Genomic DNA, 55,854 nt, shown 5'->3' on the forward strand with positions numbered 1-55,854 from the left:
CGGCCCCAGCAGGCGGCGCGGGCGCGGGCCGAGCAACTGGCGCGAGTCAGAGCCGGGTGCCGAATCGGCGCCACGCGTCGTCGGCCACGGTGTTCACCGAGTCGAAGGCCTCGCGCAGGTCGGAGAGCGTGAAGACCGCCGGCTCGCCGGCCCGGAAGGCGGCCGCGCGGCGGGCCAGATCGGCGTGCTGCGGGAACAGCTCCGCCAGGTAGTTCGCGGCGGCAGCCTTGGAGATGATGTCGCCGGTCGCGGCGGTGTGGTGCAGGCGGGCCGGGCCGGTGACGAACCAGACCACGGTCTCGGCATCCAGGGGCTGGGCCGGATCCAGCGCCGCCAGGTGCGGCGTGTTCTCCACCACCGACGCCTGCCAGTAGTCGCGCAGGTTGTCCAGGTTGTAGCGGAGCAGTTCGCCCGGGTCGACCCCCACATCCAGGTCGGCGATCTCCGGGCCGCGCACCCTCACCCCGTACCGTCGGAAGACCTGCCAGACCACCGGCGTGAGCTCACCGCAGGGTTTTCCGGTCCGGAAAACGCCGTTGACCACGAACGGGACCGGCTCCTGGTGCGTGGGCCAGGCGGTGGCGAGCGCCGGCGGGACGTAGACGGCATCGAAGTACGGGCGGGTGGCCATCGACTGGTGGATCTTGTCGAGCACCGCCAGATCGTCGGCGGTCGGCTCACTCGCGGTGAGGATGATCGTATCGATGTCGCTGAGCCGGGGCTGCCAGGCATCCAGAGCGGCCGAGCCGACGAGGTAGAGGCCTTGCACGAAACCGGGCAACTCACAGTCGACGAGTTCCAGATAGGTGTTGGTCACCTTATCGATCACCCGGGCGACCGTAGCAGCGCACCGCTCATCCGGTGGTGTCGAAGAGGTCCACCCCGTGTGCCTTCGCGTAGGCCACCAGCAGCCGGCTGACCAGGGCGGTCAGGTCGGCGCGGTCCTGGTCGGGCAGCACGCCGAGCATCCCGGTCACGTCGGACTCGAAGCCGGCCGCCACCCCGGCGCCCAGCTCCCGGGCCCGGTCGGTGAGCACAACCAGGGACGAGCGGCGGTCGGTGGGCGACGGGACCCGGGTGACCAGGCCCCGCCGCTCGGCCCGGTCGATCAGGCCGGTGACGCTCGACTTGTCCAGGCCGAGGAGTTTCGCCAGCTCCTGCATGGTGGGGCGGCGGTCGCGCAGGACGCCCAGCAGCCGGGTCTGGATCAGGGACAGGTCGTGCTCGGCGGCACGCCGGTCGAGCGCGCCCTGGATCAGGAACGAGAGCTGGGCGAGGCCGTCGACGGTGCTGATGGCGGGCATGACGGCGAGACTACTTGATTTAGTACGTGGCACCAACTATATTAGTTTGTGTCACGTACTAAATCTCGGAGGTCATCATGAAGATGCACGCCGCCGTCGTCACCTCGTTCGACGAGCCCCCGCACTACCTGCCGTTCGAGGTTCCCGAGGTGAGCGCGGGACAGGTTCTGGTGGACGTCCTCGCCGTCGGGCTGCATCCGCGGGTCCGCACCGGCGCGACCGGCCAGCACTACACGAGCAGCGGCACGCTGCCGATGATCCCGGGCATCGACGGCGTCGGCCGGAGCGCCGCCGGCCGCACGGTCTATTTCGTGGCCGACGACGACGTCATCGGGACCATGGCGGAGAAGGCCGTGGTGGACGCGCGCCGGATGGTCGAACTGCCCGCGGGCATCGACGTCGCCAAGGTGGCGGCGGCGATGAACCCGGCGATGTCGTCGTGGGTCGCCCTGCGCCGCCGGGTGCCGATCCAGCCGGGGCAGAGCGTGCTGATCCTCGGCGCCACCGGCAATGCGGGGGCGATGGCCGCGCAGGTGGCCAAGCGGCTCGGGGCCGGCCGGGTGGTCGCCGCGGGCCGCAACGCCGAGCGACTCGCGGCCGTGCCGGCCGACGAGCACGTCGCGCTCGGCGACGGGCCGGACGCCCTGGCCGACGCGGCGGCCGACGTCGACATCGTGATCGACTATCTCTGGGGCAAGCCGGCGTCGGAAGCGATCATGGCGCTGCTGACGGCCCGGCGGGACCGCAGCCGGCAACTGAACTGGATTCAGATCGGGTCGATGGCCGGACCGACCATCGAACTGCCGTCGGTGGCACTGCGATCGGCGAACTTCCGGTTGCAGGGCAACGGCCAGGGCGCCGTGTCACCGCGGGCCTACCTGGCCGAACTGCCGTCGCTGGTCGATGAGATCGACGCCGGAACGATCGCGGTCACTCCGCGGTCGATGCCGCTGGCCGACGTCGAACTCGCCTGGAACCGGCCGGACGTGCCGGGCGAGCGGGTGGTGCTGACCACCGGAACCGGTTTCAGCAGGGATCATGGCTGAGAGCGCTCTCTTGTTCCGGAACCTTTAACTAAGTCTTAAGTCGGGCAAGTCTGGCTTGACCGGGCGGTTGCGATTCGGAAACTGTTAACCCACTTTCCGGTTTCCCCATCCCCCACCCGGGAGCATCCCCCATGCGCAAACGCGCCCTATTAGCGGCTTTCACGGCCTTGGTCGCGGTGGGCGGCGCCTTCGGCGTCCGCCTCGCGACGGCCGATGCCGCACCGATCACCTTCAGCCATCCGGGCGTGCTGGTCAGTCGCGCCCAACTCGACTTCGTGAAGGGCCAGGTCACCGCCGGCGCCCAGCCCTGGACGGCCGCCTTCAACCAGCTGAAGGCCAGCTCGTACGCGTCGCTCTCGCGCACCCCCAAGCCGAGAGCGACCGTCGAGTGCGGCTCCTACTCCAACCCGAACAACGGCTGCACGGACGAGCGTGAGGACGCGATCGCGGCCTACACCGACGCGCTGGCCTGGTACATCACCGGCAACGCGGCCTACGCGCAGAAGTCGATCGCGCTGATGGACGCGTGGTCGGCCACGATCAAGGCGCACACCAACAGCAACGGCCCCCTGCAGACCGGGTGGGCCGGATCGGTCTGGCCGCGCGCCGCCGAGATCATCAAGTACACCTACTCCAGCTGGCCGAACGCGACCCGGTTCGCCACCATGCTGCGCACCGTCTACCTGCCGACGGTCATCGCGGGCAGCTCCAACAACGGCAACTGGGAGCTGTCGATGATGGAGGCCGCCGTCGGCATCGCGGTCTTCCTCGACGACAAGGCCAGTTACGACCGGGCGATCACCCGGTTCAAGGCCCGCGCCGCCGCCTACATCTACATCACCGCGGACGGCGCGCAGCCGAAGTACCCGCCGGTCGGCAGCGTCGACACGACCAGCGAGCTGATCAGCTTCTGGCAGGGGCAGAGCACGTTCGTCGACGGCCTGTCCCAGGAGACCTGCCGGGACTTCGTGCACACCGGCTACGGCATCTCGGCGATCAGCCACGTCGCCGAGACCACCCGCATCCAGGGCGAGGACCTGTGGCCCTCGCTGCAGGAACGAATGCGCCAGGCACTCGGTCTGCACACCAAGTTCGAGAACGGTACGGCGGTGCCGTCGAACATCTGCGGCGGCAAGGTGACCAAGGGACTCGGGCCGATCAGTGAGGTGGCGTTCAACGCGCTGCACAACCGGCTCGGCATCGCCATGAGCAATTCACAGACCTTCACCGAATCGCGCCGCCCGCAGGGAACGAACAATCTGTTCGTCGCCTGGGAGACGCTGACCCACGCCAACAACCCGGCCTGAGGGGCTTCATCGTGAAATCACGCAAACTCGTGACCGGCGCGGTGCTGGCCGTGGTGGTCGGCGCGCTCGGCATCTTCGGTATCACCAATGCCTTCGCGGCCTCGTCCGGCACGCTGGTGAGTTCCGCCAACGGCAAATGCCTGGACGTCACGAACGGTTCGACGACCAACGGCAATCAGCCGCAGATGTGGTCGTGCACCAGCGCCAACCAGAACCAGACCTGGACCCTCGCCGACAACGGTTCGGTGCAGGGGCGCGGCAAGTGCCTCGACATCGTCAACGGGGCGACCGCCAACGGATCGGTCGTGCATCTCTGGGACTGTTACGACACGGTCGCCTCGCAGAAGTGGACGCTGACCGCCGGCAAGGATCTGGTCAACACCGCGTCCGGGAAATGCCTCGACATCAAGGACAACAACCTGGCTGACGGCGCGAAACTGCAGATCTGGGACTGCGGCGGCTCCGCCAACCAGAAATGGACCTTCTCGGGAGGGACCACGACGCCCACGACCCCGCCAACGTCGCCGACCACCGTTCCGCCGAACCCCACCAACCCGGATCTCGGCCCGAACGTCACCGTCTTCGACCCGTCGATGTCGGCGTCGACCATTCAGAGCAAGCTGACCAGCGTCTTCAACGCGCAGGTCAGCAACCAGTTCGGCAGCGCGCGTTACGCGCTGCTGTTCAAGCCGGGCAGCTACAACGTGGACGCCAACGTCGGCTTCTTCACCCAGGTCGCCGGCCTCGGCCTCTCCCCCGACCAGGTGACCATCAACGGTCACGTACACGTCGAGGCGGACTGGTGGCCGGACGGCTCGCAGAACGCCACGCAGAACTTCTGGCGCTCCGCCGAGGGCCTGTCCGTGACCCCCGGTGACGGGCTGGACCGGTGGTCGGTGTCGCAGGCCGCTCCGTACCGGCGCATGCACGTGCGCGGCAATCTGGCGCTGTCCGACGGCGGCTGGTCCTCCGGCGGCTTCATCGCCGACTCGAAGATCGACGGACAGATCCAGTCCGGGTCGCAGCAGCAGTTCCTTACCCGCAACACGCAGATGGGCAGCTGGAACGGCTCCAACTGGAACCAGGTCTTCGTCGGCAGTCCGGGCGCGCCGGCGCAGAGCTTCCCGTCCCCGCCGTACACCACGGTCGGGTCGTCGCCGGTCATCGCCGAGAAGCCCTACCTGTACGTCGACAGCGCCGGCGCCTACCAGGTCTTCGTGCCGGCCCTGCGGACCAACGCGAGCGGCACCACCTGGGCGTCCGGCACCCCGGCCGGCACGTCGCTGCCGATCAGCACGTTCTACGTCGTCAAGTCCGGTGACACCGCGTCCACGATCAACGCGGCCCTCGCGGCCGGTAAGAACCTGCTCGTCACGCCCGGTGTCTACCAGCTCAACCAGACACTGAACGTGAACCGCGCGGGGACGGTCATTCTCGGCCTCGGCCTCGCCACCTTCCAACCCACCGGCGGGGTCGACGCGATGCACGTCGCCGACGTCGACGGCGTGCGGCTGGCCGGCATCCTGCTCGACGCCGGCACCACCAACTCGAACATCCTGCTCCAGGTCGGCCCGGCCGGTTCGTCGGCATCGCACGCCGCCAACCCGACCGTGCTGTCCGACGTGTTCGTGCGGATCGGCGGCGCGGTCGCCGGAAAGGCCACCACCAGCGTCGAGGTCAACAGCAACAACGTGATCGGCGACCACGCGTGGATCTGGCGGGCCGACCACGGCGTCGGCACCAACACCGTCGGCTGGACCTACAACCCGGCCCGGACCGGCCTCGTCGTGAACGGTCAGAACGTGACCTTCTACGGCCTGTTCGTCGAGCATTACCAGCAGTACCAGACGATCTGGAACGGTAACGGCGGGCGGACCTACTTCTACCAGAACGAAATGCCGTACGACCCGCCGAACCAGGCCGCCTACATGAACGGTTCCACCCAGGGCTGGGCGGCCTACAAGGTGGCCGACTCGGTGACGTCGCACGAGGCGTGGGGATTGGGCAGCTACGCCTACTTCAACGTCAATCCGTCCGTCGTCAACGCCCGCGCCTTCGAGGTCCCGGTCAACGCCGGCGTGAAATTCCACGACATGGTGACCGTCTCCCTCGGCGGCGTAGGAACGATCAGCCACGTCATCAACAACACCGGCGCGGCCGTGAACAGCGGCCACCAGGTAACGAGCATCGTCAGCGGACCTTAGCTTCTCCATTCCCGCCGTTCGGCCCGGTCGTCTTGCGGCGACCGGGCCGAGCCCTTTCCGAACGAGAAACCCGAAGATCAAGAGCTTGATGTCGCATCTGGGTGGGTGGTGCAGACCGTCGCTCCCGCCGAGGCCGGGCCGGGGCCCAGCTTCGCCGGCCCTGGCCCTTCATTCTGCGTGAGTGGTCACCCAAGACCCTTCCGGCTCAATCGAGGTCGGACATGTCCAGCACGAATCGGTAGCGGACGTCGCCCTTCTCGAGTCGGGTGAGGGCTTCTTCGATCCTGGATGACGGAAGCAGTTCGATATCGGCGCTGATGCCCTTCTCGGCGCAGAACGACAGCAACTCGGCTGTGTACTTCGTGCCGCCCGTACCCGAAGAGGTCAGGTTCTTGCGGCCGAAGGTCAGTTCCATGATTCGCACCGAGGTCTCCAGCGGGGCGCCCAGCACGCTGAGGGTGCCCTGCAGGGTGAGCAGGCGCAGCAGCGGCGAGAAGTCGTGCACGGCGGCGATGGTGTCGAGGATCAGGTCGAACCGGCCGAACGCCTGCTTCAGCTGCGCGTCGTCGGTGGTGAGCACGAGATCGGTCGCGCCGAGCGCGCGGGCGTCGGCGGCCTTGCCGGGCGTGCGGCTCAGGACGGTGACCTCGGCGCCCAGCGCGACGGCCAGTTTCACGCCGAGGTGGCCCAGCCCGCCCAGCCCGGCCACCGCGACCTTGCTGCCCGGGCCGATGCCGGCCGCCCGCAGCGGCTCCCACATGGTGATCCCGGCGCACATCAGCGGGGCCGCCGCGGCCGGGTCGAGGCCGTCGGGCAGGCGGTAGGCGAACTTCTCGCGCAGCACGTACTCCCGGCTGTAGCCGCCCAGCGTGGTGGTGCCGTCGACCCGGTCGGCGCCGCCGTAGGTGCTGGTGACGCCCTGGTAGCAGAAGTTCTCCTGACCGATGCGGCACATCGCGCACTCGCCGCAGGAGTCGACGATGGTGCCGACCGCAACCCGGTCGCCGGGGGCGAAACCGGTCACCGCGGGACCGGCGGCGGTGACCGTGCCGGTGAACTCGTGGCCCGGGACGAGGCCGTCGGTGGACTTGCCGGTGAGGCCGTGGATGGCGTGCAGGTCGCTGTGGCAGACGCCGCAGTAGTCGACGCGCACCGCGATGTCGTCGTCGCGCAGCTCGCGGCGCTCGATCGGGGCCCGCCGCAGCGCGGTGGAACGGTCGGAACTTTGCCATCCGGTGGTGGTGCGCATGACGCCTCCAAAGACAGACTGTTCGGTCTTTCTCGACCGTAGCCCCCGGATTCGCGAGAAAACAAACCAACTCGTCTGTTTGTTAAAGTGGCCGCATGCCCGCCCTGCCGACCACCGCCAAAGGCACCGCGACCAGCCGCCGCATCCTCGACGCGGCCGCCGAGGAGTTCGCGGAGCGCGGCATCGCCGGCGCCCGGGTCGACCGCATCATCACCGCGGCCAACACCAACAAGGCCCAGCTGTACGGCTACTTCGGCAGCAAGGACGGCCTGTTCGACGCCGTGGTCGCCGACCGCACCGGCCGCCTGATGGACAACGTCCCGTTCGACGCCGGCGACCTGGCCGGCTGGGCCGTGAAGATGTACGACGAGAACCTGCGCCACCCCGACCTGGTCCGCCTGGTCGCCTGGCTGCGACTGGAGCGCCGCCCGGCCGGCCGGCTCGCCGACGACAGCCCCCGGGACGAGCCGAAGCTGTCCGCCATCGCCCGGGCCCAGGCCGCCGGGCAGGTGCGCGAGGGCGACCCGTTCGACCTGTTCGCGCTGGTCCTGTCGATGGCGTTCGCCTGGTCCTCGGCCAGCGGCTTCTACGCCGCCTCCCCCGGCGAGCCCGCCGCCGACCACGACCGCCGCCGCACCCTGCTGCGCGAGAGCGTCCAGCGCGCCATATCGCCGTAACCGCGTTCGTAGACAGTGTCTACGATGCTCTGGTAGACACTGTCTATGAGTTCGGGAGATCTTGAGGCCCGGCTGGTGGCCGCAGGGGTCGAGCTGCTGGCCGAGGCGGGGACCGATGCGCTCTCGCTGCGGGAGATCGCCCGCCGGGCCGGGGTCTCGCACGGCGCACCGCGGCGGTATTTCCCCACCCGGCAGGCGCTGCTGGCGGCCATCGCCCGCGAGGGCTACCGGCGGCTCGGCGGGCTCGTCGCGGAAACCATCGGGGACCACACCGCCGATCCGCGGACGGCGCTTCTGGCGCTCGGCCGACAGTACGTCGCGTTCGCCCGGGACGAGACCGGGATGTTCGCGCTGATGTTCCGGCACGATCTGCTGCGCGGGAACAACATCGGGCTCCGCGAGGAAAGTACGCCTCTGTTCGGCGTACTCGTGGAGTTGCTGAAGCGGGCCGGTGAGGCCCGGCCGACCGCTCAGGCCGGGGCCCTGTGGGCCGCGCTGCACGGGATCGCGCAGCTCTGGCACTGGGGAACGCTCCAGGTGGTGACCGGTCTCGACGACCCGGAGCCGCTGCTCGTCGCCGCCGTCGATGCCCACCTGCGAAAGGTCTCCGCATGATCCTGCCCACCGTGCTGCGTTCCGCCCTGCGGCCGCTGAGCCGGGTCGCCTTCCGGCCCGAGGTGCACGGCGTCGGAAACATCCCGGACCACGGGCCGGTCATTCTCGCCGCCAATCACCTGTCGTTCGTGGACAGTTTCCTCATTCCGCTGGTGACGCCGCGGCGGGTGTCGTTCCTGGCCAAGCAGGAGTATTTCCGGGCCGGCGGGCCCAAGCAGTGGGTGACCCGCAACTTCCTGACCGGGATCGACGCCATTCCGGTGCCGCGCGGCGGTTACCGGGCCGCGCAGGAGTCCCTGGAGATCGCGTTGCGGCTGCTCAAGGACGGCGGCGTGTTCGGCATCCACCCGGAGGGCAGCCGGTCACGGGACGGCCGGCTGTACCGGGGGCGCACCGGGGTGGCCTGGCTGGCGATCGCGTCGGGGGCGCCGGTGGTTCCGGTGGCGCTGGTCGGCACCGAGCGGATCCAGCCGGTGGGGGCGCGTTTCCCCCGGCCGGGAAAGGTCGTCGTGCACTTCGGGGAGCCGCTGCGCTTCACTCCCCCGGCCGACGGCAAGCAGGGGCCGGCCCGCCGCCGGGCCGCCGACGAGGTCATGGCGGCCATCGCGGCACTCTCCGGCCAGGAGATGGCGAACGAGTTCAACGAACTGTCAGCGGGCTGAGGCCGAGCAGCGGAGCCGCCGCGCGGAACAGCGCGGGGTCGCCGAGCAGGTCGGTCGAGTCGACCGCCTGATCGATCGTGCCGGGCAGCCGGGGAATCGTGCCGTGCCGGACGCCGACGCGTTCCAGAACCCGCCGCAGCGCCGGGTCGGTTATCTCGGCGGTCAGCGCAACCGTGTAGCGGCCGGCATCCAGAACTCTGATGTCGCGGTCGTAGAACTGTCGCGGTGACGGATCCAGCGGCGGGCACAGGCCCAGCTCGTTGGTGGCGGCGGCGAGAGCGCTCGACGCCGTACCGATCAGGGCCTCCCGCTCCTGCCACGACGGAGCGGCCGGCGCGGCCGCCAGCGGTGGGCCGACGAGCGCCGCGATCGGAAGCTCGGCGAAGGCGCGGCCGAGCCACTTCGCGTAGGGCGCCCAGCGGCGCGAGACCAGGAACGCCAGCCGGACCAGCTCGCGGGCCAGCCGGGCGGCCAGGATCCGGGAGCCCAGGTCGTCGCCGGTCGAGCCGGTACGGGCGACGAACGCCTCCTCCTGCGACACCTTCAGCCACCCGGCGGCGAGGGCGTAACGCCACACGTCGTCCGGGTACCAGGCGAGCGCCGTCCGGTAGCGGGCCAGCTCGCCGGCCGGATCGTGGAACACCGCACCCCGGGTCAGGCTGGCCAGCAGCTGGGTGGGGGTGAGCAGCCAGTCCGCGACGGTCACCCCGGCGGCCGGGTCGAAGCCCAGGATGCCGGTGAAGAACTCGCCGACGGTGTCCCGGTCGGGGCGGAACACCTGCACCCGCGGCCCGAAGTCGTGGTCCGGCGACACCTCGTCGTCGTACCCCAGCACCTCGGACCCCGGCCCGAGCAAGGCTGCCGCGTGCGGCACCCCGGCCAGCCCCGGCGCCACCCGGTCGACGTAGTACCGCCGTGCGATCTCGATCCCGTTCATCCCACCAGAGGTACCACCGCACGCCGAGTGCGTCTTCGGTGGCGAAGCCGGGGGGAACGTCGGACGGGCACCCGCACGAACCGATCAGACGGGCCGTGATGAGCAGAACTCTCCTGCGGCGTCTCGCCACGATGGTGGTCTCGGTCGCGCTGATCGGCGCGCCGGCGCCCACCGCGGCCGCCCGCCCGGCCGGCGAGCGGGCCGGGCCGTGGCGGGTGATGCCGCTGGGTGACTCGATCACGTTCGGGGTGGGGTCGCCGAGTTTCGACGGCTACCGCACCGCGCTGCGCCGGTGGCTGGCCGCCGACGGGGTGGGCGTCGACTACGTGGGCTCGATGCGCAGCGGCACCGGGCCGGACCGGGACAACGAAGGCCACAAGGGCTGGACCATCGCGCAGATCGCCGCGCGGGTGGACGGCTGGCTGGCCACCTACCGGCCGGACGTGATCCTGCTGCACATCGGCACCAACGACATGGTGCGCGGCGTGCCGGACGCGCCGCGGCGACTCGACCGGCTCCTCGACCGGATCGCCGCCGCCCGGCCGGACGCCCAGGTGTTCGTCGCGCGGATCGTCGGGATCGCCGACGACCGGGGGGTGGGGACGCGGATGCGGCGGACCGCGGCCTACAACGCGGCGGTCGCCCGGATCGTGGCGGGCAAGGGTGCGCGGTTCCACCTGGTCGACCAGAGCGACGTGCGCGGCATCGACATGTGGAACCGGGAGCACCCGAACGACTACGGCTACCGGAAGATGGCCTGGAACTGGTACCGCGCGATGCGGCCGGCGGGCCGTCCGGCGGCCGACGACCCGTACCGGGCCCGGGAGGCGACCCGCTGCAGCGCGAAGCTGGGCTGTCACACCTGGTACCGCACGACCGGCGGGCGGTGGATCACCGCCGGTCAGGCCGACGGCTGAGCTCGGTCATTCGGCCTCCCCGCGCCGCGTTCCTTGGCGACCATGGAGGCATGGGTCGACTGCTGCGCGTCGAGGGGCTCGTGCCGGTCACCGGGGTGCTGGCGTTCCTGCTGCTCTTCGGTGCGCTCGGCGGGCCCGCCGACCCGTCGCCGCAGGCCCGGTGGGTCGGTCTCGGTGCGTTGCTGGCGCCGGCCGTGATGGCGTACGCCCATCGCGGTGCCGCCGCCTGGGCCGGAGTGCTCGCCGCGGTGGTGTGGACGGCACTGGCCGGCAGCGTGGCCACGGCGCTGGTCGGATGGACGTACGCCCTGGTCGCCATCGCCCTCACCCGCCGCGACCGGTCCCCGATGACCGCGCCGGTCCCGCGCCGGCAGCCGCCGGCGCCGGCCGGCCTGCCGCACGTGGCGGTCCCGGCCGAGGCCGCCGGCTTCACCCTCCTCGTGCTGGCCATGGCGGGCTTCGTCGCCGTCCTCACCGAAAAAGCGCCGAGCTCCTGGCTGACCGGCGTGATCGCCGCGTTCGGGCTGGGGTGCGCGCTGCTGGCCCGGGTCGTCGCGCAGCGCGCCGAGCTGCGCCGGCTGTTCGGCACCGCCCAGCCGGTGCACGCGGTGCGGGTGGTCGAGCAGCCGGGCTTCCTGCACGTGCTGCTGCCGGAGCCGGGCGGGCTGCTGGCCCTGGAGTTCGCGTTCGACGTGGCCGAGGACGCGTTCTGGGTCGACGACGACGAGGACCCGCACACCCATCCGGCCACCCTGTACGGCGATCCGCGGCCGGGCGCCTGGTGCACGGTGGAGGTGCGCGGCCGGGTGCACGTGCCGGTGGGTCCGGTCGGCGCGGTGATCGAGGTGGCCTACGACGCGGTGCAGGGGCTGCCCCGCGAGGTCGAGGACGACGAGGAGCAGCTGGTCGATCCGGACGCGCTGCTGCCGGCCGACCGGGGGGACGCGTTCGAGTGCCGGGAGCACCGGATCGCGCCGCAGCGCGCGTGGGCCGCGACGATCGCGATCGGGCTGGGCGGTGCGCTCGCCGCCGGCGAGCTGGCCCAGCTGGCCGGGCTGCCGGCGGCGGCGCTGGGCGCGGTAACCGCGGTGGCGGCGGCCGGCGGGTACGAGTTCGGCTGGCGCACCCAGTTGCGGCCGCGGCTGCGCTGGCATGCGGGCGGGGTGGCGGCGGTCGGTTTCCACGGCCCGGACCGGCAGCCGTGGGCGACCGACAGCGCGGTGGTGCACGACGATGCCGGCACGGTGCTGCTGACCGCGGGCGAGTCGGTATTGACCGTGCCGGTGCCGCCGCCGTGGCCGTCGGCGCAGAGCCAGCGCAGTGCCGATCAGCTCGTGGCGGCGTTGCGGGTGGCCCGCAACCAGTCGTTCGCGATCAGCCCGCTACCTCCGCCGCCGGAGATCGACCTGCCGCGCCGGCCGCTGCCGCTCTTCGCAGCCTGGTTGCTCTCCGTTGTGCTCACCGTGCTCATCCTGGGTTGAGGCGAAGATCTGAAACACAATTCGCGTAGCGTAACTACGTGGATCTGAACACTGTCACGGAAGTGATCAGCCCAGCCGAGCCGGGCCAGTGGCGCCCGGGCGACGCCTGGCTGGGTGGGGGGACGGTGTTGTTCGCGGAGCCTCGGCCACACCTGAGCCGGCTGCTCGATCTGGCCGCCGCGGGCTGGCCGGCGCTCACGCTGCGCGACGACGTTCTGGAGATCGCGGCCACCTGCACGATCGCCGAGCTGGCGGCCGCCGGTTACGAGATCGCGCGGCAGTGCTGTCAGGCGTTCCTGGCCTCGTTCAAGATCTGGAACATGGCGACGGTCGGCGGGAACCTGTGCGCGGCGCTGCCGGCCGGGCCGATGATCGCGCTGGGTGCGGCACTGGACGGGGTCTGCCTGCTGCTCGGCCCGGACGGCGCGCGCGAGGTGCCGGTGGCCGACTTCGTGACCGGGGACGGCACGACCGTGCTGGCCGAGGGCGAGTTGTTGCGGTCGATCACGGTTCCGGCGTCGGCACTGAACGCACCTTTTGCGCTGCGGCAGGGCTCGCTGCACACTCATGGCCGGTCCGGGGTGCTCCTGATCGGCCGACGCACGTTGGATGGCCTGAGCCTCACGGTAACCGCGGCGACAAAACGCCCATACGTTCTGCGCTTCCCCAGCATGCCGAGCGCCGAGGTCGTGCAGATCGCGTTGACGGAGCGAATTCCCATTGACGCCTACGTATCGGACATCCATGGTTTGCCGGCCTGGCGACGCCACCTGACCAGGCGCTACGCGGAGGAGATCCGGCAGGAGCTGGCCGCATGAGGATCAACGGGACCGACCACGAGCAGGCTCCCCGGCCCGGCCAGTGCCTGCGCACCTACCTGCGCGAACAGGGTTGCTTCGGGGTCAAGAAGGGCTGCGACACCGGTGACTGCGGCGCCTGCACGGTGCACGTCGACGGTGCACCGGTGCACTCCTGCGTCTACCCGGCGTTCCGGGCGGCCGACAGGACCGTCACCACGGTGGAGGGCCTGGCCGGCCCGGACGGCCTGCACCCGGTCCAGCAGGCGTTCCTCGACGCGCAGGGATTCCAGTGCGGCTTCTGCACGGCCGGTCTGATCATGACGACCGCCGCGCTCACCGACGACCAGCGCGCCGACCTCTCCCGCTCTTTCAAAGGCAACCTCTGCCGGTGTACGGGCTATCGCGCCATCGCCGACGCGGTGGCCGGCGTGGTGAACGCGGCCGAGCCGGCCCCCGGCACGGCGGTCGGGTCCAGCCTCGGCGCCCCGGCCGGCCCGCAGGTGGTGACCGGCACCGCCCGCTACACGTTCGACCTGGACGTGCCGGGGCTGCTGCACATGAAGGTGCTGCGCTCCCCGCACGCCCACGCCCGCATCGCCGCGGTCGCCACCGAGGCCGCCCTGTCGGTGCCCGGCGTCGTCGCGGTGTTCACCCACGCCGACGACCCGGGCAAGCTGTTCTCCACCGCCCAGCACGAGAACGTGTCCGAGGACCCGGCCGACACCCGCGTCCTGGACGAGGTGGTCCGCTTCGCCGGCCAGCGCGTCGCCGCGGTCGTGGCCACGTCGGAGGCGGCGGCCGAGGCCGGGTGCCGGGCGATCACCGTCGAGTACGACCTGCTGCCGCCGGTGTTCACGCCGGCCGCGGCGATGGCGCCGGACGCACCCCGCCTGCACGCGGCCGAGCGCAACGTGATCGGTGAGCTGCACGACGAGATGGGCGACGTGACGGCCGGGTTCGCCGAGGCCGACGCCGTCTACGAGCAGACCTTCACCTCCGGGCGGGTGCAGCACGCCAGCCTGGAGACACACGGCGCGGTCGGCTGGCTCGACGACGACGGCCGCCTGGTGATCCGCAGCAGCACGCAGACCCCGTTCCTGACCCGGCGGGAGGTCGCGTCGCTGTTCGACCTGCCCCCGGCGAAGGTGCGGGTGATCGCCGGCCGGGTCGGCGGCGGCTTCGGCGGCAAGCAGGAGATGCTGGTCGAGGACCTGGTCGCGCTGGCCGTGCTGCGGCTGGGCCGGCCGGTGAAATGGGAGTACACCCGGGCCGAGCAGTTCACCGGCGCCACCACCCGGCATCCCTTCGAGGTCACCCTCAAGGCCGGGGCCAAGGCCGACGGCACGCTCACCGCGCTGCAGCTCCAGGTCGTGGTCAACACCGGGGCGTACGGGAACCACGGCCCGTCGGTGATGTTCCACGGCTGCCACGAGTCCCTCGCGGTGTACCGCTGCGCCAACAAGAAGACCGACGCGGTCTGCACCTACACCACCACCGTCCCGGCCGGCGCGTTCCGCGGCTACGGCCTCGGCCAGGTGTCGTTCGCGGTCGAGTCGGTGCTCGACGAACTGGCCCGGATGCTCGGCCTCGACCCGATCGCCGTGCGGGAACGCAACATCGTCCGGGCCGGCGAGCCGCTGCTCGCCCCGGGCGACCACGTCGACGACCTGTCCATCGCCAGCTACGGCCTGGACCAGTGCCTGGAGCACGTCCGGGCGGCGGCCCGTGCCCCGGTGCCGCCGGTGCCGGACGGCTGGCTGGTCGGCGACGGTATGGCGATGGCGATGATCGCGGCCGGCCCGCCGGGTGGCCACTTCGCCGACGCCACCGTGACCCTGCTGCCCGACGGCCGGTACGAGCTCGCCGTCGGCACCGCCGAGTTCGGCAACGGCAGCACCACCGTGCACGCCCAGATCGCCGCGGACGTCCTGCACACCACGCCGGACCGGATCAGCGTGCGGCAGTCCGACACCGACGTGGTGGGGCACGACACCGGCGCGTTCGCCTCGACCGGCGTGGTGGTGGCCGGCAAGGCGGTCCTCGCGGCGGCCCGCGATCTGCACGCCGCCATCCTCGATGCGGCCGGCGGCACCGGGCTGACCGTGGACGCCGTGGTGGGCGGGCCGACCCTCAAGGAGGTCGCGGCCAAGGCCGGCCGGCCGCTCACCGGCCACGGCCACTTCGACGGTACGCCGCGGTCGGTCGCGTTCAACGTCCAGTGGTTCCGGGTGGCGGTCGACCCGCACACCGGCGATCTGCGCATCCTCGGCAGCGTGCACGGCGCCGACGCGGGCACCGTGCTCAACCCGCTGCAGTGCCGCGGCCAGATCGAGGGCGGGGTGGCGCAGGCGCTCGGCTCGACCCTGGCCGAGCACGTCGACATCGACGCGGACGGCCGGGTCACCACGACCGGGTTCCGGCAGTACCACCTGCCCACGTTCGCCGACACACCGCGCACCGAGGTGCTGTTCGCCGCGACCGACGACGCGATCGGCCCGCTCGGCGCCAAGTCGATGAGCGAGAGCCCGTACAACCCGGTCGCCCCGGCCATGGCCAACGCGCTGCGCGACGCCACCGGGGTCCGCTTCACCGACCTGCCGTTCACCCGGGACCGTATCTGGGCCGGCCTGGAACGGGCGGTCCGGACCGGCCACTAGGAATTGGCCTCCGCGGTGACCAGGGCGGGCAGCAGCACCGTGAAGGTCGATCCGTGGCCCACCTCGGAGCGGACCGAGACGGTGCCGCCGTGCTCGGAGACGATGTTGCGGACGATCGCCAGCCCCAGGCCGGGGCCCTGCACCGCCTGGTCCATCGCGTTGGCGGCCCGGTGGAACGGGGTGAACAGGCCGGACAGGTCGTCGGCCGGGATGCCCATGCCGGTGTCGGTGACCGTGACGACCGCGTTCGGGCCGTCCACGGTCAGGCGCAGCTCGAACCGGCCGCCGGACGGCGTGAACTTGATCGCGTTGTCGACCAGCTTGCGCAGCGCCCGCTCCAGCTGCACGCCGTCGCCGCGCACCCACGCCTCGTCGACCTCGAGCACGCTCTCCACGTTCTTGGCGCCGGCCGCCGCGGCCACCTCGTCGTGCACGGCGGTGACCATCGCGGCCAGGTCGACCGGCGCCGGCTCGGCGCCGATCCACTCGTTGTCGCGGTCCAGCAGCAGCAGGTCGGCCACGGTGGCCTGCAGCCGGTGCGCGTTACGCAGGATCGCGGCGAGGCTGCGCTCCTGGATCGGGGTCAGCTCGCCCGGCTCGGCGTCGCTGAGCATCTCGGTGTAGCCGAGGATGCTGGTCAGCGGGGTCCGCAGCTCGTGCGTGACGGTCGAGACGAAGACGTCCTTCTGCTCGTCGAGCACCCGCAGTTCGCTGATCAGCCGGGACTGGCGCAGCTGGAAACGCTGCTGGTGGAGCGAGTGGTCGATCTCCCGGCCGATCCCGGCCAGCGCCGACCGCTCGTCCTCGGTCCACTCCGGCCGGTCCGGGCGCAGCACCAGCACCAACCCGGGCGGGCAGTCGTCGTCGCCGCTGAGCGGCACCGCGAGACCGCCCGGCAGGCCGGGCACGTCGCAGGCCTGGCCCGGCCGGCCGGCCCGGATCCGCCGGACCAGCTCGCGGTCCAGCTCGGGCGCGCTCTCCGGCCAGCTGACCGCGAACGTGGCGCCCCGGAAGACGGTGCAGCGGCCGTAGACGGCCTCGGCACCGAGTGCGGCACCGATCATCCGGGCCAGCCGGCGCCCGGTCTCGGCCGGGTCCGCCCGCTTGGTGCGCAGCTCGGCCGCGACCCGCTGGCGCAGCTCGCCGGTGCTGACCCGGGCCTGCTCGGCGGTGAGCAGCCGCTCGATCTCGCCGGCCAGGTCGTTGAGGGTGCCGATGACCGCCCGCATCTCGGCCGGGCCGGTCTCCTCGGCACGGGCGCCGCGCTCACCCTCGGCGAGCCGGCGCAGCGTGTGCCGGATGTGCTCGACCGGTTGCAGCAGGTGCCGCTGGTGCAGGAAGGCCAGGCCGAGGCCGGTGATCAGGACCAGTACGGCGAGGCCGGCGAAGAGCAGCTGCACCCGGTTGGTGGTGCTCCGGTCGGCGGCGACCATCCGCTCGTGCTCGGCGTTGACGGCCGCGGTCACCGCGGCGTTGGCGGTCCGGACGTCGTCGAAGAGCACCCGCCCCCGCGCGGCCCGGTCGGCGTCGGTGTCGACGATGCCGGCGTTGACGATCGGGATCCCGTACGCGTAAAGCCATTGTTCCGCCGCCGCGCGCTCCGCCCGGACCAGATCGATGATCCCGGCGTCGCCGGCCCGGGCGGCGAGCCGGTCCAGCTCGACGAACGCGCCCCGCCGGCCGCTCTCGTAGGGCTGGAGGTAGTCACGGTCCGCGGTCAGCTGGAAGCCGCGTACGCCGGTCTCGGCGTCGGTCATGTCCTGCAGCACCGACCGGTTGGAGTCGAGCATCCACTCGATCTTCGCGACCCGTTCCGCGTGGCCGGCCTGCAGCCGGTCCCCGACCACCAGTTGCAGGCTCACCAGGGCGAGGAACAGGACACACAGCACCACGAACCCACTCGCGACGCGCCGCCTGAGGTTGAACGTCCGGTGGTTCATCGACGGCCCGCCGCAACGGCAGCCGCGGCCGGCAGGGTGAAGGTGACCGTGGTGCCGCCGCCCGGGGTGCCGGCGACGGCGATCCGCCCGCCGTGCCGGTCGACGATCCGCTGGCAGGTGGACAGGCCGACCCCGTGCCCGGTGCGGGCCTTCGGGTCGACCTGGGTGAACATGTCGAAGACCCGGGTGCGCTGGTCGGCCGGGATGCCGATGCCGTTGTCGGCGATCGACACCACCCACTCGGCGCCCTCGCGATGGGCGCCGATCGCGATCCGGCAGGGGCGGTCCGGGTGCCGGTACTTGAGCGAGTTGCCGATCAGGTTCTGCAGCAGCTGCCGGATCAGGGTGGGATCGCAGCCGATCTCCGGCAGGTCACCGCTGACCGTCACCGCGGCGCCCTCGACCCGGGCGCCCAGGTCGGACAGGGCCAGATCGACCAGGTCGCCGAGGCGGGCCTCCTCGAAACGGCAGGGCGCGTTCCCGACCTGCGCGTAGGACAGCAGCGACGTGATCAGGGCGGACATCCGGTCCACCGCTCGCCCGGCCGCACCGATCCAGCCGGTCGCCTGCTGGTCGGCGGCGTTGCGGTCGGCGAGCACCTCCAGGTAGCCGCCGACCACGCTGAGCGGGGCGGCCAGGTCATGGCTGACCACGGCCGCGAAGTGCTCGAGTTCGGCGTTGGAGCGGCGCAGCTCGACGATCGTGGCGGCCCGGTCGGCGTGTGCGCGTTCCAGTTGGGAGTGCTTGGTGCCCAGTTCCACCGCGAGCTCGCCGTTGACCCGGGCCTGCCGGCGGCGCTCGAACAGGGCCAGGATCACCGTGGCCAGGTCCTTGAGCCGGGCCGCTTGCTCGTCGGTCAGGTCTCCCGGCTCGGTGTCGAAGACGCAGAGCGAGCCGAGGGCGTACCCCTGCGGCGTGACCAGCGGCACCGAGGCGTAGAACCGCACCCGGCCCAGCTCCCCGGTGACCCACGGGTTGATCCGGAAGATCGGGTCCTCGGCGGCGTCCCGGCGGACGACGAGGTCACCCTTCTCGAAGTGCACCGCGCACATCGAGTCGGACCGCGCCGAGATGCTCCCCTCGAAACCGAACGAGGTGAGCTGGCACTGCCGGTTCTCGTCGATCAGGTTGAGGGTGGCGTGGGGTACGCCGGCGACCATCGCGGCCACCCGGACGACCGCCTCGAGCTCGTCCCCGGCCGGCAGGTCGAGCAGGCGGTACTCGTGCAGGGCGGCGAGGCGCTCCTGCTCGCGGGTGGTCACCTCGCTAAATTCGGCAGGTGACCACCCGATCCTGAGTTTTCAGCCGCCGAAGGCGATCTGGGTGCTCGGCGCCGTGAAGTCGTCGTAATCGTCCCCGGACGCCGTGCGCAGGGCCTTCGCCACCGACACGATCACCTGCGCCTGGACCGCGCTGCCCACCCGGTTCGACGGGTTCGCCGGGTCGGCCGCGATGCCGGCCGCGACCGCGTTACGGGTGAAACCGACGAACGTCTCGGTGGTGTTGTCCTCGGTGCTGCCGGTCTTGCCGGCCACCGGGCGGCCGCCGAAGATCGAGTTGACCGAGGTGGCGGTGCCGCCGTCGCACTTGCTGTAGCTGCTCTGCTGGCCCACCGGGCAGCGGGCCGCGTCGGTGGCGGCCCGGGCCACGTCGGGGTCGAGGACCTGCTTGCAGTTGCTCGCCACGGTGACCTTCCGGCCGTCCGGGCCGGTGATCGAGTCGACCGGCAGCGGCGAGCAGTAGGTGCCCTCCGAGGCCACCGTCGCGTACGCCGAGGCCAGCTCGAGCGGGGTGGTGTCGATGACCCCGAGGGTGAACGAGCCCCACGAGTCCGCGCTGGTCGCGGCCATCTGAGCGTCGCTCTTGGCGGCGAAGCTGATGCCCAGCTTCTTCGCCTCGGCGACCACCGCGGACGGGCCGATCTCCTCCTCCAGGTGCACGAAGTAGGTGTTCACCGAGCGGCCGAACGCGTTCCACATGGTGCGGTAGCCGTCCATCCAGCTCGGGTTGGCGTTACCCGGGCAGTAGTAGCCGTTGCAGTTGCCCGGCCCGGAATCCGGCCACTCGGTCGGATATTTCGCCGGCGAGTCGAAGCCCTCGTTCAGCGTCTTCCCGGACTCCAGGGCGGCCAGCATCGTGAACATCTTGAAGGTCGACCCGGCCGGGTAGCCGGTCACCCCGGTCCCGCCGCTGATCAGCGGGTTCACCGTGTTCTCGGTGCCCTTCGCGGTCGAGTAGTGCCGGTTGACGGCCAGCGCGAGCACCTTGCCGGTGCCGGGCTGGACCACCGCGATCGGCAGGGTCTTCTTGCTCTTCAGGCCGTAGACGGCGCGGGACTGCTCGGCGGCGGTCTTCTGCACGTCCGGGTCGAGGGTGGTGACGATCGTGTAGCCGCCGCGGCGCAGGGCCGCGTCCCGCTCGGTGCTGGTCGCGCCGAACTGCGTCTGGGTGTCCCACCAGCGCTGCACGTAGTCGCAGAAGAAGCCCCAGCCGTTGGTCTTGCCGGCCGCGTCCACGCAACCGTTGGGCTGGGTCTTGCCGGAGTACTTCAGCTTCTCCGCGGCGGCCGCCCGGTGCTGCGCGGCGGTGATCATGCCGGCTTTCTCCATGGCGCTCAGGACGTACTCCTGGCGGGCCTTGGCCTTGGTCTGTGAGCCGGTGCCGACCGGGTTGTAGGCGTCCGGCGACTGGGCGATGCCGGCGATCAGGGAGGCCTGGGCCAGGTCGAGCTTGGCCGGGGTGGTGCCGAAGATGCGCCGGCTGGCCGCCTCGATGCCGTAGGCGCCGTCACCGAAGTACACGATGTTCAGGTAGTTCTGCAGGATCTGCTGCTTGGAGAGCTTCTGCTCGAGGGCGATCGCGTAGCTTATCTCCTTGAGCTTCCGGGCCGGGGTGTCCTCGGTGGCGGCGGCCCGCTCGGCCGCCGTCAGGCTCGGGTCCTCCTTGAGCACGTTCCGCACGTACTGCATGGTCAGCGTGGAGGCGCCCTGCTCGGCGGTGCCGGCCCGGGCGTCGTTGACCAGCGCCCGGGCGACGCCCTTGACGTCGACACCGCCGTGCTGGAAGAACCGGACGTCCTCGGCCGCGACCATGGCGTTCTGCATGACCGTGGAGATCTGGCCGAGCGCCACGTCGTGCCGGTCCTCGTCGTAGAACGTCGTGATCAGCGTCTTGCCGTCGTTGGCGTAGACCCGGGTGACCTGGGCGCTGGCCGGCGTGAGCAGCTGGGTGGGCAGCTCGTCCTTCTGCTTGTCCGCCCATTTCGTGCCGGCCAGGACGAGCGTGCCGGTCGGGACGGCCGCCACCCCCACGAGAACACCGATCAGCAGCAGCACGCCGCCGAGTCGGCCGAGGGCGCCGCCGCGCCTTCTCTTCGGTTCGGGCTGGGTCATCCGCAAGGTCCTTTCGACGTGAGTCCTTCAGTCCGTACCACCGTTTTCTGAGATCCAGCTGGGTTTCGTTACCGATCCGTAACCTTCAGCCCTGCCTATACACGTGGTGACGATCACACCGGACATCCGGCATTGATCTGTCCAGATTAAGGACGGAATTTCGGGCACCGCGATGAGCAACGTCACTCAGGGTCACCAAGATCCAGTGACTTGGGTTACTGACTGGTAGCTCTGCCACTTGTAGTCCGTGACCTGGGGCGGCAACATTTCCCGCACGTTAAACGACGGCATCGACGGGATTCACTGCTGACGGTTGATCGACAGGGTCACCCGTCGATGCAAACCCATGGCGGTGGGCCCTGCGAGAGCCGTCTCATCAATAGGAGGATCCGTGAAGGATGCGCTGAGCGCGCAGGGCGAGGGGCGCACCAACTGGCGCCGTTTCGCCATTGCCGCCGTCATCCCGGGTGCTGTCGCCGGAGCGCTGGTCGCGGGTGTCGCGTCCGGAGCGCTGGCCGCCAGCTTCTCGGTGTCGGGCACCCAGTTCAAGCTGTCCGCCGACAAGCTCGTCGGCAACGGCTTCACGCAGTACAGCGGGGCTCTGGACACCGCCGACCCGAAGACCAAGATCCCGGCCGCGATGTCGGGCATCAAGACCGCGGAGATCTACAACCTCTGCCAGACGGTGAAGGTCGGCACCTTCGTCCTTCGCATCGAGGCCGGTAAGGACCCGGCCAAGCCGGTCGAGGCTTCCGACCTGGTCATCGGCATGTCGGAACTGAGCGGCGACGCGACGTTCAAGAACATCGACATCGGCGTCGACGCGGCCACCCTCACCCGCGACGGGCGCACCGGCCCCGAGCACGGCGTGGCCGGCACCAAGGCCTTCGGCCAGGAGGCGGAGAGCGTCACGATCGACGGTCTCAAGCAGGTCGCGTACTCGACCTCGGCGTCCACCTTCAAGCTCACCGGCATGCGCTTGAAGCTTTACCTGGCCGGTGGCCAGGAGTGCTTCGCCGACCAGCAGTGACCTAGCGGTGGGGCTCGCGGGTATCCTCCCGCGAGCCCCACTCATGTTCCGCCTTTACCCGTAATTTCTGGAGGACCCGTGGCGACCGACAACTTCTGGGGCAAGTTCCGCCGGTGGCGGCGGCACCGCCCGTTCTGGGGTGGCCTGTTCCTCCTCCTGTCGGCGGTCGAGCTCTACCTGAGCGCCAACCTCACCCTCAACGGGATCGAGGTGCACCTCGGGCCCCAGGGCTTCCTCTCCTACCTGATCCCGCTCATCCTGCTGGTCAGCGGCATCCTCATCTGGGTCACCCCGGCGCAGCGCCTGTTCTACGGCATCATCGCGTTGCTGGCCGCGCTCTACTCCTTCCTCGGCCTCAACCTCGGCGGCTTCTTCATCGGCATGCTGCTCGGCATCCTCGGCGGCGCGCTGGTGATCGCCTGGGGCCCGCCGCGCCCGAAGCCCGGCGCCGAACTGGGGGATCAACCGCCGACCGATGAGCCCAGCGACCACGACGAGGACGAGCCCGTCGACGCCGGTGACGACATCTTCGGTGACCGCGACCGCGAGGACATCGAGCAGACCCAGCAGATCCAGATCGCCGGGCACGACGATCGGCCGCCGCATGACCACGAGCCGGTCCGGCCGGCCACCCAGTCCTTCACCGCACCGGCCCCGGCCCCGCGGCAGGGCCTCGCCCGGCTGGGCCGCAACCCGAAGGCCATGGTGCTCGCGCTCGTGCCGGTGGCGGTCACCGCCACCATCCTGGTGGCCGGCAGCACCCTGCCGGCCAGCGCCGAGGAGTGCCCCGAGGGCCTGCCGTCCCGGTCCACCGCGGCCACCACCACCACGACCACCACCGCCGCCGCGACGACCGCGGCCGCGGCGAAGAAAAAGAAGACCACCGCACCCGCCGCCCCGAAGACGACGACCCCCGCCGCAGCCACCACCACGACCGCCGCCACCGGTACGGACGAGGCGGCCGACGACGGCACCGGCAACCCGATCATCGACGGCATCGGTGACATCGTCGACGGCGTCAGCAACCTGCTCGGCATCAACGGCGAGGAGTCGTCGACCCCGAGCGAGTCGCCGTCCCCGTCGGAGTCAGCCACCACCACCGCCCCGGCGACCACCGCCCCCACGACGGCGGCGCCGGATCCCACCGCGACCGCCCCCGAGACGACGTCGGCGGCCACCACCGAGCCCGCCGACGACAAGACCACCAAGCCGGCGTCGGTGCTGCCCTCCGCGAGCGGCAGCGAGATCCCCTGCCTCGGCGCCCGCCAGTACGGCCTGAAGGCCGGCGCGGACGACATCCCGAACGTCGCCGGCGAACCCGGCCTCATGGAGGTCGACTCGCTGACCATGTACAACTCGACCTACGACGGCGTCGTCGACATGCCGCAGACCGACGGCAAGACCTTCAAGGCGCTCAAGTTCAGCATGGACAAGGCGGTCAACAAGCCGTTCACCCTGACCATGAACGAGCCCAACGGCAGCAAGACGGTCATCACCAGCAAGGAACTGATCACCGACGGAACGGTGAAGTTCTACACCCCGGAGTTCAAGGGCAACCTGTTCGGCCTCATCCCGGTCACCTTCACCCCGGAGTCGCCGCCGCCGCTGACGTTGCCGATCCTCTGGTTCACCGACGCAAAGATCAAACTCGCTTATGTACGGTGTGACACGCTCACCGGCGACCCGCTGAAGGTCGCGGGCTAGATCTTCGCCCGGCGCTCCCGCCAGCCGGCGACCACCTTCTCGGGGTCACGCGGCGGGAGCACCACGGGCGGGCCGTCCATCAGGCCCACCCGTGCCTTACGGAGCCGCTCGTTCAGCTCGGCCACGTGGTCACGCACCTCGCCCTCGGTGCGCAGCCGGTCGACCTTGGTCTCGAGGTCCTCCACGTCGCGGCGCAGGGCCAGGCTCGGCGGAATGACCCCCGCGGTGGCACCCTCACGCTCCAGCCAGTCCTTGACCCACCAGTCCTCCTCGTACTCCCGCCCGGCGTCCCGCAGCGGTTTCCCGAGCCCCTTCAGATTGTCGAACTCGCCCTGCTCGGCGGCCTCCCGCAGCTGCCGGTCGAGCGACGACTCGTACCAGTGCACCATGCCTTCTACTGTAATTTCGCTCCGGCCAAAGCGTTGACCCGCGCATAGCTGAGCCTCGCCGCCGGCGCCGGACCACCCGCGGCCACCGCCCCGGCCGTGTCCACCGCGGCCGCGAGGGCCGCGCGAAACAGCAGCGACCCGGTACTGACCCGGGCCACCCCGAGGCCGGCCAGCCGCGCCATGCTCATCCCCGGCAGCAGCAGCACGTTGAGCGGCACGGCCAGCTCCCCCACCAGAACGCGAATCTCCTCGTCGTCCGCCACCGCAGGCACGAAGATCCCGTCAGCGCCGGCCTCCAGATAAGCCTCCGCCCGAGCCAGCGTCTCCCCCAGGTCCGCCGCCGCTGAGGCGGGCGCCGCTGAGGCGGGCGCCGCTGAGGAGGGCGCCGGGAGCCAGTGGGTGTCGGTGCGGGCGTTGATGAACAGAGTGGGGACCCGGCCACGGATGGCCGCGATCAGCTCGGCCTGCGCCTGGATCGGGGCGAGGGTGCCGCCGGGCCGGCCGTCCTCGATGTTGATGCCGGCGGCGCCCGCGTCGGCCAGGGCGGCGGCCAGCTCGGCCACCTCGGCCGGGCCGCCACCGAAACCGGCCTCGATGTCGACGGTCAGCGGAACGCCGAGACGGCCCCGCAGGGCTCGGACCAGGGCCAGGGTCTCGGCCCGGCCGTAACCCTCCCCGTCCGGCAGACCGGCCGCGGCCGCCAAGCCCAGGCTCGTGGTGCCGATCGCGGCGAAGCCGGCCTCGGCCAGCGCCAGGGCGGAAGCCACGTCCCAGGCGTTGGGCAGCAGCAGCGGGGTGCCGGGGCGATGCAGGGCGCGGAAATCGGTCATGCGGCGAACGGTAGGCCCGGGACGCTTCGGCCACGGCCGAAAAATGTCGTAGGCCCGGCGTAGGTTGGGCCAAGCTTCAGCCACCCCGGAGGAGGACTGCCCCGATGTGCCGCAACATCCACCAGCTGCACAACTTCGAACCGCCGGCCACCGCCGAGGAGATCCACGCCGCCGCCCTGCAATACGTGCGGAAGGTCGCCGGCGCCGCCCGCCCGTCCCAGGCCAACCAGGCGGCCTTCGACCAGGCGGTGGCAGCGGTCGCGGCGGCGACCACCGCCCTGCTGGCCGAGCTGGTCACCACCGCCGCGCCGAAAAACCGGGAGGAAGAGGCAGCCAAGGCCCGAGCCCGAGCCGAACGCCGCTACGCCTCCTGACCGGCCCACCCTGCCCGGCCCACGCCGCGCGGCCCAGCCGTCCGGCGCACCCTGTGCGGTCCACGCTGAGCCTCGCTCCTTGCGCGAAAGGGGGCGTAACGGCCCGGGGTTGCACCCGGGCCGCCTTGGGTGCCAGTTGACCTTTCGCTGCCCGTACTTCGGGGAGAGCGTCAGGCGGAAACCTTGGTCTCCGACGCGGGGGTTGGCTCGTCGGCCGGCTTGCGGCCGGCTCGCTGGAGGGCCAGCAGGGCCAGGACCAGCGCCAGGAGGCCGGCGACCAGGCCGGCGATGCCGAACGCGTCGGGGCCGCTGTCGCTCTCCTCCGCGGCGGCGGGGGCGGCTGCGGCCGGAGCAGCGGCGGCGGGCGTGTCGGTCGCGGCGGCCAGTTTCAGCACGGGGGCCGGGTGCTCGGGCTCCGAGCCGTCGGTGGTGGGCTCGTCGATCCAGCGGACGATGGTGCCGTCGGAGTAGGTCTGCAGCGCCTTGAAGACCAGCTGGCCGGACTCGGGGAGCGGGCCCAGCGAGACGTCGAACTCCTGGAACTGGCTGGGTTTGATCTCCGAGCCGGGCTGGGCCGTCCAGGTGATCTTGGAGACCGCCTCGGTGATCTCGGTGTCGTGGGCCTTGATCGGGGTGGCCAGCTTCGACCGGACGGCCTCCGCGGTCCAGCCCTGCACCGGCTTCAGCGACACCGACGCCACCGGCTTGTCGGCCGGCAGGTTGATCTCGACCTTGGTGGTGTTCGTGTTGTCCGTCTCGTTGGGGACGCGGAAGGTGACCTTCGTGTAGCCGCCGGCCGTGGCGGTGTTCGGGTTCACGGTCACGTGCGCCGAGGCCGGGGCGGCCAGCGCGAGGGTCAGGCCGCCGACCACAGCGGCTCCCAGGGCCGAGCGCTTGAGCAGGGACATCGGTGTCGATACCTTCCGGATGGGTGGTCGCCCGGTGCCGGGCACAACCCGTTGGTCGGTGTTCGTGGCCGAAAAGTTCCGGGTTACCTCGGAAGGCGTACGTCGACGCGGAGACCGGGGGCCGCGTCGCCCAGCGTGACCGTGCCGTGGTGGCGGCGGACCAGCTCGCGGACGATGGCCAGGCCGAGCCCGGAGCCGCCGGCGTCGCGGGCGCGGGCGTCGTCGAGGCGGGTGAAGCGGTCGAAGACGCGTTCCCGGTCGGCGGCGGGGATGCCGGGGCCGTCGTCGGTGACCGTGATGCGGGCCTGCCTGCCCTCGTCGGCCACCTCGACGGTGATCTTCTCGCGGGCGTGCCGTTCGGCGTTGTCGAGCAGGTTGGCGACGACCCGGCCGATCGCGTCCGGCTCGACGGTCGCGATGACTTCCGTCCGGTCGCAGCCGACATGGGGATATCGGGAGGCCACGTCGGCGACCAGCACGCCGAGATCGACCTCCGACAGGCGGGCGGCGGGTGAGCGGCCGGGCGGCGCGCCGTCGTCCGAGCGGGCCAGCAGCAGCAGGTCGTCGACCAGGCGGTTCAGGCGGTCGACGTCGGTGAGGAGGTCGGCCGAGAGGGCCGGCCAGTCGGTGTCCGGCAGGCGCTGGGCCACCTCCAGCTCGGTGCGCATGTTGGTGAGCGGGCTGCGCAGCTCGTGCGCGGCGTCCGCCACGAACGCCCGCTGCCGCGCCCGGGCCGCGTCGAGCCGGTGCAGCATGCCGTTGAGCGTCACCGCGAGCCGGTAGACCTCGTCGCGCGACTCGGGCAGCGGCAGGCGGCCCGCGCGGGTGCCGCCGGTGATCTCCTCGGCGCCGGCCCGCAGCGCGTCGACCGGCCGCAGCGCGGCGCCCAGCATCCGCCAGATGATCACCGCGAGCATCGCGACCAGCAGCGGGAACGCGATCAGGAGCGTTATCCGCAGGATGTGCACGCCCTGGCTGAGGTCGTCGGTCGAGCGGGCCACCAGCACCCGGACCGGATCGGTGGGCGGGCCGGCCGTCTTCATCACCACCCGGGCCTCGCCGTCCAGGCCGATCCGGTGGCCGGGGATCGAGGTGACGTCGCCGTCGGCCATCCCGTGCAACTCGTTGTCGTGCAGCATCGAGACGATCGGGTCGGCGCCCGCCGAGATCGCGACGACCCGGCCCTGCGCGTCGATGACCTGCACCTGCATGGCCGGGTTGACCGAGATGACGTCGGCCAGCTGGTGCTGGTCGACCAGCTTGGCGACGCCGTTCGCGGTGTCCAGGGCCTCGGCGTTGACCGCCCGCAGCAGCGCGAAGTTGAGCACCCCGATCAGCAGGATGCCGCCGGCGGCCAGGCCGGCGGTCACCACCACCACGGTCAGCCAGGACAGGCGCGCCCGCAGGCTGAGCTCGCGGGGCCGGCGCACTAGCTCGCCAGCCGGTAACCGGCGCCGCGCACCGTTTCCAGGCGGTCGCGGCCGATCTTGCGACGCAGGTAGCCGACGTAGACCTCGACGGCGTTCGGCGCGGTCTCCACCGCGGCGTCCCACACGTGGTCGAGCAGCTCGATCTTGCTGACCACCTCGCCGGGGCGGCGGATCAGGTATTCCAGCAGGGCGAACTCCCGGGTGGTCAGCACCACCTCCTCGCCCGCGACGATGACCCGGCGCTCGGCCGGGTCGAGCTCGATCTCGCCGAAGGTGAGGATCGGCGGCCGCTCGTGGGCGCCGCGGCGCAGCAGCGCACGCAGCCGGGCCAGCAGCACGATGTAGGAGAACGGCTTGGTCAGGTAGTCGTCGGCGCCGCAGTCGAGGCCGTCGGCCTGGTCGTACTCACCGTCCTTGGCCGAGAGCATCAGCACCGGCACCCAGTTCCGTTCGGCCCGCAACTGGCGGACGATCCGGTAACCGCTCAGCCTGGGCAGCATCACATCCAGGATCATCGCGTCATAACCGCCGTGCCGGGCCATCTCGAGCCCGTCCTGGCCGTCGCCCGCCACGTCCACCGCGAAGCCCTCGGCCTGCAGACCGCGCTGCAACGCCGACGCCAGCCGCGCCTCATCCTCCACCACCAGCAACCGCACGCTCATACCTTTACATGCGGGGTGCCACCCTTAGGGGAAGCTCTCAGCGCTGTCACAGCGCCTACGCCGCACAGTTATGGGCAGAGAACAACGGGAGGTGGACATCGTGTCCGTGTTCAGGTCCAGGCCGGCTCTGCGCTGGCTGGTTCCGTCGGCCGCAGCGGTCGTCGTCATCGGCGGCGGCGCGGCGGCAGGCACGATCGTCGCGAGCGCGGACCCGTCACTGCCGGAGCGCAGTGCGGCTCAGCTGCTCGTCGACGTGCAGAACGCCAAGGTCGACGGCTTGTCCGGAACCATCGTGGAGAGCGCCGACCTCGGTCTCGGTGCTCTCGGCAACCTCGCCCAGAGCAGCGGCGATCTCACCGCCCTGCTGGGCGGCAGCAACACCGCCCGGGTCTGGTACGCGGGTGAGACCAAGGCGCGCATCGCGCTGATCGGCACGCAGGGCGAAACCGACGTGATCCGGAACGGCTCGGACGTCTACGTGTGGAAGAGCACCGAGAAGAAGGCGAGCCACCTGACCATCCCGGCCGGTGCCGCCGACAAGCACGAACAGCTCAGCCAGGTGCCGTCGACACCGCAGGAGGCGGCCGACGCCGCGCTCGCGGCGATCGACCCGACCACCTCGGTGAGCACGACGGGCGCGGCGAAGGTGGCCGGGCGCGACGCGTACGAGCTGGTGCTGAGCCCGAAGGACACGGGATCGCTGATCGGCCAGGTGCGACTGGCCATCGACGCCGAGAAGCACATCCCGCTGCGGGTGGACGTCTACGCGAAGAACGCGACCAGCCCGGCCGTGCGGGTGGCGTTCCAGCAGATCAGTTTCGCGGTGCCGGACAACGAGCAGTTCGTGTTCAAGGCTCCGCCGGGCACCACGGTGACCGAGGGCAGCGTCGCCGACATCGAGAAGCAGCACCAGGCCGCCGCCGAGAAGGCCGCCGCCGAGAAGCCGAAGCTCTCCGAGGAGCCGAAGCTGGTCGGCAAGGGCTGGACGACGATCGTCTCGGCGAAGCTGCCGAAGACCGACGGTTCGGCCGAGTCCTCGCAGGCCGCAGGCCTGGTCGGGATGCTGCCGGAGGTCAGCGGCAGCTGGGGTAAGGGCAACCTGTTCGCCGGCACCCTGTTCAGCGTGCTGGTGACCGACGACGGCCGGGTCTTCGCCGGCGCCGTCACCCCGGAGAAGCTGTACGAGGCCGCCGCCTAGCAACAAAGTTCTAGAACTCTCCGCCGCGATGTGCAACACTGCGGCGGAGAGTTCTATAACTGTTGGAGGCGGCTATGTCCCTCATGACCGAGCCCGCCGGTGGTCGCTTCGGCGACTTCGGCGGGCGTTGCGTTCCCGAATCCCTGGTACCGGCCTGCGCGGCGGTGGCCGCCGCGTTCCGGGCCGCCTGGGCCGACAAGACCTTCCGGGACGAGCTCGACGACCTGCTGGCCGTCTACGCCGGCCGGCCCACTCCGCTCACCCCGGCGCAGAACCTGAGCGCTCAGCTGGGCATCTCGCTGTGGCTCAAGCGTGAGGACCTCGCCCACACCGGCAGCCACAAAATCAACAACGTGCTCGGCCAGGGGCTCCTCGCCCGCCGGATGGGCCGCACCCGGCTGATCGCCGAGACCGGCGCCGGCCAGCACGGCGTCGCCACCGCCACCGCGGCCGCCCTGCTCGGCCTGTCCGCGACGGTCTACATGGGCACCCGGGACATGGAGCGGCAGCGGCTCAACGTCCACCGGATGGAGATGCTCGGCGCCACCGTGGTGCCGGTGACCAGCGGCAGCCGCACCCTCAAGGACGCCACCAACGAGGCCATGCGGGCCTGGGTGGCCGACACCGAGCAGGCCCATTTCCTGCTCGGCTCGGTCGGCGGTCCCCACCCGTACCCCTGGATGGTCCGGGAATTTCAGCGGGTGATCGGCAGCGAGGCCCGGCGGCAGGCGCCGGTCACGCCCGACGTGGTGGTGGCCTGCGTGGGCGGCGGCTCCAACGCGGCCGGCACGTTCGCCGGCTTCGTCGACACGCCGGCCCGGCTGGTCGGGGTCGAGGCGGCCGGCGGCGCGGCGATGACGAACGGCGCTCCCGGAGTGGTCCACGGCGCCCGCTCGATGGTGCTGCAGGACGAGGAGGGCCAGGTGGCCGAGGCCGAGTCGATCGCGGCCGGGCTGGACTACCCCGGCGTCGGCCCAGAGCACGCCTACCTCGGTGCGGTCGGCCGCTCGGAGTACCGCACGGTCACCGACGACGAGGTGGTCGCGGCGGTACGGCGGCTGGCCCGCACCGAGGGCATCATCTGCGCCCTCGAGTCGGCCCACGCGGTGGCCTGGGTGCTGCGCGCGGCCGGCACGGCCGACCTGCCGGCCGGCTCCGCCGTCCTGCTGACGCTGTCCGGCCGCGGCGACAAGGACATGCACACCCTGATCGGAGGTACGGCGTGACCACCTCACTGCTCCCCCGGGTCGTCCACGGCCGCAAGGCACTCGTCCCCTACGTCACCGGCGGGATCACCGCCGGCTGGACCGACTACCTGCTCGCCGCCGAGGCGGCCGGGGCGGACGCGATCGAGATCGGGCTGCCGTTCTCCGATCCGATGCTGGACGGGCCCACCATCCAGGAGGCCTCCGACCGGGCCCTGGCCCGGGGCGCCACGGTGGCGTCGATCCTGGCCGACCTGTCCGCGGTCACGGTGGGCGTCCCGCTGGTCGTCATGACGTACGCCAATCTGGTCATGCGGGCCGGACCGACAGTCTTCTGCGCACGCCTCGCCGAGGCCGGCGTCGCCGGCCTGCTGGTCTCCGACCTGCCGGTCGACGAGGTCGCCGAGGTCGAACTGGCCGCCGCCGAGGCCGGGCTCGCGCTGATCCTGCTGGTCGCGCCGGTCACCACCGACGAGCGGCTGGCCGAGATCGCCCGGCGGGCGAGCGGCTACCTCTACGCGGTCAGCGTGATGGGCACGACCGGCGAACGGGCCGGCCTCGCCGACTCCGCCGGCGTCCTCGCGGCGCGGGTCAGGGCGGCCAGCGACCTCCCGGTGCTGCTCGGCTTCGGCATCTCGGGCCCGGCCCAGGCCGCCGCGGCCGGGCGGGTCGCCGACGGCGTGGTGGTCGGTGCGGCCCTGATGCGCAGGATTCTCGACGGTGCCACACCGGACGAACTGGCGGTGGACATCGCCGCGTTGCGGTCGGCGCTCGGCTAGGGTTCTGGCTCGCGGACCGCCACCTCCGCGAGCCAGATCCGCCGTCCTGGAGGAACCGCCCACCGTGCCGCGCACGCCGAAATACCAGTCCATCGTCGCCGACCTGGCCACCAAGATCCGGGGCGGGGAGTTGCCGCCCGGCTCAGCGCTGCCGCCGCAGAAGGTGCTCTGCACCGACTACGGGGTCACCCTGGCCACCCTGCGGCAGGCGCTGCGGCAACTGCAGGACGAAGGGCTGCTCTCCCAGCAGGCCGGGCGGGGCACGTTCGTGGCCGAACCGAAGGCCGCGTACCGCCTGGACTCGCTGCGCGGGTTCGCCGAGGACCTGCGGGCGCAGGGACAGACGGTGAGCACCCAGATCCTCGGCCAGGACCTGCGCGAGCCGCCGGCCTGGGTGTCGGCCCGGCTCGGCGATCTCGCGCAGGCGCTGCGGCTGGAACGGCTGCGGTTGGTGGCCGGCCGCCCCGCGGTCCACCAGGAGTCCTGGATCGCCGACACCGGCCTGTCCGGCGCCGACCTCAGCGGCACGTCCCTCTACGCGGCGCTCGCCGATCGCGGGGTGGCGGTGCACCGGGCCGCCGAGACGGTGCAGCCGGGAGCGCTCACCGACGCCACCGCCGAACTGCTCAAGCAGCCGGTCGGCACGCCGGCCTTCGTCTCCGACCGGGTCACCTACGGGCTCGACGACACTCCCCTGGTCTTCGACCGGGCCACCATCCTCGGCACGGTCATGGAGATCCGCATCGAGCGCACCCTGTCCGGCCTGTCGGTCCAGTGGAGTCGCCGGGACTGAACCATCCGTCTCCGCCGCCGCGCCGAACCCATGCCGGCGTGAACCGCGCCACTCGGGTTGTTGCCAGATCATGGCAACAGCAAGACTGCTGACGTGGGGGTACCGGTGAGAGACGTTCGAAGCCTGGGCGGAATGACAGCGTTCGTGCTGCTCCTGCACGTGATCGGCTTCGGCCTGCTGTTCCTGGTGGTCGTCCCGGCGCACTACCAGGTGGGTGCGGCCGGTGCCTACGGCGTCGGCCTGGGCGTCACGGCGTACACCCTGGGCATGCGCCACGCGTTCGACGCCGACCACATCGCCGCCATCGACAACACCACCCGCAAACTGATGGGCGGCGAACGCCGTCCGCTGTCCGTCGGCTTCTGGTTCTCGCTCGGCCATTCCAGTGTGGTGTTCGCGCTGTGCCTGCTGCTCGGCCTGGGCGTACGCTCGCTGGCCGGCCAGGTGGAGAGCGACTCGTCGCGGCTGCAGCAGATCACCGGCGTGATCGGCGTCAGTGTCTCCGGGGTCTTCCTCTACATCATCGGGATCATCAACCTGGTGCTGCTGGTCGGCATCTGGAAGGTGTTCCGCCGGATGCGCCAGGGCGACTTCGACGAGGCGCAGCTCGAGCAGCACCTGAACAACCGCGGCTTCCTCAACCGCATCCTGTCCCGGGCCACCGGCACGGTGACCAGACCGTGGCAGATGTACCCCATCGGCCTGCTGTTCGGCCTCGGCTTCGACACCGCCACCGAGATCTCCCTGCTGGTCCTGGCGGGCGGCGCGGCCGCGTTCGCCCTGCCCTGGTACGCGGTGCTGACCCTGCCGATCCTGTTCGCGGCCGGGATGAGCCTGCTCGACACCATCGACGGCGTCTTCATGAACTACGCGTACGGCTGGGCCTTCGCCAAGCCGGTCCGCAAGGTCTACTACAACCTGACCATCACCGGCCTCTCGGTCGCGGTGGCCCTGGTCATCGGCACGATCGAACTCGACTCGATCCTCATCGACAAGCTCGGCATCACCTCCGGCCCGCTCGCCGCGATCGGCCGCCTCGACCTCAACTACGTCGGCTTCGTGATCGTCGGCCTGTTCGTGGCGACCTGGGCGGTGGCCCTGCTGGTGTGGCGCTTCGCCCGCATCGAGGAGCGCTTCCCGGAGGTCACGAGCGCAAGCGCCGGCGCACCGCCTCGATAGCCCGGGCCGGCACGCCGATCTGGCGCAGGTAGGGCTCGGCGCCGCCGTAGAGCACGTCGACGTGGGTGAGCGTGCGGGCCATCGCGGCCGGGGACGTCTCCGGGCTGCGGCCGTAGTCGGCGACGATCGCCTCCGGGGTCACCCGGGCCACGGCCAGCGCCAGCGCGATCAGGCCGCCGGTGCGGTCGCGGCCGCCGTGGCAGTGGATCAGGACGCCGCCGCCCTGCGGCGCCGTCGCCAGGGCGGAGAAGGCCCGGGCGATGCGGTCACCGTTGTGATCGAGCATCGGACCGTACGTGTCGTGCGGCGGATCGTAGGACAGCACGTCCTCGAGCAGCGGCACGTGCAGGTAGAGCGGATCGCCGGCGAACGGGCTCGGGTGCCGTTCGCACTCCCAGGGCCAGCGCAGGTCGAGGATGCGGGTGATGCCGGCCGCCCGGATCGCCGCGATGCCGGCCGGGGTCAGCCGGAAGAGGCCGTCGGCGCGGAAGAGCACCCCCGAGCGGGTGACCCCACCGTCCACCGTGGGGAGTCCGCCCAGGTCGCGGGCGTTTCGGCAGTCGGGCCAGTTCAGCGCCGTCGTCTTCCGGTCGGTCGTGTCGTCGGGTCTCATCGGGCCACCCGCCTTCCGGCTCCAGTGACGACAGGTTACCGAATGAGTGACGGCTACTTGCTAATGGGAATCGTTTCCAACAAGATGGTTCCTGCACGGCTTTATGACTGAATTGAGAGGAAACCCATGTCGCTCAACGTCTCCCCCGACCTGCTGTCCATCGCCGAGCGCGGCGACGTCTCCGACGCCGAGTTCGTGGCCTGCGTGCGCGAGTCCCTGCCGTACGCGTGGGAGGTCGTCAGCACGGTGATGACCGACCTGCGCTCCGGCGGCGCCGAGTTCGCCGACCACGAGGTGCCCCCGCCGAGCGAGGCCGAGCGCGGCCAGCTGCTGCGCGCCCTGGCCAGCGACGCGATCCGCGGCGGCCTCGAGCGTCACTTCGGCGCCAAGCTGGCCTTCCAGAACTGCCACCGGGTGGCGGCGTTCTCGTTCAACGCCGTGGGCAGCGACCGCTACCAGGCGTTCGTGTCGCCGCGCGGCCAGCTGCTCAACCAGTCCCCGGAACTGCGTAACTGCTGACCTGAATCGCGCTGCCCGGCTCCGCACCTGGCCGGGCAGCGTCAGCGGTTACATCAGTGGGGTTTGGGGGTGTCGGACCAGGCCTCGCGGAGGTCCTTCTTGGTGGTTCGCCACCAGTCGCGGAACTCGCCGGCCAGGTCGCGGAACGCCTGCCGGTAGCCGGGGTCGTCGAAGCCGGCGGCCAGCAGCTCCAGCCAGCTCAACCCCCACAGCACCGGCGCGAGCAGCAGAGCGGCCAGCGCACCCACCCACCACCCGGTGACGGCATGGGCCAGCAGGAACACGACCGCGACAGCCACCACGGCGAGGCCCGCGATATTGGCGCGGCGCATCAGCGGTGGCAGCAGCGGCAGGCACCGCCACGGCAACCGGCCGGCCGGCAGCAGCACCCGCGCCGCGAAACCGGTGAGGACGGCGGCGAGAACCACGGACAGGATGCGGGCGAACGTCACCGCGTGCGCCCACCAGTGCCCGGTGACCAGGCACGCGCAGACCAGCAGCGCGCCGACGGCCAAGCCGCGCCGCAGGCCGCTGAGCACGCCCCGGATCGGCCAGGTCATCGAGATCAGGTCGGGGCGGGCCGGGTTGTCCCGGGCGACGTCGCGCAGCCCGCGCATCGACCGGCGCACGTTCAGGCGTTCGGCGTCGAGCATGGCGATGAGCCAACGGCCGTACGCGTTCTCCGGATCTATCGCCAGAGCGGCCTGGGCCGCGGTCGTGGCGGCCTCCCGGTGGCCCGCGTCGCGTTCCACGTCGGCCACCGTCAGCAGTGCCTCCACCGAGCGCGGCGCCATCGACAGGCCGCGCGCGGCGACCCGCCGGGCCTGCTCGTAGTCGCGGGCCGAGGCCAGCGCGCGGGCCAGCACGAGATGCCCGGCCGGATCCTGCGGCGCCAGCCGGACCGCCTCGGACGCGGCCTCGACCGCCTCCCGCGAACGAATCAGCAGGAGCAGGCATTCGGCCCGCTCGGCGTGGGCGTCGGAAGAGTGCGGCGCCGCCTCGATCGCGGCGGTCACGGCGGCCAGGGCCGGCGCGTACTCCCGGCGCAGGCGCAGGACCGACGCGAGCAGCGTCAGCAGCCGCCCGTCCTGCGGGGCGGCGGCCAGGCCACCGCGGGCGATCCGCTCGGCCTCCTCATACCGGCCGACCTGAGCAAGCCGCTGCGCCTGCCAGTAGGCGTCGTCCAGCGTCATCGGCCGGCCCGCCGGGGAGCGGCCTCGTCGACCGGGTTCAAGAGCGCTTGCGCTTCTTCAGGTAGGCGGCCAGGTCGTCGTACTCCCCCGACTCGTTGGCGAACATCGCCACGTTGCGGGCCGTGGCGAACCAGGCGTCGGTGGACGGGCGCACCTCGCGGACCGCGGCCACCATGTCGGCCTGGGCGATCATCCGGATCTCGCCGGTGGCGATCGAGTCGCGCATGGCGAACTCGGCGGCCGTCTCGCACACGTGGGCCAGGTCGGCCCCCGAGTAGTGCTCGGTCAGCTCGGCGATCTTGCCGAGGTCGATGCCGGCGACCGGGCGGTCGCGCAGGTGGTACTCCAGGATCGCGGCGCGGGCCTCCCTGTCCGGCGGGAGCACCAGCAGGGTGCGGTCGAGCCGGCCGGGGCGGCGCAGGGCCGAGTCGATGTCCCACGGTGCGTTGGTGGCGGCCAGGACGAAGACGCCGTCGTTGTTGCCGTCGACCCCGTCGAGCTCGGTGAGCAGCTGGTTGACCACCGTGCGCATGGACGACGAGTTGAGCTGGCTGCGCTTGTGGCCGAGCGCGTCGATCTCGTCGAGGAACAGGACGCACGGCGCGTGCCCGCGGGCCGAGTCGAACAGGTCGTGCAGGTTGCGCTCGGAGCTGCCCACCCACATGTTCAGCACGTCGGTGATCGACAGCGAGATGAACGCGGCGCCCATCTCGCCCGCGACCGCCCGGGCGAGGAACGTCTTGCCGCAACCGGGCGGACCGTACAGCAGAAGGCCGCCGCGCAGGCTCTTGCCGAAGAGGCTGCGCAGTTTCGGGTTTTTCAACGGCCCGAGGAACGACACCTCGAGACGCTTCTTGACCTCCTGCATGCCACCCACGTCGGCCAGGGTGATCGTCGAGGTCTCGACGTCGAACGTGCGGTCGGCGTGACCCTGCACCGGGTCGGGCTCGTCGGCCGCCTTGGCGAACCGCGGCGGCACGATGTCACCGAGATCCTGCTCCATGGCGGCCCAGTCGACCTTTTCGTCGGGTTTCTCCGCCGTCGGCGCCGGGGCCAGCGCCGACGTCATCAACCGCTGCGCGGTCGCGTTGGCCGGGTCACGGGCCAGCACCTGAGCGGCGTGCCCGATCGCCTCGGGCCCGCGCCCCGCCCCCACCAGCAGCTCGGCGAGGTGCAGGCGCAGCGGCAGATCATCCGGCCGGGCCTCGACGGCCGAGAGCAGGCTGTCGATCAGGGGCGAGTCGCTCATGACACCGAATTATGCCCGCACCCCCTGACAAGATCCCGGCCCCGTCACAGGCCCCCGAAGAAAGCCACGATGTCCGCGGCGAGCAACCCCGGGACCTCCAGCGCGGCGAAATGGCCGCCGCGCGGAAACTCCGACCATCGGCGTACGTCGTGACGCAGATCCACCAACGGCCGCACCGGCTGCACGATGTCGTGCGGCAGCACGGCAACACCCAGCGGCACCGGGCACGGGATCGGGCCGGCGCCGAGCCCGCTCTCCTTGACCAGCCGCGACGACGACCCGGCCGTACGGGTCAGCCAGTAGTGCATGACATCGTCGAGGATCGCCTCATCGGGGATGGCGAACGACGGATCGGCCCAGGTGGTGAACTTTTCGGCGAGGAACGCCAACTGGCCCACCGGTGAATCGGTCAGGGCGTAGGCGAAGGTCTGCGGCGTCGCCGCGAACAGAATCTGGTGCGGGTGCCGGTTGGCCGCCAGGGCCCGCGTCTTCTCCAGGCGGGCCCGGTCGGACGGGCTCAGCGGACCGTCGTACGCGCCGCCGGTCGGCATGAAATTCACGTGTACGCCGACGACGTGCCCGGGAGCGTGCGCGGCCAGGAGACGCGAGATGCCGGATCCCCAGTCGCCGCCCTGGGCGCCGTACCTCGCGTACCCCAAACGGGCCATGAGGGTCGCCCAGGCCTCGGCCACCCGCTGCTGGCCCCACCCGCGGGAGCGGGTGGGGCCGGAGAAGCTGTAACCGGGAATCGCCGGAATGACCAGATGAAAATGCTGCGTGAGCAGCGGAATCAGGTCGAGGAACTCGACCGGCGAGCCGGGCCAGCCGTGGGTGAGGATCAGCGGGAGGGCAGCGGGGTCGGATGAGCGGACGTGCAGGAACCAGACGTTCTCGCCGTCGATCGTGGTGGTGAACTGGGGGTACGCGTTGAGGCGGGCCTCGTGGCGGCGCCAGTCGTAGTTTTCCCAGGCGGACGCCAGGTGCTGGACGCGAGCTAGCGGGATGCCGTAGTCCCAGCCGGCCCCGGGGAGTTCGTCGGGCCAGCGGGTGCGGGCAAGCCGGCCCCGCAGATCGTCAAGGTCAGCTTCCGGTACGCGGATCGCAAATTCGTTCATGCCCCTAACGTTAGGGCGACTAACGTTAGTTCGACAAACGTTAGTGACGTAAACGTTAGTGGCGCTAACGTTGTAGCCAGGCGGCCCGGCCGTGTGTAGCCTGCCCGGGGACCCACCCCGCACTTCTTGCAGCTCGGGTCGATGTCGCAACGAGAGCGAGCTCAACCCGTGTCCGCACGCGCGAGCGGCTGGGCCACCGAACGCGCGCGGGGGCCCGAACTTGAAGAATTTCCGTTAGGAGCGAACGCCAACTCTTCAAGATCGCGCCTCCAGCCAGCGCGGCCGGGGAGATATGCACCATATCTAGTGTTTTCGAGCAGGTGACGGTTCAACTCGTGGACACGTTTGCCCACCCATCGGGAGCGTTGGCCCGATTTTGGGACGGGCGCCAGCATGCGGGACACGAGTTCGGCATGCGGGATGCGCGGCGGACAGACCAGAACCAGCACGCAGACGCTATGGCGACGAACGTTAGAGGCGCGAACGTTAGGGCGACGAACGTTAGGGCGACGAATGTTAGGGTGGGCTCATGGATCGCCTGCCGAGTTGGCTGCTGAATCAGAATGCTGCCTACGCCGGTCGACTCGTCAGCGACGGCTTCTCGGCGGCCGGCGCCCGCGGCTATCACTACCGCGTGCTCACCTCACTCGACGTCGACGGGCCGACCACCCAGGCCAACCTCGGCCGCCGCACCGGCATCTACCCGAGTGACATCGTCGCCACCATCAACGAGCTCCAGGCCAACGGCTATGTCATGAGAAGTCTCGACAAGACCGACAAGCGGCGGAACCTCGTCTCGATCACCCCGGCCGGCCGCAAGCGCGCCAAAGAGCTCACCAAGACCGTGGCGACGATCCAGGATGCCCTGCTTGAACCACTGGACGAGACCGAGCGCGACGAACTGACCCGACTGCTGGTCAAGCTGCACGAACACCACAGGCAAGGGTTTCCTCCGTTGCCCAGCATGTAAGCAGACATTCAAGCTCGTCGAATGATTAGACGCATCATCCCGGCTTTGCTCACGATCGTCGCGGGCATCGCCGTGCCGGCCACCCCGGCACAAGCGGCCACCGCCGCGCCGGCCACCCCGGCACAAGCAGCCATCGCAGTGCCGGCCACCCCGGCACAAGCGGCCACCGGCGCGACCCGCACTCCGGCCGGCGCGGCACAAGCCGCGACCGACGCGACCCGCACTCCGGCCACCCCGGCGTACACGATCAGCCTGACCAGCAACGCCTCCGGCGGGGTCTGGACCGGGCACGAGAGCGTCACCTTCACCAACGCCTCCGCGGTCGCCCTGACCGAGGTCTACCTGCGGTTGTGGGACAACGCGCACGGCACCTGCAGCACCCTGCCGATCAAGGTCAGCAACGTCACCGGTGGCACCGCGGGCGCGCTCGAGGTGGCCTGCACCGCCCTGAAGATCACCCTGCCGGCGCCGCTGGCCCAGGGCGCGAGCGGCAGCGTCGGCTTCGACGTGTCGATCACCGTGACCGAGGGGATCGACCGGTTCGGCCACAACGGCGGCTACTACTACATCGGCAACGCGATCCCGGTGCTCGCGGTCCGCGACGCCACCGGCTGGCACCTCGACCCGTACACCGACAACGGGGAAAGCTTCTACGCGCTCGCCTCGGACTACACCGTGAGCCTCGATCACCCGAGCACGATCTCGGCGCCGGCCACCGGCACGTCGCCCGACACGGCCGGCAGCACCGGCCGTACGGTCACGAAGGCGGTGGGGAAGCAGGTGCGCGAGTTCGCCTGGGCCGCCGGGCCGTTCCGGAAGATCTCCGGGACCACCGCGGGTGGCGTGGCCGTCAACGTCTACTCGGTGAGCTCGATCAGCACGGCGAACGCCAACTCGATGCTGAGCACGGCCAAGGCCGCGCTGGACGCGCACTCGGGCCGGTTCGGCGCCTACCCGTACGGCGAGGCCGACGTGGTGCTGGACAACGGCTACTGGTTCGGCGGCATGGAGTACCCGGGCTTCGTGCTCGACGTGGTCAGCTCCACCGCCCTGGCGCACGAGCTGGCGCACCAGTGGTTCTACGGGATCGTCGGCGACGACGAGTACACGACGCCGTGGCTGGACGAGGGCTTCACCGATTACGCGACCGATCTGTACTTCAACAAGACCGGTTCGGGGTGCGGCATCACCTGGCAGTCGTCGGCGGAGAAGCTGACCAACTCGATGGCCTACTGGGACGCGCACGCGAGCCGCTACAGCACCGTGATCTACGGCTACGGCAAGTGCACTCTGCACGATCTGCGCCGCCTGATCGGCACAACGGCCATGACAAACCTGCTTAAATCGTACGCCGCGAGCCACTGGTACAAGATTTCCACGGTCGCCGACTTCAAGGCCGCCGCGCAGGCCGCCACCACGACGAACCTGACGTCGTTCTGGGCCGGCCACCGGGTGGAGGGCTGAAAAAACGGGCCGCCGGGAAACCGGCGGCCCGCATCATCCAAAATCCCTAGCCCGGCCGCCGATATCCGGCGATCGGTCCTCGCTCGATCGTCGCCATCCGCACATGGTCGCCCGTGTGCGGCGCGTGCACCACCATGCCGCCACCGATGTAGATGGCCACGTGATGGAGGCTGCCCGGATAGTAGAAGACCAGGTCGCCCGGTTTCAGTTCGCTGCGGGAGACCGCCCTGCCCTCGTTCCACTGGTCTTTCGTGTAGTGCTCGAGGGAGACGCCCACGCTGGCCCACGCCGCCTGGGTCAGGCCCGAGCAGTCGTAACTGCTGGGGCCGTTGGCTCCGAAGACATAGGGCTTACCGATGAGGTCGCATGCCCGCTGCGCCGCACGGCCACCCTTGTCGTTGGAGTAGGTGACGGGACACGGACCGGTCTTGTACGGGCCGTCCGACTCGCCGGCCGCCCCGTACGCCTGGATCCGCAGTTTCTGCAGGTCGTTGATCTTCTTCTCGATCGCGGCCTTGCGCTTGGACAGGTCCGCGTCGCGTGCTGCGATCGATTGGGTCACCACGTCCAGGTCCGACTTGGTACTCGCGTACTTGTCGCGAAGCTTCGCGACGCCGGCGATCTGGTCCTGCTGATGACGTGCCAGCTGATCGAGGTAGGTCAGCTTGGCGGTCAGCCCGGTGGGCGACCCGGTGATGATCATGGCGTTGAGCGCGTTCGGCGAACCCTGCATGTACGCGTCCGTTGCCAGACCCCGCACCTGCGACAGTGCGACGTCGACCTGCACCTGCAGCGGGGTGATCTGCGAGGCGAGTTTCTTCTGCTGAGCCCGGTTCTTGAGCAGTTTGCCATGCACGTCGTTGTACTGCTCGATCACCGGCTCGAGTTCGTTCCACTGCTTGTCGATCTGGGCCTCGACGCTGGCCGGGGAGGGTGCTGCCTGCGCCACTGAGGGTCCGGTCACCACGACCCCGGTCGCGGCGACAACGCAGACGAGTCCACGCAGAACTGCGGCGCGTCGCGCCCCAATCCGTTTCACGTAGGTGCGTAGTCCTTTCTTCCCTCGGGCCGCCGACCGGGTTAGCTGACGGGTTCGGGCGGGAAGCGCGCCCGGCCGCCGGAACTGCGCGGCTTCACCCCAACTGCTCGGGTCCCCGGTTCGCCACACGGCGATTGGGCGGTGGTCCGTCAGATCGGCCGGTTGGACGATGGGGGGCTGCCAGACCGGGGACCACCGTACTCCGGATCATGTCGTTAACTGAAGGAGGCACCACAGGGAAACTGCTTGCAGGCCCTCGACCACGAAGCGTTATCTCAACGGCCATTTATCCAGCGCCTCGCCCAGCCACGGCACCACGAGTATCACGGTGGGTAATACCAGCAGGCCGAGGGCGGCGGCCGCGACGACGGCGTTGAGGGTGACGGACCGGTTGTGCGACACCGCCAGCCGAGCCAGGCGCCGGCGCCGCGCATCACCCTTCGGGTCGGCCGCGACGTCCTCCGCGAGCGGGACGGCGTCGCTCAGCCGCTCCAGCGCGGCCCGCAGCGGCGCGGGCCCGGTGCGGCGACTCGCGGCATCGTCGGCCACCATCTCCAACAGCAGGTGTACGGCGTCGAGCGGCGCCCGGCTACGGAGTGGACGCGGCACCGCCCGGTAGAACGCGGTGAACGACTCCATCACCACCTCGTGCCGGTGCCGCAGGTGGGTCTGCTCGTGGGCGAGCACCGCGTCGATCTCCGGCCGGTCGAGGACCTGCAGCACCCCGTCGCTGAGCACGACCCGGGCCTCGCGGCCGGGCACGCAGTAGGCCAGCGGCAGTGCGCCCTGCAGCACGCGCACGTTGTCGGCGCCGAGTTCCTGCCGCTGTTCGACCCGGTCGAGCAGGTCGACGAGCAGCCGGTGCCGCTCCCGGCGCACCCGGGACCGTTTCGAGACGCCGTAGAGCGACCAGAGCAGCCGCAGCACGATGATCCCGGCGACCACGAGCGCGGCGACGAGCGCGGCCGCGGCGAAGGGCTTCCCCGACGTACGCGTCAATTCCTCCGGGGCCGCGAGCACGACGCCGAGCGCGCAGAGCACCCCGGCCAGGGTGATCGCCTGCCAGAGCAGGACGGCGGCGGCCGGCGCCCGGTCGGGCCAGCGGGCATTCGCCAGAATGCCCGGCACGACCAGCGAGAGGGTCAGGCCGAGCGCACCGAGCAGGAGCGCGGTCATCTCCGGCGGGATGCGGCCTCGATGGCGGCGGCCAGCGCATCCGCCGGGAGCTGACCGACGAAGTAGGCGAGCGCGGCGTCCTGGTCGGGGCTGGCGGTGAGCGCGTCGAGCATGACCGACGCGGTCATCTCCTCGCGGGTCTGCGCCGGGGTGTACCGGTAGGCGCGGTCGGCCTTCTGCTGCACGACGACGCCCTTCTTGGCGAGCCGGTCGAGCACGGTCATCACGGTCGTGTAGGCCAGGTCGCGGTCGCGGCTGAGCCCCTCGTGCACCTGCCGCACGGTCAGCGGCTCGGCCGAGTCCCACAGCTGTGTCATGACCTCGCGTTCGAGGTCCCCGAGTGCCATGTGGCCCATCCTACTGCACAACGTCGTACTACGCGTCGTAGTATCTACTACGAGACGTCGTAGAGGGGTGCTCATGGACGTGCTGGACCTGACCCGGCTGCAGTTCGCGGTCGTCACGATCTACCACTACTTCTTCGTGCCGCTGTCGATCAGCCTGGCCGCGGTGGCCGCCGGCCTGGAGATCGCCTGGCTGCGCACCCGCGAGCAGCGCTATCTCGACCTGACCAAGTTCGTCGGCAAGCTGCTGATCGTCACGTTCGCGGTCGGCGTGGTCACCGGCCTCGTCCAGGAGTTCCAGTTCGGCATGGGCTGGAGCGCGTTCGCCAAGTTCTACGGCGACGTCTTCGGCCCGACGCTGGCCATCGAGGGCATGCTCGCGTTCTTCCTCGAGGCCACGTTCCTGGCGCTGTGGTATTTCGGCTGGGACCGGCTGCCCCGCCTGCTGCACGCCGCCACGATCGTGATCGTCTCGCTGGGCACGGTCCTGTCGGCGTTCATCATCCTGGCCGCCAACAGCTTCATGCAGAACCCCATCGCGTACGAGCTGGACCCGGCCACCGGACGCGCCCGCCTCACGTCGTTCCACGAGCTGCTGCTCAACAAGGTGAACCTGGCCGCCTTCCCGCACACCGTGGCCGGCGCGGCGATGATCGGCGGCGCGCTGCTGCTCGCGATCGCGGTGTGGCGCCTGGCCGCCGAGCCGGCCCACCGCACGCTGGCCCGGCTGGGCGCCTGGCTGATGGTGGCCGGCGGCGCGATGACCGCCCTGACCGGCGACCACCTCGGCAAGGTGATCACCGAGGTCCAGCCGATGAAGATGGCCGCCGCCGAGGCCCTCTACGAGACGACGAAGGGCGCCCCGTTCTCCATCGTCACCACCGGCCCGCCGCTCCCCTCGTTCTCGCTGGACATCCCCTGGCTGCTGTCGATCCTGGCCAAGGGCTCCCCCACCGCCACCGTCCAGGGCCTCGACGATCTGCAGGCCCAGTACGCCGCGCAGTACGGCCCCGGCAGCTACATCCCGATGATCCCGGTCGCCTTCTGGACGTTCCGGCTGATGATCGGCGCCGGCATGCTGGCGGCGGCGATCGCCGCCTACTACCTGTGGCGTACGCGTAAGAAGCGCGACGCCCCCGCCTGGCTGACCCGCTGGCTGCCGTTGATCCCGGTGTTGCCGGCGGCGGCGAACACGCTCGGCTGGATCTTCACCGAGACCGCCCGGCAGCCATGGATCGCGTTCGGCATCTCGAAGGTCGCCGACGGCATCTCCCCCGGCCTGACCAGCGGGGAGGTCCTGGCCTCCCTGATCGGCTTCACGGTCGTCTACGGCGTGCTGGCGGTCGCCTGGTTCCGGCTGGTCCGGCACGTGTCCCGGCAGCCGCTGCACCCGGTCGAGGCACCGTCCGAAACCCCCGAACCCGCGCCCGTCTACTGAGGGGACCGCCCCGTGATCACCTTCTGGTACTGGATCGTCGTACTCGCCTGGGTCCTGTTCTTCGTCCTGGAGGGCTTCGACTTCGGGGTCGGGGTCCTGCAACCCCTCCTCGGCCGCGACGACCACGAACGCGGCGCGATCGTCCGCACGATCGGCCCGTTCTGGGACGGCAACGAGGTCTGGCTGGTCGCCGCGATCGGCGTGACGTTCGCCGCCTTCCCCGCCTGGTACAGCGCCCTGCTCTCCGGCCTTTACCTCCCGATGGCCGGCCTTCTCCTGCTCCTGGCCGTGCGAGGGGTGACGCTCGAGTTCCGCGGCAAGGGCCCCGACGCCGCCTGGCGCCGCCGCTGCGACCTGTTCCTGACCCTGAGCTCGACCGCGATCGTCCTGCTGTGGGGCGCGCTGCTGGCCGTCTTCGTCCGGGGCCTGGCCCTGGGTCCCGACGGTTCGGTGCGCGGCAACGGCCTGTCCCGCAGCCTCGACCCGATCCTGACCCCCACCGCGCTGCTCGGCGCTGCGGCCGCGCTGTTCGCCGCCCTGCTGCTGGGCGCCACGTTCCTGGCCCTGCGCACCACCGGCCCGGTCCGCCGCCGCGCCCGCACCCTGGCCCGGTGGCTCGGCGCCGGCGGCGCGGCCGTCCTGGTGATCGCCGGGATCGCCACGTCGTCCCGCCTGGTCCTGGCCGCGGCCGCCCTGTCCCTGGCGGCCGGCATGCTGGCCCGCAACGGCCGCGAGGCGCTGGCCTTCACCACCACCGCCCTGGCCGTGGCCGGCTCGGTGACAGCCGTGCTGACCGCCCACGGCAACGTCGTGCTGCCCAGCACCCTCGGCGATTCGTGGTCGCTGACCATGAGCGCGGCCGCCGCCACCCCCACCGCGCTGACCCTGCTCACCGAGTTCGGCGTGGTCATCCTGCCCGGCGTACTGGCCTACCAGGCCTTCTCCTACGTGGTCTTCCGCCGCCGGGTAGCCAGCGAACGGGTCCCGTCATGACCGGCCGCCCGGCGAACGACCGCGGGCCGGCACGTGTCGCACGCGGTCCGGTCGATCCGCGGCTGCTGCGCCACGCGCGCAGCAGCCGCGCCGGGGTGGCCGCGCTGGCGCTGCTGGGCGCCGGCCAGGCGGCCGCCACCATCGCGATCGCCGTCGCCCTCACCCTGATCATCGCGGAGCAACGCGGGTGGGCGGTCGCGTTACTGACCGGGGCGTACGCCGTTCGCGCCGCCCTGTCCTGGACCGAACAGGTGGTGGCCGTCCGCACGGCGGCGAGAGTGACCGACGAACTGCGCCGCAGCCTGCTGACCGCCCTGCCCCGCCGAGGCCCGGCGTGGGTGGCCCGCTTCGGCGCCGGCCGCCTGACCACCGTGCTGACCAGCGGCCTTGACTCGTTGCGTCCGTGGTTCAGCGGCTACCTGCCGTCGGTGATCCTCGGCGTCACCCTGCCCCTGCTGGTCATCGTCGTGATGGCTCTGGTCGATCCGGCGTCGGCGCTGATCGCCCTGCTCACCCTGCCGCTGATCCCGGTGCTGGGCGCCCTGATCGGCTGGGCCACCGAGGCCCGGGCCCGCGCCCGCTGGCAGGCCGACGCCCGCCTGGCCGGCCACTTCCTGGACGTGGTCCGCGGCCTGCCCACCCTGCGCGTCTTCGGCCGCGCCACCCGCCAGACCGGCACCATCGCCACCCTCACCGACCAGCATCGCACCGCCACCCTGCGGGTCCTGCGGGTGGCGTTCCTGTCCTCGACGGCCCTCGACCTGGTCGGCACCCTGTCGGTCGGCCTGATCGCGGTGGAGGCCGGCCTCCGGGTAGCCGCCGGCCACCTGCCCCTGGCCCCCGCCCTGCTGGTGATCCTCCTGGCCCCCGAGGCCTACCGCCCACTACGCGAGATGGCCGCCCGCTACCACGCGGCCACCGATGCCACCGCCGCCATCACCGACATGGACGAGGTCCTCCGCGCCCCCACCACCCCACCACCGCCCACCGCGGCCCTCCACAGCCCACCCACCCCACCACCGCGCGCCGCCGACGACGGAGCCACCCCAACGCTGCCCGCTGCCGTCTCCGGCGAGGGCCTGCGCACCGCTCCGGCCTCACCGATCTCGGCTCGCGCGGCCGGGGCTCGATCGGTTGTCTCCAGCGGCGCTGTTCCGCCTCGGCCGGTGGGCGTTTCGGTCTCGGGCCTGCGTGCTCGCTATACCGGCGCGGCTTCCGACGCCCTCGTCCTTCCGGACCTGACCGTCAGCGCCGGCGAGATCGTCGCGCTGAGTGGGCCGTCCGGGTCGGGGAAGACGACCGCCCTGCGCGTCCTGGCCGGACTGCACGAAGCCCGGACCGGCGCGGTCGTCGCCGGTGAGACCCGCTATCTCCCGCAGCGGCCCACCCTGCCGCACGCCCGCACCGTCGCCGACCTCTTCCCCGGCGGCGCGGCCCGCGCGGCCCTGTCCAAGGTCGGCCTGACCGGCGAACTCACCCCGGAAACCCCCCTCGGCGACCACGGCACCGGCGTCTCCGCCGGCCAGCGGCACCGCCTCGCCCTGGCCGTTCTCCTGCACCAGGCCGCCACCACTCCCGCGACCCTGCTGCTCGACGAGCCCACCGCCCACCTGGACCCGGAAACCGAACACCGGGTGATCACCCAGCTCCGCGCCGCCGCCGAAGCCGGCTCCGCCATCCTTGTCGTAGCTCACCGCCCCGCCCTGCTGGCCGCCGCCGACCGCGTCATCCCCCTGGCCCCGCCGGAGTCGGCCGCCCACGCCCCGGCGGTGCGAAGGTCGGCGCCGCTACCCTCGCTCGCACCGCGCCCCCGCACCGAGGATCCCGGGCCACGACGAGCACCGGACACCTCGCGGCGCCCGGCGGTAGCTCGCCTTTCGGAAAATTTCCGCCCGCGGGCCACAACCCGCGATCTTGTGGAGTTGTCATCCGCAGCGGACCCGAACTCCACAAGATCGCAGCGAGAGCACTCTGGTCCGGCGACGTCGTCGGCCGCCTCGCCGCACGGCCTCGCCAAGCCTCCGCCAACGCCGACGTGGACGGCCGTCGTCGCCCTCGGCGGCGGATCATCGCTGGCCGGTCTGCTGCTGACCGGTGCCGCCGCCTGGCTGCTGGTGCGGGCCGCGACCCTGCCGCCGGTGCTGACCCTCTCGGCTGCTGTCGTGCTGGTCCGGGGCAGCGCCGTCGCCCGCCCGCTGCTGCGCTACCTCGAACGACTGCTCGCCCACGACATCGCCTTCGCTCACCTGGGCAGCCGCCGGGCGGCCGTCTACACCGCCCTTATCCCGCGCACCCCGGGCCCGAACCTGCGCCGCCGCGGCGACCTGCTGGACCGGGTGGCGGCCGACGTGGACGCCCGCGTGGACGGCCTGCTCCGGGGCCGGCTCCCGGCCGCGAGCGCCGCGGTGACCCTGGCCGTGGCGGTGACGGCCGCCGTGGCGACAGCCCCGTCGCCGGCCCTCCCGCTGTTGGCCGGCCTGGTGATCGCCGCCGTGCTCGCCCCGGCCCTGGCCGCCCGGCAGGCCGCCCGCGAGGACGCCGCTACCGCCACGGCCCGCGCCCGCCTCCGCGACGCCATGGTGGAAACCGTCGACGGCCTGGAGGAACTGCCCACCGGCAGCCCCGTCCCGGCGGAACGCAGCCGCGCGCTGTCCACCCTGGAATCCCGGGCCGCCCGATCGTCCGGCCGGGCCACCGCCCTGGCCCACCTGGGCTGGGGTGTCGCCGTGGCCGGCACCGCCTGGTCCCTGGCCGGCGTCGCACTTCCGGCCGAGTGGACGGCCGTACTCCTGCTGGTTGTCGTTGCCCTGGGCGAGACCGTCCTGACCTTGCCCGAGGCCGCCATCGCCCGCCGCCGTGAAGCGGGTGCCACCGCCCGCCTGGCCGCCCTCACCGCGACCCCGGTCCCGGCCGCCTTTCCGCCCGACGGCCCGGCCGGGTCGGCGCCGGTGATCGGGGGTCTCTCGGTGCGGGGTCTCGCAGCCGGGTGGGCGGCGGACCGGGCACCGGTGCTGCGCGACTTCGACCTCGACCTTCCGGCCGGGGCGCATGTCGCGGTGACCGGCCGTTCCGGGTCGGGCAAGTCGACGCTCGGGGCGGTGCTGGCTCGACTGCTCGACCCCCGGGACGGGACGATCATCGCCGGGAACGGCCGGGACCTGCGCACCTTCCCCGAGGCGGCGGTGCGCGGGCGGATCGTGCTGGCGGGCGACGACACGGGCCACATCTTCGCGTCCACCGTCCGGGAGAACCTGCGCCTCGCCCGGCCCGCCGCGTCCGACGCCGAGCTGCGGGTCGTGCTGGACCGGGTGCGGCTGGGCGGCTGGCTCGACGGGCTGCCGGACGGTCTCGGCACCTGGCTGGGCACCGGCGGCACGACCGTGTCCGGCGGTCAGGCCCGCCGGCTCGCCACCGCCCGCGCCCTGCTCGCCGACCCGGAGGTGCTGATTCTCGACGAGCCGACCGAGGGACTCGACGCCGACCTGGCCGAGTCGCTGATGGCGGACCTGCTCGACGCCTCCGCCGGCCGTACCGTTCTCCTGCTGACCCACCGCCGGGAGGGACTCGACCGGGTCGACCGGATCATCGATCTCGATGATCGCCGGGTGCCGGCTGTCGTGAGCTGATCTTCGCCGCCTGGCCGTTCCACCAGCTCACGACCTGATCCACCACCTGGCCGGCGCCCCGGACCCAGGTGACGTGCCCGTTGCTGTCGCCGGGGCGGACGTCGGCGCGGCGGTACTCCCAGCGGGTGGTGTGGGCGGCGTCGAACAACCGCCGGGCGAAGGCGTCGACCGCGCGGGACGGCGCGTAGTTGTCGCCGTCCAGGCTGATGATCAGGGACGGCGTCTCGACCAGCCGGTCCGCGGGGAAGGGCAGCCGGTCGGACACCGCGATCCGGGCCCATTCCCGCATCAGGGTCCGGGCGCCGGGTCCGCCGAAGGCCGGCTTGGGGAGGTAGCCGAAGACCGCGGTCAGCGCCGGCACGATCACCGTCGCGAGGGTCAGGATGTGCGCCCCGCCGAGCGGGTAGTGCCGGTGGTAGGGCAGCGCGCCGCCGACGGTGACGACCCCGTCGACCGGGTCGTGGCTCAGTTCGTGCCCGGCGGCCAGCTGGGCGCCGAGGCTGTGCCCGAGGAGCAGGACGGGACGGTCGCGGTTCTCGGCCCGGGCCTGCGTGACGGCCGTGGCGAGGTCGGCGATCTCGTCGGCGTAGGACCAGTCGTTGGCGCGACCGGCCCGCGGCTGTCCCCGTTCGAACCCGCGGCGTCCCAGCGCCCGGGCCGGCCACCCGCGCCGGCCGAAGTCGTCGACCAGCGGCCGGTAGTAGGCGGAGCCGATGCCCATGGCCGGTGCGATCAGGACGAGTGGCGCGGTCATAGTGGTTCCCTGCTTCGGATACGATCAAAGTTAACAGCGCAAACATACCGGGGAAGTGAGCAGTGTCAACATCGGCCAGGGATGGCTATCATCACGGCGATCTGCGGGCCGCCCTGCTCCGCTCGGCCACCGAGATGCTCGAGGAGGGTGAGCCGTTCTCGCTGCGCGCGGTGGCCAAACGGGCCGGTGTGTCGGCGACCGCCCCCTACCGGCACTACGCCGACAAGGACGCGCTGGAGTCCGCGCTGGCCGCCGAGGGCTTCCGGGACCTCGGCGAACGGCTCGCCGCGGCCGGGGAGTTCGCCGAGCTGGGGGTCGCCTACGTGGCCTTCGCGCTGGAACGGCCGGCGCTGTTCCGGCTCATGTTCGGCAATCCCTGCGACGACGCGAACGACGAGCGGGTGCGGGCCGCCGTCGACATCCGGCGGTTCGTGACCCGGCTGGTCGCCGCCGCGTTCCCGGACGCCGACGCCCGGGCGCTGGCCACCGCGGGCTGGGCTCTCGTGCACGGGCTTGCCTTCCTGCACCTGGACGGCAAGCTGCCGGCCGGCGACCCGGCCGAGGTGGCCCTGCGCGTCCGCACCTCGACGGCCGCGATCATGGCGGCCGGCGGCCCAGCAGCCGCCGGCTGACCCGGTCGAGGGTCTCGGTCAGGGCCGCGCCGGACACCGCGGCCGGCAGCGGCCGGGACTCGAGGACGCCGGCCGCGAACACCGTGTGGGCGGCCACCGCCCCCGCCAGCTCCGCCACGTCCCACACCGCCCGCACCCGGCCGGTCCGCTCCTCGCCGCGCAGGTATCGCTCCTGCCGATCGGAGCCGGTCTCGGCCAGTGACCTCCGGCGCGCCACCACGATCGGCACCCGGCCCAGCCGCTGCACCAGGCGGACGGTGCCGCCGGCATGGGTGATGACGATGTCGGCGTCGGACAGCCGGCGGCGCATCTCGTCCAGCGGCACCCAGCGGGCGTGCGGGCACGGCGGCACCACCGGCGACGCGCCGGTCTGCACGAACACGTCGTGGTAGGCGCACAGCGGCTCGACCGCCCGGATCAGCCGGTCGAACGGCCACGGTCCCATGCCGACGGTGACCAGGATGCCGGCCATCAGTACAGCTCGCCGACCAGCACCGCGTCCCGGTGGGCGGCCACCCGTTCCGGCCGTTGCACGAGCACCACGCGGGCGAGACGGGCGTTGAGGCGGGCGGTGCCGCACGGCGTACCCGTCTGGGTCAGGGTCTCGACGAACACCGTCGGCACCCGGCGCAGCCGGGCGGCCAGGAAGAACGGCACGGTGAGCCGCCGCCCGGCCGACACCAGCAGGTCGGGCCGGGATCGGCCGAGCAGGCGCCAGGCCCGCCACACCGCGGCGACGATGTGCGGCCAGGCGGCCGGATCGGGGTGCCAGGTGACCGGCAGGCCGGCCAGGGCGATCTCGGTGTCGGCGGCGGGCACCGCGACCCACGAGGTGTCGTGCTGCTGCCACCACGGCCGGAGGGCGAGCGTGTCCAGCAGTACCCCACCACTGCCGGACACGATCACCACCCGTAGCCCCCCGCTCATATCGGCCGACGCTAGCCCCCGGCGCCGAACCTGTGGATCCACTGTGGAGCGGATCCGGCGACGCCGTTCAGTGGATGTTCAGCGCCTCGCGGAGGAAGCGCAACTGGGGAGTCAGCAGGTCGGTGCCGGGCGACATATGGCTGGCGCCGGGCAGCGGCAGCACGGTGTGCGGCCGGCCGGCGGCGAGCAGGGCCGCGGACAGCCGCATGGTGTGCACCGGATAGACGTTGTCGTCGCGCAGGCCGTGGATCAGCATCAGCGGCCGTTCCAGCTTGGCGGCGTCGTCGATCAGCGACGACCGCCGGTAGGCGTCCGGGTCGAGCCGCGGATCGCCGAGGAACCGCTCCTGCCAGTGGGTGTCGTAGAGCAGGTGGTCGGTGACGGGTGCCCCGGCGACGGCGGCGTGGAAGACGTCCGGCCGCCGCAGCACGGCCAGGGCGGCCAGGTATCCGCCGGCCGACCAGCCGCGGATGCCGACCCGGGTCAGGTCGATCTCCGGGTGCTGCCGGGCGACGGCGTGCAGCGCGTCGATCTGGTCCTCCAGCAGGGAGGTGGACCGGTCGCCGTGGATGGCCCGCTCCCAGCGCGGCCCGCGCCCCGGTGTCCCGCGCCCGTCGGCGACGATCACGGCGAACCCCTGGTCGGCGAACCACTGCGACGCGTAGAAGGCGTCGCGGTCGGCGACCGCCCGCTGCGCGGCCGGGCCACCGTAGGGGTCCATCAGCACCGGAAGCCGCTCACCCTGCCAGCCGGCCGGAAAGAGCACGGCCGTCCGCAACTCACGCTCCCCGGCTCTCAAGAACGACACCACGGGTACGGACGGGGAGGGCACCGACAGGTCCTTGACCGTACGGCCGGAGACGGTGACCGCGTGCCCGTCCAGGGTGGCCGAGTTGATCACCGTGGTGCCGGCCGCCCGGATCCCCGAGTGCCGCCCCGGCACGGTGGTCATCCGCTCGGCGCCGACGCCGGGCGCCCACGTCCACAGGTGCCGTTCGGTGGGTTCCTCGGACGCCCCGAACAGCACCGTGTCGCCGTCGCAGCCGTGCACCTCGGCGACCTGCAGCCCGGCCGGGGTGACCGGTTCCCCGTCGACGGTGAGGTAGCGGGTGTCGCCGAGATCGGCGGTGGCGATCAGGGCCCCGGACGCGGTGCGGCACGGCACGCCCGGCACGATCTGGGTCCAGGCCCGGTCGCGGCTCTCGGCGAGGGTCCGGGTCAGGCCGGTGTCCGGATCGATCGCGACGGTGCGCAGAACGGTCTGCGGACGGTTCTGCAGCACCGCCATCAGCCCGTGCCCGTCCCACACCACGGCGACCAGGTATTCGTACTCGGCCCAGCCGAGGTCGACGTCGACCCGGCCGCCGTCCCGGTCGAGGATGTGCAGACTGACCAGCGCGTTCGCGGTGCCGGCGGCCGGGTATCGGTGCGCCGTCGGCGGGGCGTCCGGGCGGGCCGGGTCGCTGAGGTACCAGGTGGCGACCGGCCCGTTGTCCACCCGGCACACGGCCAGCCGGTCGGAGGCCGGTGACCACCAGTGCCCGCGCTGCCGGTCCATCGACTCGGCCGCCACGTGCTCGGCCAGCCCGTACGTCACGTCGGGGTTCTCCGGTTCGGCGAGCGGGCGGTCCCCGGCGCCGTCGGCGCCGATCAACCGCAGCGCGCCGGCGTGCACATAGGCCACGGCGGTGCCGTCCGGGCTGAGGACGGCATCGGTCAGGGGCGTACGGGCGGGCAGCCGCGATCCGTGCCCGGTCCACGGGTCGACCCGGTGCAGGTGCTGCGCGGCGGTGTACGCGACCACCCGTACGCCCTGATCGAAGTGGTAATCGACGATGCCGGACCCCTGATCGCGGGCCCGTTCCCGCCGGGTCTGCTCCTGCGCCGTCGGCGCGGCCGCGGCGCCCGCCGCGAGCGGGTCGGCGAGCAGGCGTTCCACCCCGGTCTCGAGGTCGAGCTGCCAGAGCCGGCGCACCGGGTCCTCGCCGCCGCGGGAGCGCAGGAACAGCACCCGCCGCCCGTCCGGGGTCAGGCTCAGCCGCTGCGGACGGCCGAGCCGGAAACGCTGGGTGCGGGCGAGCAGGCCCGGGTACGTCGACGACATCCCGCCAGTCTGCTCCAGAAATTACAGGCGTTCGATGATGGACGCGTTGGCGGTGCCGCCGGCCTCGCACATGGTCTGCAGTCCATAACGCCCGCCGGTGCGTTCCAGAACTCCCAGCAGGGTGGTGGCGAGCCGGGCCCCGCTGGCGCCGAGCGGATGACCGATCGCGATCGCCCCGCCGTCCACGTTGACCCTCCCGAGGTCGGCCCCGGTCTCCGCCTGCCAGGCCAGCACGACCGACGCGAACGCCTCGTTGACCTCGAACGCGTCGATGTCGCCGATCCCGAGACCGGCCTTGGCCAGCACTTTCGCGGTGGCCGGGATGATCCCGGTGAGCATCATGACCGGGTCGTCGCCGGTGACCGCGACGGTGTGGATGCGGGCCCGCGGCCGCCAGCCGTGCCGCCGGGCGATCTCCCCGGTGGTGACGAGCAGACCCGCGGCCCCGTCGTTGACCGGGCTGGAGTTGCCGGCGGTGACCTTCCAGTCGATGTCGCCGAAGCGTTCGGTCCAGCGCGGATCGGCGAAGGCGGGCCGCAGCCCGGCGAGGACAGCGGTGTCGGTGCCCGGCCGGATCGTCTCGTCGGTGGCCAGGTCGTTGACCGCGGTGATCTGGGCGTCGAAGTGGCCGAGCTTCCACGCCTCGGCGGCCCGCTGGTGGCTGGTCGCCGAGAACTCGTCGAGCTCGGTGCGGCTGAGTCCCCACCGGCGGGCGATCAGCTCGGCGCTGACCCCCTGCGGGATCAGCCCGCCCGGGTAGCGGCGCGCGACGGCTGGCCCGCCCACGTCCGCGCGCACCCCGCCGACCAGGGCGGAGCTGCCGATCGGCACCCGCGACATGGATTCGGCGCCGGACGCGATGACGATGTCGTAGGCCCCGGCGATCACGCCCTGGGCGGCGAAGCCGAGGGCCTGCTGGCTGCTGCCGCACTGCCGGTCGACGGTGACGCCCGGCACGGATTCGGGAAAACCGGCGGCGAGTACGGCGAGGCGGGTGGCGTTGGTGCTCTGCTCCCCCACCTGAGCGACGGTGCCACCGATGACGTCGTCGATGTCGGAGGGGTCGAGGTGGTTGCGCTCGGCGAGCGCGCGTAGCACGTACGCGTGCAGGTCGACCGGATGCACCTGGTGGTAGGCGCCGCCGGGTTTGCCTCTGGCGATCGGAGTGCGTACCGCGTCGACGATGACAGCGTCCCGCATGGCTCTGCTCCCTTCCCTTCTCGGACCGTTCGGTCCGATACTAGTTGACGGTCGGACCGATCGGTCCGTTAAACTTCTCACTCATGGCACGCCCAGCGGACCCGACCGGCCGCGACCGCATCCTGTCCACCGCCACCGCGCTCTTCTACACGCACGGCGTCCGCGCGGTCGGAATGGCCCGGGTGATCGAGGCCGCGGCCTGCGGGAAACACATGCTCTACCGGCATTTCCCCAGCAAGGCGGCCCTGGCCGCGGCCTACCTGACGCAGGTGCGCGCCGAGCGGGAGCGCTCCACGGCCGCCGTGCCGGCCGGCACCCCCGCCGAGCGCCTGGTGGCCCTGGTGGCCGAGGTGGCAGCCTGGACGCGGCGCGGCGACTACCGGGGCTGCGCGTTCCGCAACTACCTCACCGAGTTCCCGGCCGCCGACGACGAGCCGGCCCGGGTGGCCCGCGCCTACCTGCGCGACACCCGCCGCGAGATCGACGACCTGGTCAGCGAGCTGGGAAAACCGCCGCTGGTGGCCGACCGCCTGTGGTTGCTGATCGACGCCCTCTACGCCACCACCGGCACCGACCCCGAGGTGGCCGTCGACTGGTCCCGCGAACTGGTCGGCCTGACGACGACCAGGTGATGTGGTTGTTAACACGAACGGGGCGCGGCAGCGCGTACCGGCTCGATCGCTTAGAGTCCGCCCATGGCGACTATCCACCAGGCCACCCTCACTCCCACCAAGCTCGAGCTGCTCACGGCCTGGCTTCCCGGCCGCCACTGGTACCCCGGCGAGTACGTCAAGGACCTGCAGCGGGTTGCCGCGTGCCGGTTCGACGA

51 protein-coding genes and 1 riboswitch (1 of these 52 only partly in view) are annotated in these 55,854 nt (G+C 71.6%); of the genes, 27 read left to right on the forward strand and 24 right to left on the reverse strand.

Going from position 1 to position 55,854, the window contains the following annotated elements:
• Positions 1 to 46 precede the first annotated feature (46 nt).
• Complete coding sequence (locus Ato02nite_RS25510; RefSeq protein WP_213009148.1) at positions 47 to 829, reverse strand: nucleotidyltransferase domain-containing protein; 783 nt, start codon at positions 827 to 829, stop codon at positions 47 to 49.
• 25 nt (positions 830 to 854) lie between these two features.
• Positions 855 to 1,304 carry a MarR family winged helix-turn-helix transcriptional regulator gene (locus Ato02nite_RS25515; RefSeq protein WP_213009149.1) on the reverse strand — a complete coding sequence of 150 codons (450 nt, stop codon included), beginning with the start codon at positions 1,302 to 1,304 and terminating at the stop codon, positions 855 to 857.
• A gap of 77 nt (positions 1,305 to 1,381) precedes the next feature.
• Between Ato02nite_RS25515 and Ato02nite_RS25520 the strand changes: the two genes are divergently transcribed.
• The 3 genes from Ato02nite_RS25520 (at position 1,382) to Ato02nite_RS25530 (ending at position 5,861) form a co-directional block, all read left to right on the forward strand.
• Positions 1,382 to 2,350 (forward strand): quinone oxidoreductase family protein, encoded by a 969-nt coding sequence (locus Ato02nite_RS25520; RefSeq protein WP_246607413.1) that lies wholly within the window; start codon positions 1,382 to 1,384, stop codon positions 2,348 to 2,350.
• A gap of 131 nt (positions 2,351 to 2,481) precedes the next feature.
• Complete coding sequence (locus Ato02nite_RS25525) at positions 2,482 to 3,657, forward strand: alginate lyase family protein (protein WP_246607414.1); 1,176 nt, start codon at positions 2,482 to 2,484, stop codon at positions 3,655 to 3,657.
• Positions 3,658 to 3,668: 11 nt separating this feature from the next.
• Complete coding sequence (locus Ato02nite_RS25530) at positions 3,669 to 5,861, forward strand: RICIN domain-containing protein (protein ID WP_213009150.1); 2,193 nt, start codon at positions 3,669 to 3,671, stop codon at positions 5,859 to 5,861.
• Between the two features lie 205 nt (positions 5,862 to 6,066).
• On the opposite strand, the gene Ato02nite_RS25535 is transcribed toward Ato02nite_RS25530, so the two are convergent.
• Entirely contained in the window at positions 6,067 to 7,110 is a 1,044-nt protein-coding gene (locus Ato02nite_RS25535) for an NAD(P)-dependent alcohol dehydrogenase (RefSeq protein WP_213009151.1), read from the reverse strand.
• Between the two features lie 95 nt (positions 7,111 to 7,205).
• Between Ato02nite_RS25535 and Ato02nite_RS52585 the strand changes: the two genes are divergently transcribed.
• From Ato02nite_RS52585 to Ato02nite_RS25550, 3 genes are read left to right on the forward strand one after another with little or no spacing between them, the layout of a single operon-like run.
• Entirely contained in the window at positions 7,206 to 7,787 is a 582-nt protein-coding gene (locus Ato02nite_RS52585) for a TetR/AcrR family transcriptional regulator (RefSeq protein ID WP_213009152.1), read from the forward strand.
• A 45-nt stretch (positions 7,788 to 7,832) separates the two neighbouring features.
• Positions 7,833 to 8,402, forward strand: a complete 570-nt coding sequence (locus Ato02nite_RS25545; protein WP_213009153.1) for a TetR/AcrR family transcriptional regulator — start codon at positions 7,833 to 7,835, stop codon at positions 8,400 to 8,402.
• Complete coding sequence (locus tag Ato02nite_RS25550; RefSeq protein ID WP_213009154.1) at positions 8,399 to 9,064, forward strand: lysophospholipid acyltransferase family protein; 666 nt, start codon at positions 8,399 to 8,401, stop codon at positions 9,062 to 9,064. Before Ato02nite_RS25545 ends, Ato02nite_RS25550 begins: the two co-directional genes overlap by 4 nt.
• Here Ato02nite_RS25550 and Ato02nite_RS25555 read toward each other — a convergent pair.
• A complete protein-coding gene (locus Ato02nite_RS25555; RefSeq protein ID WP_213009155.1) occupies positions 9,042 to 10,001 on the reverse strand; it encodes a DUF4037 domain-containing protein in 960 nt (319 codons plus the stop codon). The two genes, Ato02nite_RS25550 and Ato02nite_RS25555, sit on opposite strands and share 23 nt — an antisense overlap.
• 98 nt (positions 10,002 to 10,099) lie before the next feature.
• On the opposite strand from Ato02nite_RS25555, the gene Ato02nite_RS25560 reads away from it, so the two are divergent.
• Genes Ato02nite_RS25560 through Ato02nite_RS25575 form a run of 4 tightly spaced genes read left to right on the forward strand, consistent with a single transcriptional unit; the run spans position 10,100 to position 15,856 of the window.
• Entirely contained in the window at positions 10,100 to 10,918 is an 819-nt protein-coding gene (locus Ato02nite_RS25560) for an SGNH/GDSL hydrolase family protein (protein ID WP_213009156.1), read from the forward strand.
• 50 nt (positions 10,919 to 10,968) lie between these two features.
• Entirely contained in the window at positions 10,969 to 12,399 is a 1,431-nt protein-coding gene (locus Ato02nite_RS25565; protein ID WP_213009157.1) for a hypothetical protein, read from the forward strand.
• Between the two features lie 38 nt (positions 12,400 to 12,437).
• Positions 12,438 to 13,217: an FAD binding domain-containing protein gene (locus Ato02nite_RS25570; protein WP_213009158.1), complete on the forward strand. Its 780-nt coding sequence runs from the start codon at positions 12,438 to 12,440 to the stop codon at positions 13,215 to 13,217.
• On the forward strand, positions 13,214 to 15,856 hold the full coding sequence (locus Ato02nite_RS25575; protein WP_213009159.1) for a molybdopterin-dependent oxidoreductase: 2,643 nt from the start codon (positions 13,214 to 13,216) through the stop codon (positions 15,854 to 15,856). Before Ato02nite_RS25570 ends, Ato02nite_RS25575 begins: the two co-directional genes overlap by 4 nt.
• Here the strand turns inward: Ato02nite_RS25575 and Ato02nite_RS25580 are convergent.
• From Ato02nite_RS25580 to Ato02nite_RS25590, 3 genes are read right to left on the reverse strand one after another with little or no spacing between them, the layout of a single operon-like run.
• Positions 15,853 to 17,748 carry an ATP-binding protein gene (locus Ato02nite_RS25580; RefSeq protein ID WP_246607415.1) on the reverse strand — a complete coding sequence of 632 codons (1,896 nt, stop codon included), beginning with the start codon at positions 17,746 to 17,748 and terminating at the stop codon, positions 15,853 to 15,855. The two genes, Ato02nite_RS25575 and Ato02nite_RS25580, sit on opposite strands and share 4 nt — an antisense overlap.
• Positions 17,749 to 17,792: 44 nt before the next feature.
• Positions 17,793 to 19,058: a sensor histidine kinase gene (locus Ato02nite_RS25585; protein WP_246607416.1), complete on the reverse strand. Its 1,266-nt coding sequence runs from the start codon at positions 19,056 to 19,058 to the stop codon at positions 17,793 to 17,795.
• Positions 19,059 to 19,097: 39 nt separating this feature from the next.
• Positions 19,098 to 21,188 (reverse strand): transglycosylase domain-containing protein, encoded by a 2,091-nt coding sequence (locus Ato02nite_RS25590; RefSeq protein ID WP_213009161.1) that lies wholly within the window; start codon positions 21,186 to 21,188, stop codon positions 19,098 to 19,100.
• 391 nt (positions 21,189 to 21,579) lie between these two features.
• Here Ato02nite_RS25590 and Ato02nite_RS25595 point away from each other — a divergent pair, with 391 nt between their 5' ends.
• Positions 21,580 to 22,218, forward strand: coding sequence for a DUF6230 family protein (locus Ato02nite_RS25595; protein WP_213009162.1), 639 nt, complete (start codon positions 21,580 to 21,582; stop codon positions 22,216 to 22,218).
• A gap of 78 nt (positions 22,219 to 22,296) precedes the next feature.
• Complete coding sequence (locus tag Ato02nite_RS52590; RefSeq protein ID WP_213009163.1) at positions 22,297 to 23,922, forward strand: DUF6114 domain-containing protein; 1,626 nt, start codon at positions 22,297 to 22,299, stop codon at positions 23,920 to 23,922.
• On the opposite strand, the gene Ato02nite_RS25605 is transcribed toward Ato02nite_RS52590, so the two are convergent.
• Together Ato02nite_RS25605 and Ato02nite_RS25610 are read right to left on the reverse strand one after the other, a co-directional pair.
• Positions 23,919 to 24,311, reverse strand: a complete 393-nt coding sequence (locus tag Ato02nite_RS25605; protein WP_213009164.1) for a DnaJ family domain-containing protein — start codon at positions 24,309 to 24,311, stop codon at positions 23,919 to 23,921. The genes Ato02nite_RS52590 and Ato02nite_RS25605 overlap by 4 nt on opposite strands.
• A 5-nt stretch (positions 24,312 to 24,316) precedes the next feature.
• Positions 24,317 to 25,141: an isocitrate lyase/PEP mutase family protein gene (locus tag Ato02nite_RS25610; protein WP_213009165.1), complete on the reverse strand. Its 825-nt coding sequence runs from the start codon at positions 25,139 to 25,141 to the stop codon at positions 24,317 to 24,319.
• Positions 25,142 to 25,245: 104 nt separating this feature from the next.
• Between Ato02nite_RS25610 and Ato02nite_RS25615 the strand changes: the two genes are divergently transcribed.
• Positions 25,246 to 25,515: a DUF2277 domain-containing protein gene (locus tag Ato02nite_RS25615; protein WP_213009166.1), complete on the forward strand. Its 270-nt coding sequence runs from the start codon at positions 25,246 to 25,248 to the stop codon at positions 25,513 to 25,515.
• Positions 25,516 to 25,685: 170 nt separating this feature from the next.
• On the opposite strand, the gene Ato02nite_RS25620 is transcribed toward Ato02nite_RS25615, so the two are convergent.
• The 3 genes from Ato02nite_RS25620 to Ato02nite_RS25630 all read right to left on the reverse strand — a co-directional run bounded on the left by Ato02nite_RS25620 (position 25,686) and on the right by Ato02nite_RS25630 (position 28,509).
• Entirely contained in the window at positions 25,686 to 26,423 is a 738-nt protein-coding gene (locus tag Ato02nite_RS25620; RefSeq protein ID WP_213009167.1) for a YcnI family copper-binding membrane protein, read from the reverse strand.
• Between the two features lie 83 nt (positions 26,424 to 26,506).
• Entirely contained in the window at positions 26,507 to 27,853 is a 1,347-nt protein-coding gene (locus tag Ato02nite_RS25625) for a sensor histidine kinase (RefSeq protein ID WP_213009168.1), read from the reverse strand.
• Positions 27,853 to 28,509, reverse strand: coding sequence for a response regulator transcription factor (locus tag Ato02nite_RS25630; RefSeq protein ID WP_213009169.1), 657 nt, complete (start codon positions 28,507 to 28,509; stop codon positions 27,853 to 27,855). The genes Ato02nite_RS25625 and Ato02nite_RS25630 overlap by 1 nt, the downstream gene beginning before the upstream one ends.
• A gap of 106 nt (positions 28,510 to 28,615) precedes the next feature.
• On the opposite strand from Ato02nite_RS25630, the gene Ato02nite_RS25635 reads away from it, so the two are divergent.
• The 5 genes from Ato02nite_RS25635 (at position 28,616) to nicT (ending at position 33,669) form a co-directional block, all read left to right on the forward strand.
• The gene (locus Ato02nite_RS25635) at positions 28,616 to 29,713 is read left to right on the forward strand and encodes a LolA family protein (protein ID WP_213009170.1); all 1,098 of its coding nucleotides are present in this window, start codon (positions 28,616 to 28,618) and stop codon (positions 29,711 to 29,713) included.
• A gap of 74 nt (positions 29,714 to 29,787) precedes the next feature.
• Positions 29,788 to 30,939 (forward strand): tryptophan synthase subunit beta, encoded by a 1,152-nt coding sequence (gene trpB / locus Ato02nite_RS25640; RefSeq protein ID WP_213009171.1) that lies wholly within the window; start codon positions 29,788 to 29,790, stop codon positions 30,937 to 30,939.
• On the forward strand, positions 30,936 to 31,697 hold the full coding sequence (gene trpA, locus Ato02nite_RS25645) for a tryptophan synthase subunit alpha (protein ID WP_246607417.1): 762 nt from the start codon (positions 30,936 to 30,938) through the stop codon (positions 31,695 to 31,697). The genes trpB and trpA overlap by 4 nt, the downstream gene beginning before the upstream one ends.
• A 64-nt stretch (positions 31,698 to 31,761) precedes the next feature.
• Entirely contained in the window at positions 31,762 to 32,490 is a 729-nt protein-coding gene (locus Ato02nite_RS25650; protein WP_213009172.1) for a GntR family transcriptional regulator, read from the forward strand.
• A gap of 105 nt (positions 32,491 to 32,595) precedes the next feature.
• Positions 32,596 to 33,669, forward strand: coding sequence for a Nickel transporter NicT (gene nicT, locus Ato02nite_RS25655; RefSeq protein WP_498371286.1), 1,074 nt, complete (start codon positions 32,596 to 32,598; stop codon positions 33,667 to 33,669).
• Here nicT and Ato02nite_RS25660 read toward each other — a convergent pair.
• Entirely contained in the window at positions 33,635 to 34,282 is a 648-nt protein-coding gene (locus Ato02nite_RS25660) for a tyrosine-protein phosphatase (RefSeq protein ID WP_213009174.1), read from the reverse strand. The two genes, nicT and Ato02nite_RS25660, sit on opposite strands and share 35 nt — an antisense overlap.
• Before the next feature lie 126 nt (positions 34,283 to 34,408).
• Here Ato02nite_RS25660 and Ato02nite_RS25665 point away from each other — a divergent pair, with 126 nt between their 5' ends.
• The gene (locus Ato02nite_RS25665) at positions 34,409 to 34,801 is read left to right on the forward strand and encodes an SCO5389 family protein (protein WP_213009175.1); all 393 of its coding nucleotides are present in this window, start codon (positions 34,409 to 34,411) and stop codon (positions 34,799 to 34,801) included.
• A gap of 53 nt (positions 34,802 to 34,854) precedes the next feature.
• Here Ato02nite_RS25665 and Ato02nite_RS25670 read toward each other — a convergent pair whose 3' ends face one another.
• Genes Ato02nite_RS25670 through Ato02nite_RS25680 form a run of 3 tightly spaced genes read right to left on the reverse strand, consistent with a single transcriptional unit; the run spans position 34,855 to position 38,358 of the window.
• The gene (locus Ato02nite_RS25670; RefSeq protein ID WP_213009176.1) at positions 34,855 to 35,994 is read right to left on the reverse strand and encodes a tetratricopeptide repeat protein; all 1,140 of its coding nucleotides are present in this window, start codon (positions 35,992 to 35,994) and stop codon (positions 34,855 to 34,857) included.
• A 37-nt stretch (positions 35,995 to 36,031) separates the two neighbouring features.
• On the reverse strand, positions 36,032 to 37,243 hold the full coding sequence (locus tag Ato02nite_RS25675; RefSeq protein ID WP_213009177.1) for an AAA family ATPase: 1,212 nt from the start codon (positions 37,241 to 37,243) through the stop codon (positions 36,032 to 36,034).
• A gap of 44 nt (positions 37,244 to 37,287) precedes the next feature.
• Positions 37,288 to 38,358, reverse strand: coding sequence for an epoxide hydrolase family protein (locus Ato02nite_RS25680; protein WP_213009178.1), 1,071 nt, complete (start codon positions 38,356 to 38,358; stop codon positions 37,288 to 37,290).
• A 529-nt stretch (positions 38,359 to 38,887) separates the two neighbouring features.
• Between Ato02nite_RS25680 and Ato02nite_RS25685 the strand changes: the two genes are divergently transcribed.
• Positions 38,888 to 39,328 carry a MarR family winged helix-turn-helix transcriptional regulator gene (locus tag Ato02nite_RS25685; RefSeq protein WP_213009179.1) on the forward strand — a complete coding sequence of 147 codons (441 nt, stop codon included), beginning with the start codon at positions 38,888 to 38,890 and terminating at the stop codon, positions 39,326 to 39,328.
• 21 nt (positions 39,329 to 39,349) lie between these two features.
• The gene (locus Ato02nite_RS25690; RefSeq protein ID WP_213009180.1) at positions 39,350 to 40,792 is read left to right on the forward strand and encodes a M1 family metallopeptidase; all 1,443 of its coding nucleotides are present in this window, start codon (positions 39,350 to 39,352) and stop codon (positions 40,790 to 40,792) included.
• A 46-nt stretch (positions 40,793 to 40,838) separates the two neighbouring features.
• Here the strand turns inward: Ato02nite_RS25690 and Ato02nite_RS25695 are convergent, their stop codons facing one another.
• The 3 genes from Ato02nite_RS25695 to Ato02nite_RS25705 form a co-directional block, all read right to left on the reverse strand.
• Positions 40,839 to 41,831, reverse strand: coding sequence for a C40 family peptidase (locus Ato02nite_RS25695; RefSeq protein WP_213009181.1), 993 nt, complete (start codon positions 41,829 to 41,831; stop codon positions 40,839 to 40,841).
• A 14-nt stretch (positions 41,832 to 41,845) separates the two neighbouring features.
• Positions 41,846 to 41,982: riboswitch (cyclic di-AMP (ydaO/yuaA leader) on the reverse strand.
• A 119-nt stretch (positions 41,983 to 42,101) separates the two neighbouring features.
• Positions 42,102 to 43,007 carry a M56 family metallopeptidase gene (locus Ato02nite_RS25700; protein ID WP_213009182.1) on the reverse strand — a complete coding sequence of 302 codons (906 nt, stop codon included), beginning with the start codon at positions 43,005 to 43,007 and terminating at the stop codon, positions 42,102 to 42,104.
• Positions 43,004 to 43,354, reverse strand: coding sequence for a BlaI/MecI/CopY family transcriptional regulator (locus tag Ato02nite_RS25705; protein ID WP_213009183.1), 351 nt, complete (start codon positions 43,352 to 43,354; stop codon positions 43,004 to 43,006). The genes Ato02nite_RS25700 and Ato02nite_RS25705 overlap by 4 nt, the downstream gene beginning before the upstream one ends.
• A gap of 73 nt (positions 43,355 to 43,427) precedes the next feature.
• Between Ato02nite_RS25705 and Ato02nite_RS25710 the strand changes: the two genes are divergently transcribed.
• Genes Ato02nite_RS25710 through cydC form a run of 3 tightly spaced genes read left to right on the forward strand, consistent with a single transcriptional unit; the run spans position 43,428 to position 49,408 of the window.
• A complete protein-coding gene (locus tag Ato02nite_RS25710; RefSeq protein ID WP_213009184.1) occupies positions 43,428 to 44,789 on the forward strand; it encodes a cytochrome ubiquinol oxidase subunit I in 1,362 nt (453 codons plus the stop codon).
• 12 nt (positions 44,790 to 44,801) lie between these two features.
• Positions 44,802 to 45,782 (forward strand): cytochrome d ubiquinol oxidase subunit II, encoded by a 981-nt coding sequence (gene cydB / locus Ato02nite_RS25715; protein WP_213009185.1) that lies wholly within the window; start codon positions 44,802 to 44,804, stop codon positions 45,780 to 45,782.
• Positions 45,779 to 49,408 carry a thiol reductant ABC exporter subunit CydC gene (cydC, locus tag Ato02nite_RS25720; protein WP_213009186.1) on the forward strand — a complete coding sequence of 1,210 codons (3,630 nt, stop codon included), beginning with the start codon at positions 45,779 to 45,781 and terminating at the stop codon, positions 49,406 to 49,408. Before cydB ends, cydC begins: the two co-directional genes overlap by 4 nt.
• Here the strand turns inward: cydC and Ato02nite_RS25725 are convergent.
• The gene (locus Ato02nite_RS25725; protein WP_213009187.1) at positions 49,365 to 50,162 is read right to left on the reverse strand and encodes an alpha/beta fold hydrolase; all 798 of its coding nucleotides are present in this window, start codon (positions 50,160 to 50,162) and stop codon (positions 49,365 to 49,367) included. The two genes, cydC and Ato02nite_RS25725, sit on opposite strands and share 44 nt — an antisense overlap.
• Before the next feature lie 62 nt (positions 50,163 to 50,224).
• Here Ato02nite_RS25725 and Ato02nite_RS25730 point away from each other — a divergent pair, with 62 nt between their 5' ends.
• Positions 50,225 to 50,794 carry a TetR/AcrR family transcriptional regulator gene (locus tag Ato02nite_RS25730; RefSeq protein ID WP_213009188.1) on the forward strand — a complete coding sequence of 190 codons (570 nt, stop codon included), beginning with the start codon at positions 50,225 to 50,227 and terminating at the stop codon, positions 50,792 to 50,794.
• Here the strand turns inward: Ato02nite_RS25730 and Ato02nite_RS25735 are convergent.
• From Ato02nite_RS25735 to Ato02nite_RS25750, 4 genes are all read right to left on the reverse strand, one after another.
• Positions 50,760 to 51,266: a hypothetical protein gene (locus Ato02nite_RS25735; protein ID WP_213009189.1), complete on the reverse strand. Its 507-nt coding sequence runs from the start codon at positions 51,264 to 51,266 to the stop codon at positions 50,760 to 50,762. The two genes, Ato02nite_RS25730 and Ato02nite_RS25735, sit on opposite strands and share 35 nt — an antisense overlap.
• Positions 51,266 to 51,721 carry a glycosyltransferase family 28 protein gene (locus Ato02nite_RS25740; protein WP_213009190.1) on the reverse strand — a complete coding sequence of 152 codons (456 nt, stop codon included), beginning with the start codon at positions 51,719 to 51,721 and terminating at the stop codon, positions 51,266 to 51,268. Before Ato02nite_RS25740 ends, Ato02nite_RS25735 begins: the two co-directional genes overlap by 1 nt.
• A gap of 67 nt (positions 51,722 to 51,788) precedes the next feature.
• The gene (locus Ato02nite_RS25745; RefSeq protein WP_213009191.1) at positions 51,789 to 53,825 is read right to left on the reverse strand and encodes a S9 family peptidase; all 2,037 of its coding nucleotides are present in this window, start codon (positions 53,823 to 53,825) and stop codon (positions 51,789 to 51,791) included.
• Positions 53,826 to 53,846: 21 nt separating this feature from the next.
• Positions 53,847 to 55,025: a thiolase family protein gene (locus tag Ato02nite_RS25750; protein ID WP_213009192.1), complete on the reverse strand. Its 1,179-nt coding sequence runs from the start codon at positions 55,023 to 55,025 to the stop codon at positions 53,847 to 53,849.
• 83 nt (positions 55,026 to 55,108) lie between these two features.
• Here Ato02nite_RS25750 and Ato02nite_RS25755 point away from each other — a divergent pair, with 83 nt between their 5' ends.
• On the forward strand, positions 55,109 to 55,657 hold the full coding sequence (locus Ato02nite_RS25755) for a TetR/AcrR family transcriptional regulator (RefSeq protein WP_213009193.1): 549 nt from the start codon (positions 55,109 to 55,111) through the stop codon (positions 55,655 to 55,657).
• A 63-nt stretch (positions 55,658 to 55,720) separates the two neighbouring features.
• Positions 55,721 to 55,854, forward strand: the beginning of a protein-coding gene (locus Ato02nite_RS25760; protein ID WP_213009194.1) for a CG0192-related protein. The gene runs 490 nt beyond the window's last position; 134 of the gene's 624 nt are visible here — the first part of the coding sequence; the start codon lies at positions 55,721 to 55,723; the stop codon falls past the right edge of the window.

The sequence above is a fragment of the Paractinoplanes toevensis genome, assembly GCF_018332695.1.
Classification (GTDB): domain Bacteria; phylum Actinomycetota; class Actinomycetes; order Mycobacteriales; family Micromonosporaceae; genus Actinoplanes; species Actinoplanes toevensis.

Bases quoted from the DNA above. Each gene is read 5' to 3' on its own strand.
- Ato02nite_RS25515 (WP_213009149.1), bottom strand. From the start codon at position 1,304: ATGCCCGCCATCAGCACCGTCGACGGCCTCGCCCAGCTCTCGTTCCTG.
- Ato02nite_RS25520 (WP_246607413.1), top strand. From the start codon at position 1,382: ATGAAGATGCACGCCGCCGTCGTCACCTCGTTCGACGAGCCCCCGCAC.
- Ato02nite_RS25525 (WP_246607414.1), top strand. From the start codon at position 2,482: ATGCGCAAACGCGCCCTATTAGCGGCTTTCACGGCCTTGGTCGCGGTG.
- Ato02nite_RS25535 (WP_213009151.1), bottom strand. From the start codon at position 7,110: ATGCGCACCACCACCGGATGGCAAAGTTCCGACCGTTCCACCGCGCTG.
- Ato02nite_RS52585 (WP_213009152.1), top strand. From the start codon at position 7,206: ATGCCCGCCCTGCCGACCACCGCCAAAGGCACCGCGACCAGCCGCCGC.
- Ato02nite_RS25545 (WP_213009153.1), top strand. From the start codon at position 7,833: ATGAGTTCGGGAGATCTTGAGGCCCGGCTGGTGGCCGCAGGGGTCGAG.
- Ato02nite_RS25550 (WP_213009154.1), top strand. From the start codon at position 8,399: ATGATCCTGCCCACCGTGCTGCGTTCCGCCCTGCGGCCGCTGAGCCGG.
- Ato02nite_RS25555 (WP_213009155.1), bottom strand. From the start codon at position 10,001: ATGAACGGGATCGAGATCGCACGGCGGTACTACGTCGACCGGGTGGCG.
- Ato02nite_RS25560 (WP_213009156.1), top strand. From the start codon at position 10,100: ATGAGCAGAACTCTCCTGCGGCGTCTCGCCACGATGGTGGTCTCGGTC.
- Ato02nite_RS25565 (WP_213009157.1), top strand. From the start codon at position 10,969: ATGGGTCGACTGCTGCGCGTCGAGGGGCTCGTGCCGGTCACCGGGGTG.
- Ato02nite_RS25575 (WP_213009159.1), top strand. From the start codon at position 13,214: ATGAGGATCAACGGGACCGACCACGAGCAGGCTCCCCGGCCCGGCCAG.
- Ato02nite_RS25590 (WP_213009161.1), bottom strand. From the start codon at position 21,188: ATGACCCAGCCCGAACCGAAGAGAAGGCGCGGCGGCGCCCTCGGCCGA.
- Ato02nite_RS25605 (WP_213009164.1), bottom strand. From the start codon at position 24,311: ATGGTGCACTGGTACGAGTCGTCGCTCGACCGGCAGCTGCGGGAGGCC.
- Ato02nite_RS25610 (WP_213009165.1), bottom strand. From the start codon at position 25,141: ATGACCGATTTCCGCGCCCTGCATCGCCCCGGCACCCCGCTGCTGCTG.
- Ato02nite_RS25615 (WP_213009166.1), top strand. From the start codon at position 25,246: ATGTGCCGCAACATCCACCAGCTGCACAACTTCGAACCGCCGGCCACC.
- Ato02nite_RS25620 (WP_213009167.1), bottom strand. From the start codon at position 26,423: ATGTCCCTGCTCAAGCGCTCGGCCCTGGGAGCCGCTGTGGTCGGCGGC.
- trpB (WP_213009171.1), top strand. From the start codon at position 29,788: ATGTCCCTCATGACCGAGCCCGCCGGTGGTCGCTTCGGCGACTTCGGC.
- Ato02nite_RS25660 (WP_213009174.1), bottom strand. From the start codon at position 34,282: ATGAGACCCGACGACACGACCGACCGGAAGACGACGGCGCTGAACTGG.
- Ato02nite_RS25665 (WP_213009175.1), top strand. From the start codon at position 34,409: ATGTCGCTCAACGTCTCCCCCGACCTGCTGTCCATCGCCGAGCGCGGC.
- Ato02nite_RS25670 (WP_213009176.1), bottom strand. From the start codon at position 35,994: ATGACGCTGGACGACGCCTACTGGCAGGCGCAGCGGCTTGCTCAGGTC.
- Ato02nite_RS25675 (WP_213009177.1), bottom strand. From the start codon at position 37,243: ATGAGCGACTCGCCCCTGATCGACAGCCTGCTCTCGGCCGTCGAGGCC.
- Ato02nite_RS25680 (WP_213009178.1), bottom strand. From the start codon at position 38,358: ATGAACGAATTTGCGATCCGCGTACCGGAAGCTGACCTTGACGATCTG.
- Ato02nite_RS25685 (WP_213009179.1), top strand. From the start codon at position 38,888: ATGGATCGCCTGCCGAGTTGGCTGCTGAATCAGAATGCTGCCTACGCC.
- Ato02nite_RS25690 (WP_213009180.1), top strand. From the start codon at position 39,350: ATGATTAGACGCATCATCCCGGCTTTGCTCACGATCGTCGCGGGCATC.
- Ato02nite_RS25700 (WP_213009182.1), bottom strand. From the start codon at position 43,007: ATGACCGCGCTCCTGCTCGGTGCGCTCGGCCTGACCCTCTCGCTGGTC.
- Ato02nite_RS25705 (WP_213009183.1), bottom strand. From the start codon at position 43,354: ATGGCACTCGGGGACCTCGAACGCGAGGTCATGACACAGCTGTGGGAC.
- Ato02nite_RS25710 (WP_213009184.1), top strand. From the start codon at position 43,428: ATGGACGTGCTGGACCTGACCCGGCTGCAGTTCGCGGTCGTCACGATC.
- cydC (WP_213009186.1), top strand. From the start codon at position 45,779: ATGACCGGCCGCCCGGCGAACGACCGCGGGCCGGCACGTGTCGCACGC.
- Ato02nite_RS25725 (WP_213009187.1), bottom strand. From the start codon at position 50,162: ATGACCGCGCCACTCGTCCTGATCGCACCGGCCATGGGCATCGGCTCC.
- Ato02nite_RS25735 (WP_213009189.1), bottom strand. From the start codon at position 51,266: ATGGCCGGCATCCTGGTCACCGTCGGCATGGGACCGTGGCCGTTCGAC.
- Ato02nite_RS25740 (WP_213009190.1), bottom strand. From the start codon at position 51,721: ATGAGCGGGGGGCTACGGGTGGTGATCGTGTCCGGCAGTGGTGGGGTA.
- Ato02nite_RS25745 (WP_213009191.1), bottom strand. From the start codon at position 53,825: ATGTCGTCGACGTACCCGGGCCTGCTCGCCCGCACCCAGCGTTTCCGG.
- Ato02nite_RS25750 (WP_213009192.1), bottom strand. From the start codon at position 55,025: ATGCGGGACGCTGTCATCGTCGACGCGGTACGCACTCCGATCGCCAGA.
- Ato02nite_RS25755 (WP_213009193.1), top strand. From the start codon at position 55,109: ATGGCACGCCCAGCGGACCCGACCGGCCGCGACCGCATCCTGTCCACC.